The organism is Streptomyces sp. NPDC002055 (assembly GCF_040296705.1).
Classification (GTDB): domain Bacteria; phylum Actinomycetota; class Actinomycetes; order Streptomycetales; family Streptomycetaceae; genus Streptomyces.
Genome location: NZ_JBEOXS010000038.1, coordinates 1 through 57,170 on the forward strand (window position 1 = coordinate 1; position 57,170 = coordinate 57,170).

The window sequence follows — 57,170 nt, forward strand, 5'->3', positions numbered from 1 at the left end:
GTCCGGGCGGCTGCTGAACGGCGACGCGGCGATCGGCGAACTGGTCAACCGCGGCCGCAGCCCCTTCGAGGGCTACTGGCGGAACCCGGCGGCCGGCGTCCCGTGCCCGGCGTCCCGGCGCCCGTCCGAGCCCGGCGAGACCCGGCTGCGCCCGGCACCCGGCCGCCCCCGGTGCCGTCCGTCCGGTACGGCTGAGCCCGTGTGCCCCGGACGTCACCCACGCCACAGGGGCGCGCCGTGGGCCCCGCGGGTCGGGCGGACGGCACCGGGGCGGGTGCGCCCGGACCGCGTGCCGCGTCCGGCGGAGCGTCCTCGGCCCCGTACGACCGCAGGTATATCCCGCGCCCGCGATCAGTGCGCGGAGCCGCGCCCGGACGGTGCCCGGGAGAGGGCCCGCGGCGGCGTCCGGCTGACCGCGCAGCCGTGCCGGGACGCCGCCGCGGCGAAGGTCACCGCGTCCCGGACGGCGGCACCGTCCGTGTCGTTGTTGAAGTAGACGAAGACATCGGCGTCCGCGGGCCAGGTGTCGGAGATCCGCCGCCCCCAGGCCGCCAGCGCCTGCCGTCCGTAGCGCGGCCACGGCTCGGCACGGCCCCCGTGCAGGCGCAGATAGCCCCACCCCGTGGTGCGCCAGAGCGGTGTCACCGGCCGGGACTCGCGGTCCGCCCAGCACAGCGCGGCGCCGTGCCGCTCCAGGATCCGGCGGACCTCCGCCGTCCACCACGACGGGTGCCGCGGCTCGACCGCCACCCGGGTGCCGCCCGGGAAGCAGCCCAGACAGGCGTCCAGCGCCCCGGCGTCCGCCCGCAGCGTGGGCGGCAGTTGGAGCAGCACCGGGCCCAGCCGCGGACCGAGCCCCGCGGCGTGCTCCATCAGCCGCCGCACCGGCTCCTCGGGGTCGCGCAGCCGCTTGACGTGGGTCAGATAGCGGCTCGCCTTGACGGCCATGACGAACCCCTGCGGGGTCCGGTCCCGCCAGGCGGCGAAGGTGTCCTCGGCCGGCAGCCGGTAGAAGGCGCTGTTGCTCTCGACCGTCGCGAACCGCCGGGCGTACTCCTCCAGCCACAGCCGCTGCGGCAGACCGGGCGGGTACAGGACGTCGCGCCAGTCCCGGTACTGCCAGCCGGACGTGCCGACGAGAACGGTCATGCCCGATGCCTGCCCGGCGCGGCGCCCGCCCTATCAGGAGCCGGGGCCGTGCGGGATCAGGAGCCGGGAGCCGCGCCGGTCAGCGGCTGTTCACCGCGGCCACGACCGCGCGCAGATAGCTCCTGGCGGCGGCGTGCTGCACCAGCCGGGTCAGCGGGCCTCCCCAGCGGGTGTACCAGGTGCCCGGCCGGGAGAACGCCGCCACCTCGAACCACACGGCGTCCTCCGCGTCGAGCACGACGGTGAACGACTCCTCCCCGCACTCCGGATGACCGGACAGCGTCCCGTAGGCGAAACCGGCGCGGCGCTCCTCGTGGAGCGTCCACACGACACGGCACGGGATCACCAGACGCGGGAAGCGCAGCCCGGGGACGCGGATCGTGATCAGCACCGTCTCCCCGGACTCGGCCGGATCACCGGGATACACATCGAAGCCGGAGCCGCGCTGCGCGGCCCAGCCCAGGACGTGCGCCCCGGCCCGTTCGAAGAGCTCCCGGCCCTCCCCGAGGCGGACGCGGTGGTGCAGCCGGGAGTACCCCGAGGGGAACGGCCCGTCCAGGGTGGCCCCGTGCTCGGGGTACGTCAGCCGCTGCTCGCACGCGCTGCTGTGCTGTCGACGCAGGTCCGCAGGCATGGCCCCCATCTCAGGCATGGCCCCAATCTACGGAGCGCCGGGGCACCCCGGTCGCCGGGGTCCCGGCACGGGTTCCCGCCCGGTCCGGGCCGGGCCGCGTGCGGGCGGGTTCGATCCGGGCCGGTCACCTGTTCAGGCCGGGCAGCGGTTGAGGCCGGCCGGCGGTTGAGGCCGGACACCTGCCCGGGCCGGCCTCCGGACCCCGAGATCTCCGTCCGGCCCTGGGAAAGCCACGGTGCCCGTTCCTCGTCCGGCACAGGGACATCCAGCCCGGACATCATCCGGAGTCCTGATCCATGACCCGGTCACTGTTCGCTCTCCCAGGTGAAGCCGTGCCAGGCCGCCTGTCGCGAGGCAGGCAGCCGTCCAGCTCCGGGCCTCTCCGGGCCGCCCCGGGCCGGAGCTGGACGGCTGCCCCGGCCCGGGGCGTCCGGATCGGCGTCCGGCCGCGGCCCTCAGCGGGCCGCCGCCCCCACCGCCGCCCCCACCGCCTCCACCGGCGTCACCTCCGCCGACTCCGGGACCAGGTCGAACAGCAACTGCAGGGCGAGCGCGCACAGCTGGGTCTGGGCGAGATGACGGTTCGGAGCTTCCTCCCCGTCCACGCCGTACGTCTCCATGGCCAGCGTCCGCACCGAGCGGTAGCAGGCCCACGCCTCCTCCAGCTGCTCCTCCGACGGGCCCTGCCCCGACCGGCCGCACTCGGCGGCCAGGCCGGCGAGCAGGTCGAGGAGATCGCCGAACTCCTCCCGGAAGCCGGTGCTCAGCAGCGACGGGTCGGAACCGGCACCGCCGCGCCGCGCCTCCCGCGTCAGCACCCGCGCCTGTTCACCCGCCGCGTACAGCGAGTCGAGCACCGTGTGGGCGGGCAGCGGCGGATGCTGCCGGGCCAGCCGTGACCGGGCGTTGAACCGGTGGCTCTCGGCGGCCGTCAGCTGGGCGTCGGCGACGTGCAGGGTGGTGCGGTGCACGGCGAGCAGCCGCTCCGTGCGGTGCGCCGAGCCGTACAGCGCGCCCTCCCGGATCTCGGCCGCCGTGTCGCGCAGCAGCTCGGCGGTGCGCAGCCCCAGGCGGTAGGCGGCCTCCCCGGCCTCGGCCCGGCGGAGCGGCGGCGGCAGCACGACGTTGACGACGATGCCCATGGTCACGCCGATGACCACATCGGCGAGCCGGGGCAGGGCGTACGACGCGGGCGCGGTACCGCCGACCAGCAGGACGAACAACGCGGTGAACGGCACTTGAAGGCCCTGGCCCGCCAGCTTGCGCCAGGTCCCCAGCAGCAGCGCCGCCGGGACGACGACGAGGATCCCCCACAGACCCTGGCCGAAGAGCAGCGACACCGGGACCGCGAGCAGCACGCCCAGCAGGAAGCCGACGGCGAACCGCCCGGCCTCGCGCATCGAGCTGAGCACGGTCGGATAGACGCCCACCAGCGCGGCGAGCGGTGCGAAGTAGGGCTGGTCGTGCCCGGGCAGAAGCAGAGCCAGCCACCACGCGCCACCCGCGGCGACGGTTGCCTTGGCGAGCAGCTGGATGTCGGGCGCGGACTGCCTCGGCTCTGCGAGGGCCCGGATCAAGCGGTCGAGCATGTGGTGTCGGCTTACCCCTCGTGGTTCTGCGGATAACGTTCCGGCCGGTGCTCCGTGCGGACACCGCGGGCGGGCGGATGCGTGCCGCCGCTCGGTGCCGGCCTTCGGATGTCCCCCTGGGGATTCCCCCTGCCGGGAGGCCGCGACGATGTCGGCGGCGAACTCGGTTCACGGACGGTTCAGTTGACTGATCGGCCCGGGCGTCTGCGGCCCGGACGGGACGAGTGCCCTCAGGCGCCGCCCCGTACGACAACGAACCGCGCCTCATCATTCCGCTGAAACCGTAACAAAAAAGGGCGAACGGAATCGGAGCCGGAAGTGAACGGGAGGCGACCCCGGTCTCCCGGCCGCCACGGCCGGCGGGGAGCCCCGACGGACGAGGTGGAGCGCGTTTCAAGGGGGCAAGGTGGAACGTGTTTCAGTGGGCGAGGTGGAACAGGCCGCCCTCGGGATCCCGCAGCTCCGCGATCCGGCCGAAGTGCGCGTCGGAGGGTGGCGAGACGACCGTCCCTCCCGCGGCGAGCGCCCGGTCCGCCGCGGCGTCGACGTCCTCCACACAGAAGTAGACGTGCCACTGCGGCCGGATGTTCGGGTCGGGGGCGTCCTCGACGCCGCCGCCCCGGAGGTCGGCCACGGTGCGGCCGCCGATCCGCAGCACCACCCGGTCGTCCTCGTACCGGACGTCGATGCGGGAGTCCTCCGGCCGGTCCCAGTCGAACACCTCGCCGTAGAAGAGGGCCGACGCGAACGGATCCCGGGTGCGCAGCTCCAGCCAGGCCGGGGCGCCGGCCCGCCGGTTCACCCGCCAGTCCGGGTCGACCTCGCCCTCCCAGACGCCGAACACCGCGTCGGCCGGATCGGCGGCCCACGCCACCCGGCCCTTCCCGAATTCGATCGGCCCCACCGCGACCGTGGCGCTCCGCTCCCGGATCCGCTCCGCCACCAGGTCCGCGCTGTCCACCGCGAAGTACGCCGTCCAGCACACCGGGAACCCCAGGGTGCGGGCCATCGCCCCCAGCCCGGCCACCGGCGTCCCGTGGGCGAGCGCCACGGAGTAGCTGCCCGCGCCCTGGAAGCCGGGCTTGTACTGCCAGCCCAGCACGGAGGAGTAGAACTCCTGGGCGCCGTCCAGGTCGTGGGCCATCAGGCTGACCCAGCAGGGCGCACCCTGCACCGCCGGCGGTGTCGCAGGCACGGCGGTTCACCTCGCTCCCGCGGGAATCCTCTGTCTCCACCCTCCGCCCTCAACGCCGGGAACGCCACCCCCGTCCGCCCGCGTCCCGGTCCCGCCCGCCGCTCAGCGCTCCTCCCGCGCTCCGAGAGCACCCGGCCCCGCCGCTCACTCCCCGAGCTCCCCGGGCTCCCCGGGCTCCCCGAGCTCCCGGGGTTCCAGGGGCCGGACCGCCGGGCCCTCCAGCACCGAGCCGTCGACCGCGAAGCGCGAGCCGTGGCAGGGGCACTCCCAAGCCCGCTCCGCCCCGTTGAACTGCACGAGACAGCCCAGGTGGGTGCAGCGCGCGGACACCGCCGTCGCGGCGCCGGAGGGGTCGCGGTACACGGCGCAGCGCCGCCCGCCCAGCCGCACCACGGCGCCGCTGCCCGGCGGGATGTCCTCGGCCGAGTCGACGGACGAGGTGTGCCGCCGGTCGCCGACGAAGTGCCGGCCCACGGACGCCTGCCGCTGGAGCAGCGTCGCGGCGTCCCGCAGATGCGGCAGCCGCCGCGGGTCGTACAGCTCCGTCCAGCCCGGCCGGGGGCCGCCCGCGATGTGCGCGGCCAGCAGCCGGCCGGACATCACCCCGCCGCTCAGCCCCCAGCCGCCGAAGCCGGTCGCCACATAGAGGTGCTGGGTGCCGGGGTGGAAGTGGCCGACGTACGGCAGCCCGTCGGCGCTGTCGTGGTCCTGCGCCGCCCAGCGATGGGTGATCGCGGCGCCCGGGTAGTGCCGGCGCGTCCAGTCGGCCAACGTTGCGAACCGCTGCTCCGCGTCCCCCGTGCCGGGCTCGAACGACTCACCGGTGACGATCAGCAGCCGGTGCTCGTCGTCCAGCGGGGCGGTGCGCACCGACCGGGTGCGGCGCTCGGGCGTGATGTACATGCCGATGGGGGCGCTCCCGGCGGGCACCGGCGCGGCGACCACCAGCTCGCGGCGAGGCGTCAGCCGGGTGAAGAGCAGGGCGTGGTCGAACACCGGACCGTGCGTGGCCACGACGGCGTCCCGGGCCACGACCGTGGCGCCGTGCTCGGTACCGACCCGGCAGCGCGCCCCGTCGTGCAGCTCCGTCGCCCGGGTCCGCTCGAAGATCAGTCCGCCCCGGTCGACCAGGTCCCGGGCCATCGCGAGAAGGAACTTCCGGGGGTGGAACTGCATCTGGTCCTCCACCCGCACCGCTCCCGCCACGGGGAACGGCAGCTCCGTCGTCGTGACGAACGACGCCGCCAGCCCCGCCTCCCGTGCCGCCTCGGCCTCGGCCCGCAGCTCACCGACCCGCTCCTCCGACTCCAGATACGTGTAGGCGGGGACCCGTTCCAGCTCCGCGTCGGCCCCCAGCTCGGCGCAGATCCGGCCGACGTGCTCGACCCCGTCCTGCTGCGACTCCGCGTACAGCCGGGCGGCCTCCGCCCCCTGCCGCTTGCGCAGCCGCGCGTAGACCAGGGTGTGGAGCGCGGTCAGCTTCGCCGAGGTGTAGCCGGTGACGCCGGAGCCGATCCGGTCGGCCTCCAGGAGGGCCACCCGCTGTCCGGCCCGCTCCAGCTCCCACGCCGTGCACAGCCCGGCGATGCCGCCGCCGATGACGACGGTGTCCACCTCCAGGTCGGCACCCAGCGGCGGGTACCCGGTGTGCTCCGCCGAGACCATCCAGTACGACTCCTGGGCCGGCCGCCGATCCGCCATGGGGTCCGGGTGCCCCGCGCCGGGGCCGGATAACGCGGCGCGGCCGGGTGCCCGGGCCGGAGCGCACGGAGTCCCTGATCAGCGGCGTGCACGCAGCGTGGTCGGCCGCGCCGGAATTGTCGCGCGCGGCGAGCCGATCGTCGCTATTCTGGAAGCTGACGGACAGCCTCTTCAGGGAAGCACCGACACCCTCGGCCCGTCCCGGGATGCGCCATCCACCATGGCCGCACGCCCGGTCGCGTAGTCCGGCGCCACCGCGTCCGAACAGCCCTTTCCTCAGCCCCATCGGGCGTCCGGCGCCCGGTCGAGGTTCCGTCGGCACGTCCGGTTCACCCGACGCGAAGGAGTGTGCGCGGTGACACCTCAGAAGACGAAGCGACATCAGCTCCCCCCGGAGCCTGAGGAGCCTCACAAGCGGATGAAGGAGGTGCGCAACCTCGATGTCTGGGCCAGATCAGCGCCGATCCGGCTGGCAGGCTACGAGGAGGACCCAGCCGAGTCGCACATTCTGCGCGGCATCGACTGATCCCGTCCGCTGACCCGTCCGCTGCACTCGGGGCCCGACCGGAACGACGGCCGGGCCCCGAGCCGCGTACCGGGCCGTAGCGATTCCCGACGAGACGCACCCGCCCTCGGCGGGTCCGCCGGTCCGCACCGGGCCGGCTCCTCGCGGGCCACGGTCACCGCGTGCCCCGTCCGGGCCCGGACGGGGCACGCGGTGCCGGTGCGAGACGCCCTCCGGGCCTTCCGCGGCTGATGGAGCGCAGCCGGGCGGGCGCCCGCCCGACCTTTCGCGCCGGGTGTCACTCGCTCACTGAGCCCGGCCGGCAGTGTCCGCGGGCCGGGCCTGTTGGCCTCAGGGCGGGGCCTTCCGGGGCCTTCAGTGGGAGTTGCGGCGACGACGCGGTCCGGCCCCGCCCCTCACAGACGCGGTCCGGCCCCGCCCCTCACAGCGCGTCGAAGTCGCCGTGCCGCCCCGCGCCCCGGGCGAAGCGCGCCGCACCCTCCAGCCCCTCCGCCAACACGGCCCGGCCGCCGCGCAGTTCGCCGTCCATCGCGGCCTCCTCGCCGAGACCCTCCTGTGCCAGCAGCGAGGCCCGGTCGGCCCGCAGGCACGCCTGCGGGAAGCGGGCGATCTCCGCGGCCAGGGCCTCGGCCTCGGTCCGCGCCAGCCCGGGCGGCACCAGCCGGGTGGCCAGCCCGATGTCGTACGCCTCCCGGGCCGGGACCGGGCGCCCGGTGAGGACGAGGTCCATCGCCCGGGCGGCACCGATGAGCCGCGGCAGCCGGACCGTGCCGCCGTCGATCAGCGGCACGCCCCAGCGGCGGCAGAAGACGCCGAACACCGCGTCCTCCTCCACCACCCGCAGATCGCATCAGAGCGCGAGCTCCAGCCCGCCCGCCACGGCGTGCCCGCTCACCGCGGCGATCACCGGCTTCGTCAGCCGGAGCCGGGTCGGGCCCATCGGCCCGTCCCCGTCCGGCTCCACCCGGTTCCCCGCTTCCGTACCGGCCGCCTTCAGGTCCGCGCCGGAGCAGAACGTCCCGCCCTCGCCCCACAGCACCGCCACCCGCGCCACCGGATCGGCGTCGAACGCCCGGAAGGCGTCCGCCAGTTCGCGGGCCGTCGCGCCGTCCACGGCGTTGCGGGTCGCGGGCCGGGACAGCACCACGGTGGTGACCGGGCCCTGCCGTTCGACGCGGACGCTCACCCGGCGTCCTTCGGCCGGGCGCGCTCCAGGATCGGCGCCAGATCCGTGCCCGCCGGGAGCGTGCCGAACGCGTGGCCCCAGTCCCCGCCGAGCCGGGAGGCGCAGAACGCGTCCGCGACCGCCGGGTCGCTGTACCGGACGAGCAGACTGCCCTGGAGCACCAGCGCCATCCGCTCCGCCAGCCGCCGGGCGTCCAGCTGGGCGCGCGCCGGATCGGCGAGCCCGGGCAGGGCCGCCCGGACCTGGGCCACCGCCGCGTCCAGCCGGCGGTCCGCACCGGCCGCCGCGTCCACCTCCGCCAGCAGGGCGTCCAGCCCGGCCGGCTCCTTGCCGAGCGCCCGCAGCACATCGAGCGCCGCGACATTGCCCGAGCCCTCCCAGATCGACAGCAGCGGCGCCTCGCGGTAGAGCCGCGGCATCCCGGACTCCTCCACGTAGCCGTTGCCGCCCAGGCACTCCAGCGCCTCCGCGGCGTGCGCGCTGCCCCGCTTGCACACCCAGTACTTGCCGACCGCCAGGCCCAGCCGGCGCAGCGCCGCCTCGGACGCGTCCCCGGCCTGGGAACGGTCCAGGGCCGCCGCCAGCCGCATGGCCAGCAGGGTCGCCGCCTCCGACTCCACCGCGAGGTCGGCCAGGACATTGCGCATCAGCGGCTGGTCGGCCAGCTCGGCGCCGAACGCCCGCCGGTGCGCGGTGTGGTGCAGGGCCTGGCGCAGCCCCGCCCGCATGCCCGCCGCCGTGCCGATCACACAGTCCAGCCGGGTCACGTTGACCATCTCGACGATGGTGCGCACCCCGCGGCCCGGCTCCCCGACCGGCCAGGCCACCGCGCCGTCGTACTCGATCTCGGACGAGGCGTTGGAGCGGTTGCCCAGCTTGTCCTTCAGCCGCTGGAGGTGCATGGCGTTCCGGGTGCCGTCGGGCAGCACCCGGGGCAGCAGGAAGCAGGTCAGCCCCTCGGCCGTCTGCGCCAGCACCAGGAACACATCGCTCATCGGGGCGGAGGTGAACCACTTGTGCCCGGTGAGCCGGTAGGTGCCGTCGCCGGCCGGGACCGCCTGCGTGGTGTTGGCCCGTACGTCCGAGCCGCCCTGCTTCTCCGTCATCGACATGCCGGCGATCAGCCCGGACTTCTCCAGCGGCGGCCGCAGCCCGTAGTCGTACCTGCGGGCCGCCAGCAGCGGCTCGTACACCGCGGCCAACTCCGGCTGGGCGCGCAGCGCGGGTACCGCCGCGTACGTCATGGAGACGGGACAGCCGTGGCCCGCCTCGGCCTGCGACCAGACGTAGAACTGGGCGGCGCGGAAGAGATGCGCGCCCGCCCGCGACTCGGTCCAGGGCGCGGCGTGCAGCCCGTTCTCCACGGCGACGGTCATCAGCCGGTGCCAGGCGGGGTGGAACTCGACCTCGTCGATCCGGTGGCCGAACCGGTCGTGGGTGCGCAGCCGCGGCGGGTGTTCCTCGGCGGCCCGCGCCCACTCCTGCACCTCGTCCGAGCCGGCCAGCGCGCCCAGCTCCCGGATCCGCTCCTCGCCCCAGCCCGCTCCGTCGCGCCGCAGCGCCTCCAGTAGGGCGGGGTCGTCGGCCGCGCTGAACGGGGTCAGCGGCGGGGCCTGGTTGAGGACTTCATGGGTGGTGCTCACGGCAACCTCCGGGGAGTGGCGTGGTCGGCTCCTGTCCTGGACGTTACAGTTTCACTGCGCGCGTCGGAAGGATGTAAGACGTCGGAAGCAGGCAAGAGAGAGCGGGGGTGCGCTACGGATGGACGCCACGGGACGCACCGGGCTGCGGCCGCTGACCGCCCGCTCCGTCGTGCTCAGCACCCTGCTCGGCCACCACCCGCCGCTGCTGCCGGCCCGCGCGCTGGTCCGGGTCGGCCGGCTCTTCGGGATCGCGGAGGGCACCGTCCGGGTGGCGCTCTCCCGCATGGTCGCGGCCGGCGACCTCGAACAGCGCGACGGCGGCTACGCGCTGACCGCCCGGCTGCTGCACCGCCAGGCCCGCCAGGACGACGCCCGCAGCCCCCGCACCCGCCCCTGGGACGGTGCCTGGGAGATCGCGGTGGTCACCCCCGAGCCCCGGCCCGCCGCCGAACGCTCGGCGCTGCGTCAGGAGATGTCCGCGCTGCGCCTGGCCGAACTGCGGGAGGGCACCTGGCTGCGCCCCGCCAACCTCCGCCGGTCGCTCCCGCCCTCGGTCACCGGGCCGTGCACCCTGCTCACCGGCCGCCCCGACGACGATCCGGCCGCCCTCGCCGCGTCCCTGTGGGACCTGACGGACTGGGCCGGCCGCGCCCGCGCCCTGCACACCGCGCTGGAACAGGCCCCGGACCCGGCCGGGGAGTTCACCGCGGCCGCCGCGATCCTGCGCCACCTGATGGCGGACCCGCTGCTGCCCGCCGGACTGCTGCCCGCCGACTGGCCGGGCGACGCCCTCCGGGCGCGCTACGAGGTCTTCCACGCGGAGATGCGGGCCCTGCTCCAGGAACACACGGCGACGACCTGACCGCTGCCGCGCCGTGTGGGGATCTCCGGCCGCGGGGCCGGCGGCACGCCGGGCGGACCGCCGGACGGGCGGTCAGCCCGCGGCGACGCCGTCCAGCGACTCCACCCGGCGCTCCAGGGCCTGCACCGCACCGGGCCGGGGGCCGGGCACCGCGCGCCGCATCTCCAGCAGGTGGTGCGCCAGCCCGCGGGCCGCGGCCGGGTCCGCCACCTGCTCCCAGCAGTGGTGCGCGCGGTCCACGGCGGCCACCACGTCCGCCGCCTCCGGGGGCTCGCCCCGCTGCATACGGGCCGAGGCCGCGGCCGTCCAGAGCTCGCAGGACCGGACGAAGTCACCGGCGAGACGGGCGAGATCGGCCCGCACCTCCAGCCAGTGCACGGCCTCCGCGGACGCCGCGCCGTACAGCCGGAGCGCCTGCTGCTCCCAGGCGGCGGCCATCGCCGCCGCCTCACCGTGCCGCCCCTCACGCGCCGCGGCGAGGATCGCCGGGTGCGGGTCGGGATCCGCGGCCGGCCGCGGAGGGTGCTGCACGGGCGCCGGGGCCTGGACCGGGACGCCGGTGCCGGGGCTCGCCGCGCCGCTGCCGGCGCGCGGATACGCGGGTGCGGCCGGTGCCGGGGCGGCGGTGGTGTGAGCCGCGCTCGCCGCCGACGGATGGGCCCCGGTGTGCTGAGGCTGCCGCGGAGCCGACGTGCCGCCGTACGGGGCGGGTTGGGTCGGCGCGGGCTGTGCCGGGACGGGTTGCGTGGGTACGGGCTGGGCGGGCAGGGGCTGGGCCGGTACGGGCTGTGCGGGTACGGGTTGGGCCGGCGCGGACGAGGCATACGCCGCCCCGTGTCCGTCGGTGCCCCGGCCCTGCGCGCCGCCCCGGCCGTCCGGGGCCTGGCCGCTCGCACCCTGGCTGCTCAGGCTCTCCCCGCTCACGCCCTGCCCGCTCACGCTCTGCCCGTTCGGACTCCGGCCGTTCACCCCGGGGTTGCTCCCGGCCGCACCGTCCGTGCCGCCGCCCTGGAGGTATGCCCCGGTGCCCGCGCCCCCGGTGGCCTCCGTGCCGTTGGTGCTTCCCGGGGCCGCGGCGTACCCGGAAGCCGGCCCCGGGCCGTGAGCCACGGAGAACGCCGTGCCGGGGGCCGACGGGGGCGCCGTGGCGGCAGTCGGCGCCGGGAAGGAGCCCGCGGCCCCGTACGCCCCGGCGCCACCGTCCTCACCCAGCATCAGATGCGTGCCGTCGAGGAGCCCGGCCATAGCCGCCGCCCGGCGGTGCAGATCCTCCAGCGGCGGCCGGGACGCGGCGGGCCGCAGGATCTCGGAGACCGCCCGGCTGTACTCGGGGGCGGCGACCGACCGGCGCTCCGGCGGGGGAGCCACGGTGCCGAACAGCCGGACCCCGTCGGCCCGCAGGGCGTCGGGGAACGCCCGGAGGCGGGACCACGCGGCGGTGTCGGCCACCAGATCGGCCAGCAGCGTCGTGCTGCCGGCGGGCCGGTGCTGGAGTTCGGCGGCCAGCCAGTGCCAGGGGAAGCCGGTGTAGCGCACGGTGGTGGCGGTGGTCCGTGCCAGGGCCAGGTGCGGCAGTTGCTGCTTGCGGTCCAGCGTCAGCTGCCCGATGAGGTGGATCAGCAGCGGTCCGGGGAAGGCGGCGGCGGTGCGCAGCCGGGTCAGCACGACCTGGGGGTCGGCCGGGTCCACCAGCTCGACGACGCTGGCTCCGGGCGTGCCGGTGAGCACCCGCGGAGGCACCGCAGCCAGGGCCGGAAGCACGGTGGCAGGGTCCATCAGACGACCCTTGCCGACCGGGGCCGCCGCAATGAGCAGCGCCGCCCCCGGAACCGTTACCGCCGTCTCGTCACCGTTGATCGCCACGCACTCACCGTATCGCCCCCCGGCTCCGTGGCAGCCGGGTCATCCGGGAACGTACGCGGCCGGGTGGTTCGTCGAGGGCTTTGACGACGCTTCGGCCCTCTACGGTCGTTTGTTCCTTGTTCTGGCCGGAATCGGACTGGCGATCGGCGTTTGACGGGCTCATCGCCGTGATTGCGGCGCGCCGCCTTGCGAGTGCGCCCCTTCGGACATCCGGGCGCCTGGATGGCGCGGCTGAAACGCACAGCATCCGGAGCGGACCCGTTCGCCGGTCCGCCCGCACCGGCCGGGACGCCCGGCCCACGGCCCTCGATCGGGTGCCGCGCTCATGGCAATTGCCTGGTGGGCAGGCCAATGGCGTGGTCGCGGCGGCCGGATCGCAACGGTCCTCCCGCGCCCACCCAGAGCCTGATGCTGAATCAAAAGTCTTGCCGCATCGCACAGTTGAGTCACGAAGGCAACACGGAGGGTTTCGGCCAAAGGATATAAATGATCTTGGCTGTCACCGTCGGGTTGTAGACGATGTTGCGGTCGGCGAACCTTGTGCGGGTCGCTGCCGACGAACGACCCCGCGCCCAGAGGGCGCTTGGGGAAGCGCGGAGGAGGCTCGTCGTGGAACGCTTGTTGGCTCATGGCCATCACCAGGATCTGCGCGATCGCGTGCACGCATTCGCGGAACGCGAAGTACGGCCCCGAATAGCCGCGATGGAGGCTTCTCACAGCGTTCCCCATGAGCTCTCGCGGCTCATCGCCCGGCAGGGCTGGATCGGCGTGACCGTCGACGAGGAGTACGGCGGCATGGGCGCCGGGCACCTGGCGAAGACGATCATCATCGAGGAGCTCGCCCGGGTCAGCGGAGCCATGGGCGCCATGGTCCAGGCCTCCCAGCTCGGCACAGCCAAGATCATCCACTATGGCAACGATGTCCAGCGCAAGACCTGGCTGCCCCGCATCGCCGCCGGTGAGTGCCTGCCGACCATCGCCGTGACCGAGCCCCAGTCCGGCGGGCACGTCCTCGGCATGGAGGGCACCGCCGTCCGCGACGGGGACGACTACGTCCTCAACGGCCGCAAGGTGTACGTGGGCAACAGCCACGTCGGGGATCTGCACGGCGTCGTCGTCCGTACCGGCCCCGGCTCACGGGGGCTGTCCGCCTTCCTCGTCGAGACCGGCACCCCGGGGTTCTCGCTGGCGGAGCAGCAGCCCACGCTGGGCCTGCACGGCTTCAGCTTCGGCGAGCTGATCTTCGACAACTGCCGGATCCCCGCCGCGAACCTGCTCGGCGAGGAGGGCGACGGCCTGAACGTCGCCTACTCCTCGAGCATGCTCTACGGCCGGGCGAACCTCGCCGCGGTGTCCCTCGGCATCCACCAGGCGATCCTGGACGAGACCACGGCGTTCTGCCTCCAGCGGGAACGGTACGGCAAGCCGCTGGCCGGCCTCGGCTCCATCAAGCTCAAGCTCGGGCAGATACAGTCCCGTCTGATGACCGCCCGGCTGGCCGCGTACCACGCGGTGGACCTGCTGGACCACGGCGTGCCGTGCGACGCGGAGCTGATGAACGCCAAGCTGGTCAACGTCGAGTACGCGCTGGACTCGGCCCGCAACGCCATGGAGATCCACGCGGCCTGCGGCCTGTACACCGACCGTCCCGTCGAGCGCTATCTGCGGGACGCCTTCCACATCTTCGCCCCGGCCGGGACCTCCGACGTCCAGCTGCTCCGCCTCGGCGAGGTGGCGATGGGCGAGACGAAGGGCGAGTGGTCGGAGTGCCTGTCCGACGTGGTGCGGCTGGACCGGCTGCGGACGACCGCCTGACGCGTGAGGGGGGCTCGGACCCGGCGGGTGTCCAGGTCCTCCTCACGGAAGGCCGAGCGGGACGGCCGTGCACCCTCGGGGCCGGTCCGAACCGGCCAAGGCCGTACCGGACCAAGGTCACGCCGGACCAAGGCCATCCGGGGCAAGGCCGTGCCGGACCAAGGCCATCCGGGGCGACCTCGCCCCGCGATGCCCATGGCTCAGCGGGCGGAAGCGGGGCGGAAGGGATGCAGCGGAAGCCGGAGCCCGTCGAAGTCCTGCTGCCGCGCGGGCCGGCGGGAGCGCGGTCAGTCGGAGCGGCGGCATCGGTCCAGCAGCCCGCGTTCGAGGGCCACGACCACAGCGTGCGTGCGGTCCCGCACGTCGAGCTTGGCGAACACCCGCAGCAGATGTGTCTTCACCGTGGCCTCCGAGATGACGAGCCGTTGGCCGATCTCCGGATTGGACAGCCCGTCGGCGACCGCGCTCAGCACATCCGCCTCCCGCGGGGTCAGCGCCACGGGCGTCGGCTGACGCATCCGGGCGACTAGCCGCTCCGCGACCCGCGGGGCCAGGACCGTCTCGCCCCGGGACGCGGACCGGATGGCGTCGACGAGCTGGTCACGCGTGGTGTCCTTGAGCAAGTAGCCGATCGCCCCGGCCTCGACCGCGCGCTCGATCTCCGCGTCGGTGTCGTACGTGGTCAGGATCAGCACCCGGGTCCGCGCCCGGCCGGCGACGATCCGGGCGGTGGCACTCGTCCCGTCGAGGACGGGCATGCGCAGATCGATCAGCGCCACATCGGGGTCCAGGCGCTCGACGAGTTCGACGCCCGCGAGGCCGTCGCCGGCCTCGCCGACCACGTCGATGGCGGGCTCGGAGGCCAGCAGGGCGATGACCCCGGCGCGCATCACCGTGTGGTCGTCCACCACGATGATGCGGAGCGTGTCTTCCGGCATGTCACACCTGACCGTTCGCGGGAATCAGGGCGAGGACGCGCGTGCCGTCCCCGACCGAGCTGGTGACCGTGAGCTCGCCGCCGAGCTCGGCGAGACGTGTGGACATCCCGTTGAGCCCGAAGCCGCGGGAGTCTTCGACCACGAAGCCGCGGCCGTCGTCGGTGATGTCCAGCTCGACCCCGTACGCGTGCGCGGTGAGGACGACATCCACCGTGGAGGCGGCGGCGTGCTGACGGACGTTGGCCAGGGACTCCTGGGTGCAGCGCAGCAGAGCGATGCGGGTCGGCTGGTCGCACTCGATGTCCGGCAGCTCCGCGGTGACGGTGAGTCCGGTGTCCTCGGCGAACCGGTCCAGGGTCCGGCGCAGGGTCCCGGCGACCGAACCGGGAACGACACCGCTCCGCGGGGCGGAGCCGACGAGCACACGCGCCTCGGCGAAGTTCTCGCGCGCGGTGTTCTCGATCGAGAGCAACTGCTGCGCGCTCCTGCCGGGATCCGTGTCGAGACCGGAACGGGCCGCTTCCGCCAGCACGATGATGGACGCGAAACCCTGGGCGAGGGTGTCGTGGATCTCCCGCGCGAGCCGTTCGCGCTCTTCGGTGGCGCCCTGCAGCCGGTGGGCTTCGGCCAGGCGCCGTTGGGCGCTCTCCAGTTCGGCGCTCAGGCGGCGGGCGCGCTCGTCGCTCTGCTCGACGATCCGGACCACTCCCAGTCCGAGCAGCACACCCGCCGCCCAGCCGATGAGGGTGAAGACGATATTGCCGCTGAGGAAATCCGCGTTTCCGCCGTCGTGGAGGACGACGCCTGCGACGGTGCCCGCGGCGGCGACGCCACTGAAGGCGATCGCGTGCCGCGGTTTCCTGGCGAAGAGCCAGAAGTGCGGGAGCGACACGATGAACAGTGCCGCGCCGTCCCCACGCACCCAGGACATACCGATCATGCCCAGAGTGAGCACGGCCAGAAAGGTGTAGGGGCGCAGCACCGGATTGCCCGGGCGGGCCAGCACGATCGCGTAGCAGAGGACGATCACGGCCGGCAGCGCCATCGACCAGTACTTCGTCGTTCCGGTGTCCCCCAGCACGGAGATGACCGGGGGGCACACCCCCAGGAGCACCCAGGAGACGGTGTACCACCGGCGAAGGGTCCGTGTCCGGAACCGGTCGATGGGCTGCGGCCGCTGCGTCATTTGCGTCAGCCTACGGTTTCCCGCGGTCCGGCAGCCGGAACGGCGGTCCGTCCCCGTCGCGCCGGGCGGGACGGCCACCAGGCCCGCTCGCCGAGGAGCAGCAGCAGCGACGGCAGGACCAGGAGCCGGATCACCACGGCGTCCAGCAGTACGGCCACCGCCAGGCAGAAGCCCATCTGCTTCATCTCGGTGAGGTGCAGGGCGACGAAGGCGCCGAACACCGTCACCATCACGATCGCCGCGCTGGTCACCACCTTGGCCGACCGGCCGATGCCGTCCAGAACCGCTGCGCGGGCCGACATCCCGTTCCGCATGGCCTCCTGGATCCGGCTGACCACGAACACCTGGTAGTCCATGGACAGGCCGAAGAGGATCACGAAGAGGAACAGGGGTACCCGGGACGCGATCGCGCCGAGCGAGTCGAAGGCCAGCAGGCCCTCCGCCCACGTCCCCTGGAAGAAGACCACCAGCAGACCGAGCGAGGCCCCGGCGGACAGCAGATTGAGGACGACGCCGGCCAGGCCGATGACCACCGAGCGGAACGCCCACAAGGTCATCAGGAAGGTGACCAGCAGCAGGAACCCGATGACCAGCGGCAGCTTACTCCTCTCGTGGTCCACGTAGTCGCGGCCCCGGGCCACATCTCCGCTCACCGCCGACTCCACGCCGGACACTCTGCCGACCGAGGCGGGCAGATGGACCTGACGGATGCGGTCGAGTGACGCGACCGCCTCGTCGGAGGGCGCGGGGAACGGAACCGCCAGCTTCAGCACGCTGATCCGGCCGTCGGCCGACGTACGTACCGTCGGCTCGGCGTCCCGGGCGAACAGCGGATCGGCCTGCGCCCGCCGGCCGAGGTCCGCCAGGGCCTGCCGCACCTCCGCGGCTCGGTCCGGCGTGGATCGGGCCACGACCTCGTGTTCGACCAGGAGCTCCGGGAAGGCCGCGGTCAGCCGGTCGTAGACCTGCATGGCCGGGATGTCGCGGGAGAAGGTGTCCCGGCCCGGGTCGACGAGCCGCAGACCGAGCGCGGGCGCCGCCAGGGCGAGCATGACCAGGACCGAGACGCACAGGGTGAGGGCGGGGTGCCGCTGCGCGGGCCGCAGCAGGGCGCCGGACACCCGGCCCGGTCCGGCTTCCGCCCGCTGTGCACGGACCGGCTCGCCGCGGCTCGCCCGGCGGGCGGCCTTGCGGGCCGCGCGGCGCTCGGCCCGGTGGCCGATCTTCACCAGGAGCGCGGGAAGCACGGTCAGCGAGCTGACCACGGCGACCGCCACGACGAGGATCGTGCCCGTCGCCAGCGAGGAGAAGATGACGTCCGTGGCCAGATACAGGGTGGCGGTGGAGACGATCACGGCGAGGCCGGAGACCACGATGGCCCGGCCCGCGGTCGCCGCGGCCAGCTCCACCAGGGCCTCCGAGCTGAGCCGGCCGCCGGCGCGGGCGCGTTCCTCGCGTTCCCGCTTGAGATAGAACAGCGCGTAGTCGACGCCCACCGCCAGGCCGACCAGCAGGATCATGTTGGTGCCGACTCCGGGATCGGGCAGCACATGAGACGCGACCATGGACAGTCCCAGGGCGGCGGCGATCGAGGAGAGCGCCAGCAGCAACGGCACACCGGCCATCACCACCGAACCGAAGACGATCAGCAGGGTGAGGAGGGTGACCGGCAGCGTGAGGCGCTCGGAGAGCGTGAGGTCCTTCGCCCGCTGGTCGTTGACCCCCTTGCTGATGGAGGGGGAGCCGGTCTCCTCCACGACCAGGCCCGGGTGACGGTCGCCCACCTTCGCCGTCTGTTCGAGGAGCGGGGCGACGTTCTTCTTGCCCTGCTGTTCAGCGCCCTTCAGGACCACCGGGACCCTGAGGACCTCACCGTCCTCGGAGCGGACCGGGGCTCCCACCCGGTCCACCTCCGGCAGCTTCCGCATCCGCTCGGTGAGTTCCCGGGCCACGGCGTCGGCTTCGGCCGTGTCCGGGGTCCCGGACCTGGCGTAGATCATGATCTGCTCGGTGGGTCTGCGCTGCAGGCCCCCTTCGGCCGCCATCGCCTCGGCGCGCCCCGCCTCACCGACCCGGAAGTCCTCGCTGGTGGCTTCGTGGGAGCCGACCGCGAGGCCGGCGCCGAGGCACAGAACGACGAACGCGAACCAGCCGGTGATCGCGCGCCCCGCGTGCCGGGCGCTCCATCGGGCTATCCGCACAGGGAGTTGACTCATACCCGAGATCCTGGTCGGCCGGGTGCGGAGCCCGGCACGTCCGGCCGGTTGAACTTCGGGTCCACCGGTCGGTGGACGGCAGGGGTGGGGCCACCGCCACCTCTGCCGCGCACCGTGCATGCCACCGTGCACGACCGACGGCGCCTCGGGACGGCTCCAACGGCCCCGTCGGCGCACCCGGTCCCCGCCCGGGGCGCCCCCGGGCCCCGGGCATCGTGGAGCCTCTCCGTGGGATCCCTGGAGAGCCGTACAAAGAGGCCGGGCCGCCCGGAGGCGTCAGGGCCCGGACGGATACGGACCCTTCAGATCCCGGGCTCCTGCCGGTGGATCCGCCCGACCAGTTCGGCCGCCATCGACTTGATGGTCTCCAGCCCCTGCCGCCCCCAGGGACGGGGCTCCTGGTCGACCACGCAGACCGTGCCCAGCGCCATCCCCGTGCGGTCGATCAGCGGCGCGCCGAGATACGAGCGGATGCCGATCTCGTCCACCACGGGGTTGCCCGCGAACCGCGGGTAGTCGCAGACGTCCTCCAGCACCAGGGCCTTGCGGCGCACTATGACGTGCGGGCAGTAGCCGTGGTCCCGCGCCATCACCCGTCCGGGCTGCTGCTGTTGCGGCACCGGCCCCAGCTCGACCCCCGACTGGCCGTCCCCCGCGGTGTAGAGGCCCGCGAAGTACTGACGGTGCTCGTCGATGAAGTTGACCATCGCGTACGGAGCCCCGGTGATCCGGGCGAGCTCCCGCGCGAAGTCGTCGAACTCCGGGACGGGGGTGTCCCCGAGCCCGAGCTCGCGCAGCCGGGCCACCCGGGCCGTCGCTCCGGCGTCCTCCGGGGTCAGCAGCAGATGGCCGGTCGGGTCGTAGGGCGTGAAGGGGGTGGGGGTGGACATGGAGGCTCCGTTCGGACTGCGGATTCGGCTGCGCCGTCGGGTCAGCGCAGCGGGTCGGGCTCGGCCACCGGGGAACGCGCGGCAGAGCTGATCAGGTGCTGGACGAGTGCCATCAGGACCCGGGTGCCGGAGTTGCACTGCCGGGCGTCGCAGAGCACGACGGGCACCTCCGGTCTGAGGTCCATGGCCACGCGGACCTCCTCCGGGTCGTAGTGGAAGCCTCCGTCGAACTCGTTGACCGCCACGACGAATCCGATGCCACGGCGTTCGAAGAAGTCCACCGCGGCGAAGCACTGGTCGAGCCGGCGGGTGTCCGCCAGGACCACGGCACCGAGCGCGCCGTTCGACAGCTCGTCCCACATGAACCAGAACCGCTCCTGGCCGGGCGTGCCGAACAGGTAGAGCACATGGTCCGCGTCGAGCGTGATCCGGCCGAAGTCCATGGCGACCGTGGTGGTCGTCTTGTCCTCGATCCCTTCGAGGCTGTCGGTCCGGGCACTGACCTGGGTCAGCAACTCCTCGGTGCTCAGCGGCTCGATCTCGCTCACCGCTCCCACGAGGGTGGTCTTGCCCACCCCGAAGCCCCCCGCTATGAGAATTTTCAGCGCGGTGGGGAAGGGGTCCGCAGGGGGCGCGAGGTCAGAGCCGTTTGCGAAGGCCATGGAGGACCGCCTCCAGAAGATCTCGGTCGGTCGGGGAAGCCGCCTCGACGGTGCGGGGCGCCCGGGTGGTGAGCGCCCCGCAGTCCACGAGGTCGGACAGGAGGACTTTGGTGACGACGGCGGGGAGCCGTATGTGGGCGGCGACCTCGGCCACCGACATCGGGCCGCCGCAGAGCCCGAGCACCTGGTCGTGGTCGGGGCCGAGATGGTTCCGGGGCCGGGCGCCGGTGGCCATCACCAGGGTGAGCAGGTCGAAGTGCGCGGTGGGACGGGTGCGCCCGTTGCTGACGGTGTAAGGCCGGACCAGTCGTCCCGCCGCGTCGTCCAGCCACATCCCGTCCCGCGCGTCCGCCATCCTCAGAGCCCCGCGTCGTGCGGGGATCCGCCGGCCGGGGGCGCGCCGACCGGCTGCCGCGCGGGCGTGGCCAGATACGGGCGGACGCTCTTCACCAGCATGGCCATCTCGTAGCCCAGCACGGCCGCGTCGGCCTCGCGTTCGGCCATGACGGCCAGACAGGCGCCGGAACCGGCGGTGGACACGAACAGCAGCGTGGTGTCGAGCTCGACCACCACCTGCCGCACCTCTCCGCCGTCGCCGAACCGCAGGCCTGCGCTGCGGGCGAGGGAGTAGAGGCCGGACGCCAGGGCGGCCATGTGGTCGGCGCTGTCGGTGTCGAGGCCGTGGACGGCCTTCACCAGTCCGTCGGAGGACAGCAGCAGCGCATTGCGAGTGTGGGGTACACGCTGGACGAGGCCGGTCAGCAGCCAGGACAGGTCCGTGGACTGGCCGGTGCGCATGTCGCTCACCATGAGGGTGGTCTTCTCCTTGGGGAATGAGTTGGAGCCTGCGGTTCAGCGAGAGCGGTCGGCGTGGCCCTCGTCGGGTGCGTCGGGAGCCTCGGCAAGACTGACGCCCCGGCGGAAAGCGGCCATCAGATTCGGGTCGTGCTCCGCCTCCTGCTCACTCCCCGTGCTGCGAGCGGTCGGCGCGTCCCGGAGCTCCGGGACGAGGTGCTCCTGGCGGCGCCGGCGCGGCAGTTGCGGCCGCTCCCCCCGGGCGTCGGCAGGGTGGACGGGACCGCGGTCGTGGTGCGACGGCGGCTCCGGGGCCTGTGCCGGGCTCGGCACCGGGCCCGAGTGCCGCGGCGCCGGCCGGGGCGGCTCGGCGGCGCGGGCGTGCTGCTGCGGGATGGGCGTGGGCATCGCCGGCGGCTGCTGCTGTCCGGCCACCGGCTGAGGCGCCGCCGGCCGGGGCATCTCCGGCCGGGGCATCTCAGCGTGGGGCATCTCCGCGTGGGACACCGCCGTTCGGGGCGCCGTCGGCCGGGCCGGGGCCGGTGCGACAGGAGCCTCCCGGACGGGCGCCTCCCGAACGCGCTTCTCCCGGACGGGCAGTTGCGGGACGTGCCCCGGCGGGACCGGCGGCTGCGCGGCCGCGGGTGCCGCCCGGTGCGGGACCGGGGACGGAGGCGCCGCCGGGCTCCCCGGGGGCCCGGCCGGGACCCCGGGCTGCACCGGGCCCCCGGGCCGCACCGGGGGAGCGGACGGTGCCGGGGCGGCGGGCGGCAGCGGGGACGCGGCGTCGTGCGGTGCCGTCGCCGCCGGTGCGGCGGCCGGGGTGGTCTCCCCGGGCTGGTCGCCCAGCAGGCTCTGCGGAAGCACCAGAACCGCCTGGATGCCGCCGTAGATGTTGCTCTGCAGCTGGACCGCGATGCCGTGCCGGCGGGCGAGTGCGGAGACCACGAACAGGCCGATGCGGCCGTCCCGCAGCAGTTCGCCGACGTCGATCCGGTCGGGGTCGGTGAGCAGCGCGTTCATCCGCAGCTGCTCCTCGCGCGGCATGCCCAGACCGCGGTCCTCGACCTCGACCGCCAGCCCCGCGGACACCCGCTGGGCGCGGAGCAGGACCTGGGTCTGCGGAGCGGAGAACACCGTGGCGTTCTCGACGAGTTCGGCGAGCAGGTGGATCACGTCGGCGACGGCGTGGCCGCGCAGGGTGCCGTCGATCGGCGGTACCAGCTTGACCCGGGAGTACTGCTCGACCTCGGCGATCGAGGAGCGCAGCACCTCGGTCATGGTGACCGGACGGCTCCACTGGCGGCGGGAGATGGCGCCGCCGAGCACGGCGAGGTTCTCGGCGTGCCGCCGGATGCGGGTCGCCAGGTGGTCGACGTGGAACAGACCCTTGAGCAGGTCGGGGTCCTCGACCTCGTTCTCCAGGTCGTCCAGGAGCTCGATCTCCCGGTGGACCAGGGACTGCAGGCGGCGGGCGAGGTTGACGAAGACCTCGACCTTCTCCTCGCTGCCCTCGGACTTGCCGCGGACGAGCTGGGCCGCCTGCACGACGGCCGTCTCGGCCTGGCGCTGGGCCAGGGCGAATTCATGGGCCAGCAGATCGAGGGAGTCCCCCGAGGGCTCGGGGAGGGGGGCCTGGGGGCGGGGCTGGAGGCGCTCACCCTGGCCCAGACGCCGTAAGAGGTCGTGGAGGTCGGCCTGGCCGCGGGCGCCGGCCCGGCGTAACGCCGTGTACCGGCGGGAGGTGCCGCGGGCCTCGGCGTTCGCGGCGGCCGCGCCGCCCGCCAGGGCGCCGCAGCCGAGGAGGGCGGCTCCGGCCAGCACGCCCCAGGTCGTCCCGTCCGCGAAGCCCTCCTGCGAACGGAGGACGAAGGCCGTCGTGGCGGTGGACACGGCTCCGACGCCTAACGCGGGGAGCAGGGCCAGGCGCTGCATCCGGGATCTGATGGCGGAGTCGGCCGCCCCGTCCTGGGCCGGTGATCTGCCGTGCCTCTTCCCCGTCGGCGCCGTGGGCCGGCGCGGCTCCGGGCGCGCGGCATGGGTGGGGGGCTCAGGCATCGCAGTCCTCTCGATCAGCCGGCATGGAATGCCGGGGCGCAGCACCGCAGGCTAACCGTCAACACGCGTACACAAACGGGCAGTTGGTTGCTTCGCTACCCTACGCCACCCTCATTAGGGCTAGGTAATCGCACAGAGGTCGGAAACCGTACCGAATATCGGTTCCAGGGCGTGCCGTGGGGATTGATCCGCATTTTCCGGTGTGGAGGCCTGCCGGTGGGGTACTCGCGGCAGTCCCGAGCGCGGAGGAGCGCCATGGACCTCGAACAGCTGCGGGAGCTCGGCCGGCAGCTCCGCGTCGACGCGATACGCGCCGCCGACGCCGCGGGCTCCGGCCACCCCACCTCGTCGATGTCGGCCGCCGACCTCATGGCCGTACTGCTCGCACGCCACCTGCAGTACTCCTTCGACCGGCCGGAGCACCCCGGGAACGACCACGTGATCTTCTCCAAGGGGCACGCCTCGCCCCTGCTCTACGCCGTGTACAAGGCGGCGGGCGCGATCCCCGACGACGAGCTGCTGACGTTCCGCAAGGCCGGCAGCCGGCTGGAGGGCCATCCGACCCCGGTGCTGCCCTGGGTCGACGTGGCCACCGGCTCGCTCGGCCAGGGGCTGCCCGTCGGCGCGGGCGTCGCCTGGGCGGGCAAACGGCTCGACCGGCTGCCGTACCGGGTCTGGGTGCTGTGCGGGGACAGCGAGCTGGCCGAGGGCTCGATGTGGGAGGCGTTCGAGCACGCCGGCCACGAGCGGCTCGACAACCTCACCGCCGTCATCGACGTCAACCGGCTCGGGCAGCGGGGTCCCACCCGCCACGCGTGGGACCTCGACGCCTACGCCCGGCGCATCCGGTCCTTCGGCTGGCACACCGTCGAGATCGACGGTCATGACGTCACCGCGATCGACGAGGCGTACGCCGAGGCGCGGAGCACGGCCCTGCGGCCCACCGCGATCATCGCGCGGACCCGGAAGGGGAGCGGTGTGCGGGCCGTCGAGGACCGGGAGGGCTTCCACGGCAAGCCGCTGCCGGACGCCGCGGAGGCCGTCGCCGAACTGGGCGGCATCCGGAATCTGACGGTCGAGGTGCAGCCGCCGCCCGAGGTCCGCGCCCCGCAGCGGCCCGCCACCTCCCTGGAGCTCCCGCGCTACGACCTCGGCTCGAAGGCCGCGACCCGTACGGCGTACGGGGAGGCGCTGGCGGCGCTCGGCTCGGCGCGCGAGGACGTCGTGGCCGTCGACGGCGAGGTCGGCGACTCCACCCGCACCGAGTTCTTCGGCAAGGAGCACCCCGACCGGTACTTCGAGTGCTACATCGCCGAGCAGCAGCTCGTCGCCACCGGGCTGGGCATGCAGGCCCGCGGCTGGGTGCCGTTCGTCGCGACCTTCGCGGCGTTCCTCACCCGGGCCCACGACTTCCTCCGGATGGCCTCGGTGAGCCGTGCCCGGCTCGCGGTCGTCGGATCGCACGCGGGTGTCGCCATCGGCGAGGACGGCCCGTCGCAGATGGGCCTGGAGGATCTCGCGATGTTCCGGGCGATCCACGGCAGCACGGTGCTCTACCCGTGCGACGCCAACCAGACGGCCCGTCTGGTGGCCGCGCTGGCGGACCGCCCCGGGGTCGGCTACCTGCGCACCACCCGCGGCGAGACCCCGGTCGTCTACGGTCCGGACGAGGAGTTCCCTGTCGGCGGCAGCAAGGTCCTGCGCTCCTCGGACGGCGACCTGGTCACCCTGGTGGCGGCCGGGGTCACCGTCCACGAGGCGCTGGCCGCGGCGGGCGCGCTCGCCGAGGAGGGCATCCCGGCGCGGGTGATCGACCTGTACTCGCTGAAGCCGGCCGACACCGCCACCCTGCGGGCCGCCGCGGAGGTCACCGGCTGCCTGATCACCGTCGAGGACCACCACCCCGAGGGCGGCCTGGGCGACGCGGTGGCCGAGGCCTTCGCCGACGGGCGCCCGGTGCCCCGGCTGACGCGGCTCGCCGTCCGCTCGATGCCCGGGTCGGCCGCGCCGGACGAGCAGCTGGGAGCGGCCGGCATCGACGCCTCGGCCGTGGTGGCGGCAGCGCGGCGCCTGGTCGACATGGCGGAGTGAGGCGGGACGGGCGAACGGCCGGCCCGCCGCGGCCTCTCCCGGCACCGGGTGGCCTGCCCGGGCCGGGCGGCGGAGTCCTGGTGTCCATGAGCCCCGGGTAGGCGTCGGCCGTTCCAAACCTCCGTCCCGGCCCGCCGACCTCATCGGCGTACGGATCCCCCGCCGTGTCTCACCCGCTCGGACCCCACCGCTGGCCGTCCCGCCCGGCACCTCCGAGGGTCGAGGGGTGGGGAGACCGCGGAGAGGGGACCATGAGTCGCACGCCCGTACCGGCGCCGGTCGGCAGCACGGCGCTGTCCCGCCGGCCGATGCGCCGCCGAGCCGTGCGGTGGGCGGCCTGCGCCGTCCTGGTGCTCTCCACCGTCGTCCTGGTCGCGGCCGGCACGGTGCGCAGCACCGCCCTCAACCGCGGCTACTACCAAGACGTCCTCGACGAACAGCGGGCGTACGACCGGCTCTACGACGAGGTGCTGGTCGACCCGGAGTCCTCCGATGTCGCCCAGCAGCTCCTGGCGCGGCTCCCCGTACCGCAGGGCGTGGTCACCTCCAACCTCAAGACGGTGCTGCCGCCCACGGCCGTCCGGGCCCTGACCGACCAGCAGATCGACAACGCCGTCGGCTATCTGCGGGGCGACCGGCCCGCGCTGCGGATGACGGCCGATCTGAGACCGGTGCTGGCCAACCTGGACGACCTGATCCGGATCTACTTCGGGGACCTGCTCGACGCGGTGGAGGAACAGCCCGTACCCGACCTCGACGGGCTCGCGGCGGAATTCGGCCGGGGCTCCGGTCCGGAGCGCGGCCCGGCCGGACCGCACGCATCCGCCGGGCCGCACGCACCCGCCGAACCGCACCTATCCGCTGAACCACACGTGGCGGCCGGACCGCGGGCGTCGGACGGCTCCGGGGCGGCCGGGGGCCGGGGCGTCACCGACGGCCGGCAGGCGCACCACGGCCCCGGGGCGGCGCGGGCTGTCGCCGACCTCGACCGTCCCGGCGCCGAGGGGCTCGCCCTGGTGCGCAAGGCGCGGGCCCTCACCCTGCTCGGACTGGGGCCGGGCCAGACCCTGGCGGTGTTCCTCGGCGTCCTGGCGCTGCTGGTGTTCTGGGCCGCCTCACCGGGCACTATCGCCCGCCGGCTGACCGCGCTCGGCGCCGCCCTCGCCACCGGCGGGGCGCTCGCCGCCGCGGCCGTGGGCACCGGCCGGCTCTTCGCCCCGCACGCCATGGTCGCCCCCTCCCCGCACTGGCCGCGGTCCCTGGCACGACTCGTCGAGGATGTGCAGACCACGGCCGCCGACCGGCTGATGACCGCCGGGCTGCAGGCCGCCGTCGTGCCCCTGGCCGCCGGGCTGCTGCTGGTCGCCACGGGCCAGGTGTGGGGCGCCACCGGGCGGCGCCGGGCCGGGGCGGTGACGCCCCGTTCGCCCCGGGTCTGGGCGGTGACGGCGGGAGTCGCCGTGCTGGGCAGCCTGGGCGCGGCGCTCGCGCCCGCGGCGATGGGCGGCTCCGCGCCCCGCCGCTGCCAGGGCTCGTCCGCGCTGTGCGACCGGCGCTACGACGAGGTCGCCCAACTCGCCGAGTACAACGCCGTGCCGACCCCCGAGGACCGCTTCATCGGCCCGCTCCAGGACCCCGGCATCACCGGCCGGCTCGACGCGGGCGTCCGCGCGCTGCTCATCGACACCCACACCTGGGAGACACCCGGCGAAGCGGCCGAACGGCGGGAGAGGTCCCGCCCGACCCCGGGCGACCGGAACGGCCTCCCCCCTCGCATCGAGCGGCTCAACCCGCCCCGCGGCGGACTGTGGCTGTGCCCCTCGGTCTGCCGCGGCGGCGCGGTCGCCCTGGTTCCCGCGCTCCGGAGGATCGGGATCTGGCTGGAGGCCCACCCGACCGAGGTCGTGACGCTGATCGTGCAGGACGGCATCCGCGCCCAGGACACCGTCCGGGCGTTCCGCGAGGCGGGTCTGGAACATCTGCTGTACGCGCCGGACGACGACCCGGGGCGGCCCTGGCCGACGCTGGGGGAGATGGTCGACAGCGGCCGCCGGCTGGTGGTGTTCGCCGAGAAGGCGGACGGCCCCGCGCCCTGGTACCGCAACTTCCACCGCTACGGCACGGAGACCCCGTACGCGTTCCGCAGGCCGCAGGACATGTCCTGCACGCCGGACCGCCACGGCCCGGACAAGCGGCTCTTCCTCCTCAACCACTTCGTCACCGTGGGCGGCGGCAGCCGGCTCGACGCGGGCGAAGTCAACAGCAGCCGCCGGGTCCTGGCCCGGGTGCGAGCCTGTGAGCGGCAGCGCGGCCGGCCGGTCACCTTCGTCGCCGTCGACCACACCACGATCGGGGACGCGCGCGGCGCCGTGGACGCGCTCAACGCGGCCCGCTCGACGGCACCTGTGACGGCGGGCGCGACGGCCGGGCGTTGAACCCACCACCGTCGGCCTGCCGCCTGCCGCCTGCCGCCTGCCGCCTGCCGCCTGCCGCCTGCCGACCACCGCCCACCGCCCACCGGCGACAGGCCCACCCATGACCGGGCCCGCCGCAACCGCCCCCGCCCTCAGCGGTCGGCGACCGAGGCGAGCGACGGCGGCGCGTCCTCCGGGCGGGAGCCCCACGCCGAGGGGCGGGAGCCGACCCGGAACGCCAGGCCCCGGCCCGCCCGGATGTCGTCGGTGGTGATCCAGGTGCGCGCCAGGTTCCGGCCGCCGAGGCTCACCGACCGGACGAAGCGCCGCTCCGCGGCTCCGGGCGCCGAGACGCGGAACCGGCCCTGCGGGTACCAGCGGCGGTCCAGCGCCAGGTCCACGCGGTCGAAGGCCGGTGTGGACAGGGCCCAGACGGCGGTTCCCGGGAAGACCGGGTACACCCCCAGCGAGGTCAGCACCAGCCACGACGACATGGTGCCCAGGTCGTCGTTGCCGGTGACGCCGTCCGGGGCGTCCGTGAAGAGCGTCCGCGCCGCGTCGGTCACCTCCGTCGTCCGCCACGGCTTGCCGGTCGCCAGATAGGTGTACGCGGCGAGCAGGTCCGGCTCGTTCCGCGGGTTGTACCGGTCCGCGTTGTAGTAGTCGTACGGGCCGCTGACCCACCGTTCGCGGGCCGTTCCGGCCGGGTCGGTGTGCAGCGCGTCGTAGTCGAAGAAGGTGTCCAGCCGCCGCTCGGCCGCCGCCCGGCCGCCCAGCAGGGAGATCAGCCCCGGCAGGTCCTGCGGGACCAGCCAGGTGTACTGCCAGGACGTGCCCTCGTGGAAGCCCTGGCCCTTCGCCGGGTCGGCCGGGCCGGTGAAGTTCCCCGCGGCGTCCCGCGGCCGGAAGAAGCCGGTGGTCGTGTCGAAGACCTTCCGGTAGTTCTGCGCGCGGGCGGCGAAGCGCTCGGCGTCCCGGTCGTGGCCCAGGGCGCGTGCCATCCCGGCGAGGGCGGCGTCGGCCAGTGCGTACTCCAGCGTGGCGGAGCCGCCGTGCTGGTAGTCGTAGTCGCCCGGCACCTTCTTCTTCCGCTTCGGCTCGTGCGGCACGAAGCCCCGCTCCAGGTACTCCCGGTTGCCCTCCCGGCCGGTGTACGGGGAGGACTCGGGCGGCACCCCGTCGGCGTTCCGCACCAGGGCGCGGTACGTCCGCTCCTCATGCCCCGTCAGCAGTCCCTGCTGGAAGACGTTGGTGAGGAACGGTGTCACCGGGTCGCCGGTCATGATGTTCGTCTCGACCGGTCCGTAGCCCCACTGAGGGAGCCAGCCGCCCTGCCGGTCCACCGCCAGCAGGGACAGCGCCATGTCCCGCAGCTCCTGGGGAGCGAGCAGGGTGAGCAGCTGGCCCTGGGTGCGGTAGGTGTCCCACAGCGACCAGTTCTGGTAGTAGGTGAACCCCTGGGCGCGGTGGACCTTCCCGTCCCAGCCGGTGTAGCGGCCGTCGGTGTCCTGGCCGGTGTTCGGGTGCTGCAGGGCCCGGTACAGCGCGGAGTAGAAGACGCGGCGCCGTTCCTCGGTGCCGCCGCGCACCCGCACCGGTGCGAGACGCCGCTCCCACGCCTCGCGGGCCGCCTCCCGGGCCGCGTCGAAGGAGTCCCGGCCCTCCGCGGCCAGGTTCCGGGACGCCCCGGCCGGGTCCACGTAGCTGATGGCGGTCACGGCCTCCACGTCGCGGTCCCCGCCGGTGGTGTCGAAGCGGACGTACGCACCCCGCCGGCCGGGCCCCTCGGAGGTGTCCGAACCGGCGGTCACCTTCGCCTTGTTCCAGGTGCCGTGGGCCGTGAACGGCCGGTCGAACCGGGTGATGGTGTGCACCGTGTACGGCTCGGTCCGCTGGCAGAAGCCGTTGCCGGTGACCGTGGCGGCCACCGTGCGGTCGTCGAGGATCCGGACCCGGCTGTCGGTGACCTTGTGCAGCGCCTGACCGGTGTTGAGCAGCACATTCGCCGTCCGGGTGGCCGGGAAGGCGAAGCGCTGGCGGCCGGTGTGCTGGGTGGCCGTCAGCTCGGCGGTGATGCCGCCGTACGCCGGCAGCCGGACCCGGTAGTAGCCGGGCGACGCGGTCTCCTCGTCGTGGCGGAACGGGGAGGCGTAGACGTCGTTGTCGGTGCTGGTGATCTCGCCGGTGGTGGGCATGACGGGCAGGTCACCGCCGATGCCGCAGCCCACCCCCGCCAGGTGCACGGCCGAGAAGCCGCGGATCTTCGAGTCGTCCCAGTCGTATCCGGTGGAGTGGCCGGTGTCGGGGGAGAGCTGCACCATCCCGAACGGCACGGTGGCGCCGGGGAAGGTGTTCCCGTCGTCCCGGGTGCCGATGAACGGATCGACGAGGTCGGTCAGCCGGGTGAGCCGGCCGTCCGCGGTGCCGGCCGGCGGGGCCGGCCGGTCGTCCGCGGCGGGTGCGCCCGGGGCCGCCGCGAGGAGGGCGGCCAGGGCGGCGGCTCCGACCGCGCCGAGCACTCCGGCCGGACGGCGTCGCGTCCGGTGCTCCCCGCGCTTCTCGGTCCATGCCATGAAGGGCCTCCGCACCCGAAGGGGGACAACGTTGTCAGAGCCGATTCAGGCTCGCTGCCCGCCGTGGGCAAGTCAAGGACCGGCCCGCCCCCGCGAGTTGGCGCGCACGCCGGGAGACCGGCGGGGCGCAGCGGCCTGCCGGCCCGTCCGGGGGAATCCGGTGACGGCCCCGCCCGGAGGAACGTTCCGAAGCCGCCCGGAGGAACGCGCCGAGCCCGCCGGGAGGGCCGGGCGCCTGCCCCGTACCGCCCGGGCCGCCGGGGAACGGTCCACGCCACGGCCGGTCCGAACGCCGTCGGGCCGGACGCCGCCCCACAACCGGCCGAAAACGCCGTCGACGGCCGCATCCCCTGATTCGGTGCCGGGGCGACGGGAACCCGGCACAGCGGAAGCGCCCGCGCCGATCCGTTCCGGGAAGGACCATGAGCCGACCGCGCATCGTGATCGTCGGAGCCGGTTTCGCCGGTTTCCACACCGCCCGCACCCTGTCCCGCCTCGCCCGCGGCGCCGCGGAGATCGTGCTGGTCAACCCCACCGACTACTTCCTGTACGTGCCGCTGCTGCCCGAGGTGGCGACCGGCATCCTCGAACCCCGCCGGATCTCCGTACCGCTCGTCGCCGCCCTGCCGGACGTCCGCCTCGTCCTCGGCGCCGCCGACCGGGTCGACCTCGACGGGCGCCGCGTCGGGGTGACCGACCCCGAGGGCGGCCACCGGGAGGTCGGTTACGACCGGCTGGTCCTGGCGGCGGGCAGTGTGAACAAGCTGCTCCCCGTCCCCGGCGTCACCGAGCACGCCCACGGGTTCCGCGGCATGCCCGAGGCGCTGTACCTGCGGGACCATCTCACCCGGCAGATCGAACTGGCCGGCGCCGCGGAGGACCCGCGGGAACGCGACGCCCGCACCACCTTCGTCGTCGTGGGCGCCGGCTACACCGGCACCGAGGTGGCCGCCAACGGCAAGCTGTTCACCGACGAGCTGGCCCGGCAGCACCCGCGGCTGCGCGACGGGCCGCCGCCCGCCTGGCTGCTCCTCGACCTGGCGCCCCGGGTGCTCCCCGAACTCGCCGAGCACATGTCGGCGACGGCGACCCGGGTGCTGACCGGGCGCGGCGTGGAGCTGGGCACCGGCACCTCGGTGGCGGAGGCCACCGAGGAGGGGGTCCGGCTCACCGACGGGAGGTTCGTCCCCAGCCGCACCCTCGTCTGGTGCGTCGGCGTCCGCCCCGACCCGCTCGTCGCGGAACTGGGCCTGCCGACGGAGAAGGGCCGGCTCGTCGTCGACGAGTACCTCACGGTGCCCGGCCGCCCGGAGGTGTTCGCCTGCGGCGACGCGGCCGCGGTGCCCGACCTAACCCGGCCCGGCGACATCACCCCGATGACCGCCCAGCACGCGGAGCGGCAGGGCAGGCGGGCGGCGCACAACATCGCGGCCTCCTTCGGGCACGGCGAACGCCGCCCGTACGAACACCGCGACCTGGGCTTCGTCGTCGACCTCGGCGGCTTCCAGGCGGCGGCGAACCCGCTCGGGCTCCGGCTGGCCGGTCCCCTCGCCAAGACGGTGACCCGCGGCTACCACCTGCTGGCCATGCCGGGGAACCGGCTGCGGGTCGGCGCGGACTGGCTGCTCGACGCGGCCCTGCCGCGGCAGGCCGTGCAGCTGGGCCTGGTCCGCTCGGACGCGGTCCCGCTGGAGAACACCGCCCCGGAGACCGCGCTGCTCCGGCGCGGCTGAGCGGGCGCGGACCGCCCCGGAGACCGTGCTCCTCCGGCGCGGCTGAGTGGGCGCGGACCGCCCCGAGGCGGCACCCGGCCCACCGGGGCGGCGGTGCGGGGACGCCGGATACGTCCCGCTTCGCCCGTGCTGGGGCAGACTGGGGGCATGCCGGAACTGCCGGAGGTCGCAGCGCTCACCGGATTCCTGGCCGACTCGCTCGTCGGCCGGCGGATCGCCCGCGTCCAGCCGGTGGCCGTCAGCGTGCTGAAAACCTACGATCCGCCGCTGACCGCGCTGGAGGGGCGGACCGTCACCGCCGCCGCGCGGCACGGCAAGTTCCTCGACCTCTCGGCCGACGATCTGCATCTGGTGATCCATCTGGCCCGGGCCGGCTGGCTGCAGTGGCGGGAGAACCTGCCCGCCGCCCCGCCCCGCCCCGGCAAGGGGCCGCTCGCACTGCGGCTGCACCTCGCCGAGCCCGAGGGCACCGGCTTCGACCTGACCGAGGCCGGGACGCAGAAGCGTCTCGCCGTCCACGTCGTCCGCGACCCGGCCGACGTGCCGGGCATCGCCCGGCTGGGCCCCGACCCGCTCGACGCCGCCTTCACCCGGGAGCGGTTCGCCGGGCTGCTGGGCGAGGAGCGCCGGCAGATCAAGGGCGTGCTGCGGGACCAGAGCGTGATCGCGGGGATCGGGAACGCCTACTCGGACGAGATCCTGCACGTGGCGCGGATGTCGCCGTTCAAGCTCGCCGCGAGCCTCACCGAGGACGAGACCACCCGGCTGTACGAGGCCCTGGAGAGCACGCTGCGGGAGGCGGTGGAGCGCTCCCGGGGGCTCGCCACGGGGAAGCTGAAGGCCGAGAAGAAGAGCGGGCTGCGGGTGCACGGGCGGACCGGTGAACCGTGCCCCGTCTGCGGTGACACCATCCGCGAGGTGTCGTTCCACGACTCGTCCCTGCAGTACTGCCCCACCTGCCAGACGGGCGGGAAGCCGCTGGCGGACCGCCGGATGTCCCGGCTGCTCAAGTAGCCCGCCACGCCCTCGCCGCCCTCCACGCCCTCGCCGCCCTCCACGCCCTCCGCCACCTGCGCGCCCGCCCCGCCCGCTGCCCCGTCGGCCGCCCGGAGGGGCCGTTGCCCCGGTTCGTCCGCCCGACGGGCCGTTGCCGGGCCCGGCCGTTCCCGGGCCCGGCGGTCAGCCCGTCTGCCCGGGGCCCGTCTCCCCGGCCCGTTCCGCCTTCGCCAGCTCGGAGTGGTGCCGGGAGTAGGCGAAGTAGATGACCAGGCCGATGGCGAACCAGATGGCGAAGCGGACCCAGGTCTGCCACTGGAGGTAGGTGATCAGCCAGATGGAGGCGGCCACGCCGACCGCGGGCACGAACGGCATCCACGGGCAGCGGAATTCACGCGGCAGCTCCGGCCGCCGGTAGCGCAGCACGATCACCGAGACGCAGACCACCGCGAACGCCAGCAGAATGCCGATGTTGGTGAGCTCCGCGGCCTCGCCGATCTTCACGAAGCCCGCGATCGCGGCCGACGCGAAGCCCACGATCCAGGTCACCCGGGTCGGCACGTGCCGGGTCGGGTGGGTCTTGGCGAACCAGCGCGGCAGCAGCCCGTCCCGGCTCATCGAGAACCACACCCGGGTCACACCGAGCATGAAGGTGAACATCACCGTGAGGATGCCGATGATCGCGCCGACCGCGATCACATCGGCGATACCGCTCAGCCCCACCGACTTGAAGGCCGTGGAGAACCCGCTCTCCGGGTCGATCTCCGTGTACGTCTGCATGCCGGTCAGCACCAGACAGGCCAGTACGTACAGCACCATCGAGACGGCGAGCGAGTAGAGGATGGCCTTCGGCATGTGCCGCTGTGCGTCCTTGGACTCCTCGGCCGCGGTGCTCATCGCGTCGTAGCCGAACACCGCGAAGAAGACGGTGGCCGCGCCGGTGAACGCGCCGCCCACCCCGAACGGGAAGAACGGGGTGTAGTTGCTGCTCTTGACGTGAAAGAAGCCGACGACGATGACGAGCAGCACCACCAGGATCTTCAGCACCACCACGACCGTCTCGAACCGCGCCGCGCTCTTGATGCCCAGGTTCAGCAGATAGGCGATGAACAGGCAGAGCACCGCGGCGATCAGGTCCACCCGGTGGCCCGGGCCGGTGCCCGAGGCGCCCAGCATCCAGTCGGGCAGGTTCGCGCCCATCTCGTTGAGCAGGAAGTTGAAGTACCCGGAGATGCCGATGGCGACGACCGCGACGATCGCCGTGTACTCCAGCAGCAGGTCCCAGCCGATGAACCAGCCGGCCAGCTCGCCCAGCACCGCGTAGCCGTAGGTGTACGCGGACCCGGCCTTCGGGATGAGGCCCGCGAACTCGGCGTAGGAGAAGGCCGCGGCGGCGCTGGCCACGCCCGCGATCAGGAAGGAGATGAGGACGGCGGGGCCGGCCGTGCCGTTGGCGACGGTTCCGGCCAGGGTGAAGATGCCCGCCCCGATGATGCCGCCGATGCCGATCGCGGTGAGCTGCCACAGTCCCAGCGCCCGGTCGAGCCGTTCGGTCGCACCGCCCTCGGCCTCCGTGATGTGCTCGAGCGGCTTGCGGCGGAGTACGCCTTGTCCCATCCGGAGCCCGGCCACGAAACGTCCTCTCTCCGACGGCAGCTGACGGCGGCTCATCATGGCGGACCGTGCCCGACGGCAAAAGACGCCGCTCCGCGACCGGAGGTTGTCCGACAAAAGGCGCAGCCCTCCGGGCGGGCCGGGCCGGACCGGGACGAGGCCGGGTGATCAACCCCGGTGTGCCGCTCCAGGGGCAAGATCCCAAGCGGTGTCTGAGCGAAGTCTTATGGGTTCTTGAAGATCTCGCTCGAATGATGATCGGACCGAAGCGGACCCCTAGGCTCAGTCGAGTCGGCCGGCGACAAACCGGCGCGTGCCCACAGCCCATCGGAGGAACGACCATCATGAGCACCCGAGACGGCAGACGTCCGACGTCCCATCGGCGCCCCGCCGGCCCCCTGGCCGGTCTCCCACTGCGGCGGATCGCCGTCGCGGCCGGGGCGTTGACGGTCGTCGCCGGCGTCGGCACCGGGGTGGCCATGGTGGTCCCGGGCGGTGACAGCGCACCGGTGGCCGATGCACGACCTGCGTCGGACGGCCCCGCGTCCTCGGCGTCCCCCATGGCCGAGGAAGCGGAGTCGACCACCGCCTCCCCGACGGCGTCGAAGACGCCGTCGGAGAAGCGGACCAAGGCTTCGGCGAAGCCGAGCCCCCGGCGCACCGTGCAGGAGAAGAAGACCCGAGCGGCTCAGCCCCGCGCCACGCATTCGGCGACCGAGACCCCCAGCCGGGCGCCGGTCGTGAAGAAGGCTCCGGCCGCGGCGACCGGCGAGGCCGCCCGGGTTCTCCAACTCGTCAACCAGGAGCGGGCGTCGGCGGGCTGCAGCCCGCTCACCAGCAACCCGAAGCTGACCGACGCCGCCGAGAAGTACAGCGACGTCATGGCCCGGTCCGGCGTGATGTCGCACACCGGCCCCGACGGCTCCTCGATGACCGACCGTGTCGAGGCCGAGGGGTACGCCTGGTCGGCGATCGGCGAGAACATAGCCCAGGGCCAGCAGGACGCGGACGCGGTCATGGACGCCTGGATGAACAGCTCCGGCCACCGCGCGAACATACTCAACTGCGACTTCAAGGAAATCGGCATCGGAGTCCACGAGGGTGACGGCGGCCCCTGGTGGACCCAGGACTTCGGCGCAAGCCGCTGATCCTGGTCGGCCGGACGGTCCGGTGCAGGCGGTTCCATCCCCCCGGAACCCGCCCGCACCCACCCGTCCACCGGAACCGGCCGGACCCGTGCAAGCTTCAGGGAGCTTGCCGGATCCGGCCGGTTCCGCGTTTTCTGTCTGATTTCGGGGTGGTTGGCCCGCTTCGCTGGTTGCCGTCCGGGCCGGTCGCCGACCGGCCCGACAGGCGCCGCTCCGTCAGCCGTGACCGTGCTGCCGGCCCGAACCGGAACCCGGGCGCGAAGCGGAGCCGGGGCGCGTACCGGAACCAGCACCAGAACCAGAGCCAGAACCCGAACCGGAACCCGAACCCGAACCGGTGAGGCGTGCCGCGAGCCGGCCGAGGCCCAGGGCCGGCCGCCCGGCCCGCCGGAGCCGCCGTGACGAGCGGCCCAGGCCGCCCTTCGCCTCCGCGGCCAGGCCCAGCGTCACCTCGACCAGCGCACCGCCCAGCGGGCCGCGCAGGATCCGTACCTCCCCGCGGGTGGCCCGGGTGGCGCGGTGGGCGATGTCCAGCCCCAGCCCCGTCGAGCCGCCGACGCTCATGCCCCGCGCGAGCGCCAGATCCGGGTCGGCGATGCCCGGCCCGGCGTCGTGCACCGAGAGCACGACCGCCTGCGCGGTGCGCTCCACCCGCACCGCGAACGCCGTTCCCTCGGCCGTGTGCTGGAACACATTGCCGATGAGCGCGTCCACGACCGCCGCGAGATCGTCGGACGGCAGCCGGACCGAGGTCGGCTCCGCCGTGGCGGACAGCCGGCAGGACCGCCCCTGCTGCTCGGCCAGCACCGACCAGAACTCCACCCGGCCGCGGACCACGTCCGAGACCTCGCACAGCTCGTCCGGCCCGGCCGGCGCGGGCGCGCTCCGCCGCTCCTGGCCCGAGGTGACCGCGCCCAGCGGTCCCACCGCGAGGGGGGAGCGGGCGGCCGAGATGATCGAGTCGAGCTCGGTCTCCAGGTGGGTGATCGCGGAGGTCAGCCGTTCCGCTCCCGGCGCCGCACTCATCCGCTCGGCCTCCAGGCGCAGCGCCGTCAGCGGCGTCCGGAGCCGGTGCGACAGATCGGCCACCAGCTCGCGCTCCATCGCCAGCAGCTGGACGACCCGGTCCGCCATCGAGTTGAACGCCCGGCCCGCCTCCTTGAGCTCCGGCGGTCCGGCCGGTTCGACCCGTACCTCCAGATCCCCCGAGCCCAGGGAGTTCGAGGCCCGGGACAGGCTGCGCGAGGACCGCACGACGCGCGCCCCGAGCCGGTCCGCGACGGCCACCGAACCGGCCACCAGCCCCACCGCCAGCAGCGACATGACCACCCACGACAGGGTGACCCCCCGGTCGAGGTCGGAGCGCGGCACGAACGACTCGACCACCGCGACCCGGTTCTTCGCCAGGATCACCGGCTGCAGATAGACCCAGCCGTCCCGGGTGCCGAGGGCGAGGGTCTCCTTGTCCCGCTCGGCCCGGCCCAGGGCGTCCGCCGGGGCGTGCTCCGCGCCGATGACACTGCCGCCCGGCAGGTGCACCCCCAGCCGGTGCCCGGCGTCCAGACCGGAGACGGCCTGCTGCACATCGGAGGGGCGGGTGGTCAGCGCGAGCACCGGGGCCAGGGCGGCGGCCCGCTGTTCCGCCTCCGTCGTCGCCCGGCCGCGGGCCTCGGACTGGACCAGCAGGGCGAGCGGGATCAGGAACGACAGCGCCACCATCGAGGTCACCGCGAGCGCGACCCCCGCGAGAGCGCGTCTCATCGCGGGGCCACCAGCTTGATGCCGATCCCCCGGACGGTGTGCAGGTAGCGCGGCTGGGAGGCCCGCTCGCCGAGCTTGCGCCGCAGGGCGGAGAGGTGGACGTCGATGGTCTGGTCCTCCACGTACGGCTGGCGCCAGACGTCGGCGAGGATGCGCCGCCGGGAGACCACCTGGTCGGCGTGGGCGGCCAGATACGCCAGCAGGTCGAACTCCCGCCGGGTCAGCCGCAGTTCCCGCCCCGCCAGGTAGGCCGTGCGGGCCGGCGGGTCCACCTGGAGGTCGCCGACCTGGAGGACGCGGGGCGCCGCGGGGGCGCCGGCCGTCTGCTCCGGGCCGCCCGCCGGGTACGCGGCCCCCGCCGGCGGGGCGGTGCGGCGCAGCACGGCGCCCAGCCGGGCGGCGAGCTGTCCCCCGGAGAACGGCTTCACCACGTAGTCGTCGGCGCCCGCGTTGAGGAGCTTGATCACTTCCGCGTCGTCGTCCCGCGCGGTGGCCACCACCACGGGAACCTGTGATATTCCTCGCAGCATCCGCAGGACGTCCGTGCCGTCCAGATCCGGCAGCCCGAGGTCCAGCACGACCACGTCCGGTGCCCGCTGGGTCACCTCGCGGAGCGCTTCGAACCCTTGCGAGGCACTGTGCACGACATGTCCGTGCGCGGAGAGCACTTCGATGAGTGCGCTGCGTATCACGGGGTCGTCCTCGACGAGAAGCACGGATGCCATGACCCAGCACGGTAGCCGGTCCGCCAGTATGGTGTCGTGTCCCGGTACCTGCGCTACCTGCTCATATGGCTTTCCTGCACCGCCGTCAGCGTGACGGCGGTGATCCTCACGGTCCATTTCGTGGTGGGATCGACCAAGCCGACCCCGCCGGTGGCCCGCTCGGCGCCGACGGTCTTCTCCTCGGCCTCCGGAAAGCCGTCCCCGTCGAGCAGCTCACCGAAGCCGAGCCCGTCGCCGAGCATCGGGAAGCCGACCTCGAAGCCCTCCCCGCGTCCGTCCGCGACCCGGACGACACCGCGCCCCTCGCCCTCTCCGTCGAAGACGACGAACCCCGCCACCGGTGGCGGGGGCGCGAGTGGGGCGAGCGACTGCGGTGAGGGCGGTTCGGGGGTGCACACCATCCAGTCGGCCGGCGGGCAGGCGTCCGTGCGGTTCGGCAGCGACGGGGTGTGCCTGGTCTCCGCGATCCCGACCCGGAGCTTCACGGTCCGCACCTCGCAGACCGATGCGAGCACGCTGAGTGTGACGTTCACCGGGGACCGCCAGGAGTCCGTCATCACCGCGACCACGACGCCGGAGGACCGGGCGACGGTGCGGGAGACGTCCTGGTGACGGGGCGTGGCCAGCTGGGTGTGACCCCCGTGTGCAGCGCGCCGGGGCGCCGCTCGCGGGTGCGGTGCGCGGTGGGGTTGTGTCACGAAGGGACGCCGGACGACGGCCCGGCCGCGCCACCGGGGCCTCCCCGGATGAAGGGCGCCGGGGGAGTGCCTACGGGACCACGGTGACGGGCCAGCGCCCCGCCTTCACCAGCCGTACCGCGACCGAGCCGATGATGCGGTGGCCCGCCTGTTCGGAGGCGCCGACCACCACGGCGTCCGCCCGCAGTTCGTCCGCCGCCCGGACCAGCCCGTTGTAGGCGTCGCCGCGCAGCGTGTGGAACTCCCAGCGCACGTCGTAGATGCCGCGCACTCGCTCGGCCGCCGTCCGGATCTCGGCCATCAGCTCCTCGGCGACCTCCTCGGTCGTCCCGGCGACCGGCGCGCCCAGCGCGGTACCCGCGGCGCGGACCGGCTGCACGTACACGATCGCCAGCAGCGCGTTCTGCCGCCGTGCCAGGCCGGTGGCGTACGCGGCGGCGCGCCAGGAGGAGTCGGAGCCGTCGACTCCGGCCACGATCACCCTGGGGCCGTCCGTTCCGCGCTCGAACGGCGCGGGTTCCCTCTCGTCCACCCGGCGAGGCTATCCGGCACGGTTTCCCGCGGATCCGCCGGGCGCCACCAGGTGCGCGTAGACGACCACGTTGGCCTGGTAGCCGGACTCCCGGGTGAAGGTTCCGCCGCAGGTGATCAGGCGGAGTTCGGGGCGGGTGGTCGGCCCGTAGACCCGGCGGTCCGGGAAGTGCTCCTTGGCGTGGAGCTCGACGGCGTCGACCGCGAAGACGGCCCGGCTGCCGTCGGAGCGGTCCACCTCCACGGTGTGGTTGCGGCGCAGCGAGCCGAGGGCGAAGAACACCGCGCGGCCGTCGGCGGTGTCGACGTGCCCGGCCAGGACGGCGTTCCCGCGCTGCCCGGGTGACGGTCCGTCCGCCCACCACCCGGCGAGGTTGCGCAGCCCCGCCGGCGGGGTCGCCAGCCGGCCCGAGGGCTCCAGGGCCAGCCGCGTGACCGGTGCGTCCACCCCGATGACGGGGATCCGCACCCGGACCGGGGCCGCGGGGCGCATCGGCCGGCCCGGGGCGCGGTCCGGCCCCGCGGCCAGCTGCCCGGTGGTCGCTGTGACGGGCTCGGGGCGGGGCGGGGCGTCCTCGGCGTCGCCGAGCAGCCAGGCCCCGGCGAGCAGGCCGGTGATCACGGCGGCCGTGCCCCAGCGCCCGGCGCCGTCCGCCTCCGTACTGCTCCTGCCTGTGCCGCCCTTGTCCGTACCGCCCTTGTCCGTACCACCCCCGCTCGTACCGCCCCTGCCCGGTCCGCCCCTGTCCGTACCGCCCATGCGGCCGGTCAGCCCTGCCCGCGCCGGGTGCGGCGGCGGTGCAGCAGGACGGCGCCGGACAGCGCCGCCGCCACGAGGGTCGCTCCCGCACCGGCCTTCCAGGCGTTCCCGGCGGTGCCGCCCGCACCCGCCTGCGTGGCCCCGCGCGGACGGTCGATGTCCCGGTGTCCGCCGCCCCGGTCATCGCCGCCCCGGCTCCCGTTGTCCCGGCTTCCGTCGTCCCGACTTGCGTTGTCCGGGTCCGGGCCCTCCCCCTCCCCGACGACGCGGAGGGTGCCGGTGAACGGCCCCGTCACCCGCCCGTCGTCGTGGTGGCACATCAGGGAGGCGGTGTACGTGCCGGGCCGGGTGTGGAGCGGCACGGTGGTCGCGCCGCCCACCCGGTCGCGCAGCGGCGTGAGCCGGAGGCTCGGGATCCGCGCCGGGGTGTCGCCGCGCCGGAAGGTGACGAGCCCGCCGGAACCGCGGCAGTTGCCCCCGTCGGACACGGCGACCAGGCTGCCCGCGACGGCCGGGGCCGGTTCGACGACGACCGGGCCGCCGGCCGCGGGATGTGCTGCCCCGGCGCTGCCCAGCGCGGTGGCCGCGGCGAGGACTCCGCCGAGGAGGAGGCGGCGTGGGCGCATGACGGTCTCCCGTGAGGCGCGGTCACGGAAGCGGTTCCGCGAAGTCGGCGGGGCCGCGCCTCACCACGAGCGAACAGGCAGCGGAGCGGGGCTGCCCGTCGACGGGGCCGCGCGGGTGACCGGATTGCCCCGTTCCGACGTACCGTCACCTCGCCGGAACGGCGCGCGGGGTGGTGCCGTGACCCGTCGCGTCAACCGCCCGTTCCGGCAGCGCGCGGGAAGAGGTCGAGGAACGGCGCGGCCGAATCCGCGGCCCCCCGGCCGAGCGGTGTGTCGAAGTACCAGATCAGGAAGAGCAGGAATGCAATGAGCGCGCTGAACAGCCCGGCCAGCAGCAGTTCGCGCCCGGTCCGCCGGATCTGCAGCACGAAGATCATCCCGACGGTCACCACCGCACCGGTGATGAGGCCGAACCACACCACGCCCGGCATCGTGGCACCGGCGTTCCGGGCCCGGGCGCCGCGGGCGTCGTCGGCCGCGGCGATGTGATCCACCATCGGCTGGTAGGCCTGGTTCTCCAGCTCCGAGCGGGGAACATGTCCGGCCACGTCGTTGCGCACCCGGGCCATCAGCGCGGTTCCGCGCGCGGTGAGTCCGTCGTCGTCGGCCATGCGGGGCCACTCCTCGGTGACCACATGGCGCACGTAGGCGTCGATGTCCCGGCGGATGCGCTCGCGTGCGGCCGGCGCGTAGACCTCGGCGCGGGCGCTCACCTCGTGCAGCGCCTGGGCCTCGGTCCGCACGCCGTCCTCGGCCGCGCCCCGGGCCTCCCACACACCGGCGATGGCCAGGCCCAGCACGATGGCGTAGACCACGCCGATCATCATCGTCATGTAGTCGAGCACATCGGGCGTCTCCGAGGGGTCGTCGTCCTCGGCGACGCGGCGCTGGTGGAGCAGCACGATGGTGAGTACGACGGTGCAGGCGGCGGCCATGGCGATGGTCAATACCAGCCATCCGGGCATGGAAGTCCTTCCGTGGGCGGGTTCGTCGGGTCGGGCGGCACGGGCCGCGGGCCGGAGCGGGGCACGGCCGGAAGCGCCGGGCGGGAGTCGGGGCGTGACGGTGGTGACACGTCCTGGGTCCTGTCGTCGAACTCCCGTCGTCCGCCCGGAGGGCGGGCTCCGCGGCGTCAGGTGCGTGCTCTCGGCGTGCCGGGCCCTGAGCCTCGTACCGGACGTACTCGGGTCAGGGCCCGGTGCGGCGAGTGGGGCCACCTCCCGCGCCCTTCGGGCAGCGGGGGAGGGTGCAGGGCGTCGGGGAGCAGACGGGAGTTCGACGACCGGGCCTAGCGTCGTGAGCGGGGCCGCAGCGCTGCCGCGGCGAGCACCGCGGGCGCCGTGATGAGCAGGGTGAAGACGACCACCGAGCCCCCGCCCGGCGGTTTCTTCCGCACCGTCTTGCGGTAGCCGGGACGGGCCAGGGCGGCCGGCGACGGCGCCACCGACGGACGGGCCGACGGACGGGCCGACGGGCGGTGCGACCCCTCCGGCCGGGCGGGCGGTGACGGGACGGCGGACGGCGGGGAGGGCCGCGGAGCCGGCGGCGCCACCGACGGCGACGACGACGGTGGCCGGGACGGGCGGGGCGCGGAGGTCGGGTGGTGCGGTGCGGGCGGCCGTACGGCGGGCGGCGCCGGTGCCTGTGCCGGCGGAGGCGGGGCCGGCCGACGGCAGGTGACCCGGGCCACGGCGCCGCCCGCACCGGCGGAGGCGGTCGGCCACGGCGCCGATCCCGGGCACACCTCGGCCTCGGCCACGGCGCCCCCGGCCGAGGCCGTCACCCATACCTCGGGCCCTCCGGTCCGTCGGGGAGCGGTGACCCGGGGCGGCGGAATCCGGGGCGGCGGAATCCGGGGCCGCGCCACGGTGACGTGCCGGCCGGGTACCGTGATCCGCACCTCCGGAACCTGCCGCCAAGCCGTCCCCCGGCGGCCGGGCACCGGGAGCGGCCGTGCAGGGGTGGTGACCCGGACGTCGGGACCGTCCCAAGCGGCGGCGGGCCGCTCGGCCACGCCCAACAGCCCTGCCCCCACCGCCGTCCCGAGCAGCGCGCTCGCGAGGACGACCACCGCGCGGCGCACCTGCCGGCCGCCGCGAACCCCCACCCGGTGCCATGCGTTCACGCGGCGATCCTGCGTCGTGGCCGCGCCTTTCGGCCATGGTGTGGCCGAGGTTCCCCCCGAAGGGATGGATCACGGGCGGCCCGGGTTTGATCCGCCGCCGCGGGGCACTCGGCCCACCCGGAGGCTCCCGCCGGACCGCCGTACCGAGGCCGTTCGCGGAGTCCGTGAAGCAGCTGTCACAGAAGCGAAATTGCTCACACGGTCGATGAACCCGACTGATGCGAAGGCCGGTTGATCGTCAGCTCGATGAACTCGATTGAGGATCACCGGAGTTGACGTTCAACCGAGTTCTGCCGGGCCTCGCACGGCCGATGCCCGGACCCGGGGGCGGCGTCCCGGGCTGCGCGCCCCGTGCGCCCGGCGCAACACCACGTGCGCGCCCGGCGCACTTGCCTGCGGTCTGTGACGAGAACGGACCGAAGATTTCCGTTTGAGGTTCCGCTGTTGACGGGCGGTTCAGTAGCCTCAGGTGGACAGCGGCATGAACATGGCCGGACCAACCATGGCTGACAGCTGGAGACTTAGATGGAGCGCCCCTCCTGGGCCCCTCAGGGCATCGACCTTTCCGTGCCGAGCGTTTCCCGTATCTACGACTACTACTTGGGGGGCTCGCACAACTTCGAGGTCGACCGGGAAGCCGCCCGCAGGGCGATCGAGATCATGCCGGGGCTGCCCAAGATCATGCAAGCGAACCGGGCGTTCATGCGCCGCGCGGTGCGCTACGCGGTGGACCGCGGCGTCACCCAGTTCCTCGACATCGGCTCCGGCATACCCACGTTCGGCAACGTCCACGAGGTCGCGCAGGACGCCGGCCCCGGGGCCCGGGTCGTCTACGTCGACAACGACCCGGTCGCCGTCGCGCACAGCCGCGCCGTCCTGGAGGGCAACGCGCACGCCTCCGTCGTCGCGGCCGATCTGCGCAAGCCGCGGAGCATCCTGGACAGCGTCGCGTCGGGCGGGCTGTTGGATCTCGACCGTCCGGTCGCGCTGCTGCTGGTGGCCGTACTGCACTTCCTCGTCGACGAGGACGAGCCGTGGGCGGCGGTCGCCGAACTCCGGGACGCCCTCGCCCCGGGCAGCGTCCTGGTGCTGACCCACGCCTCGACCGAGGGCGGGCCCACATCCTCCGAGCAGGGCGAAAGGGTGGAACAGGTGTACCGGAAAGCGAGCTCTCAGCTGATCATGCGGTCGCGGGCGCAGGTCGAGCGGTTCTTCGACGGCTTCACCTTCGCCGACCCCGGTCTGGTCGCGATGCCGGACTGGCGTCCGGACACTCCGCCCGAGCACGAGGACCCGGTGGTCTTCACCGGCTTTGCCGGCGTGGGGTACAAGGCGTGACCAGACCCCCCGGGGAAACCGGGCATCCCGAACGCGACGATCCGGACGCCGACGGACCGGAGAGCCGCCTGCGGCGCTTCGCGCGGATATGGAGCCGGGCCATCTACCCGGCCACGGCCACCTCGATGACGCGCGCCGAGTTCGAGGAGTTCCTCGTACCGCTGGCGCGACAGCTCCGGGACGCGCTCGCCGCGCGGCCGTTCGACCCGAACCCGGGCGTGGGGGTGGGGGAGGCGCTGGTCGCCGCCCACTGCACCGACCCCGGGTCGCTGCCCCGGTCGCTCGGGGTGGTCGACGCGTACCTGGTGCTGTACTGCCTGCCCTGCGAGACCCTGCCGGCGGAGGAGAGCCGGGCCCGGAGTGTGCGGCTGCAGCACTCCATCGCCGCCGGCTTCGCGCAGGCCCTGCGCGAGCGCACGCTCGGTGAGCAGGAGGCCATGTCCCGGGCCGCGCTGCGCGCGCAGGCCGAGGCGGAGAAGGCGCTGCACACCAGTGAGGCGCGGTTCCGGGCGGTCTTCGAGGGCGCCACCGTGGGCATCGGGATCTCGGACATGGACGGGAACATCCTCGACGTCAACGATGCGCTGCTGCGGATGTTCGGCGGTCTGGAGAACCATCTCCGCGGCCGCCGGGTCACCGAGTGGGCGCACCCGGACGACACACCGGGCGTCTGGAACCTGCAGCGCGAGGTGGCCCAGGGCGAGCGCGACCACTACCGGATCGACAAGCCGTACTACCGCACCGACGGGACCGTGCTCTGGACCGACCTCACGGTCTCGCTGCTGCGGGACGCCGCGGGCGACCCGCAGTACATGCTCGCGCTGATGGAGGACATCACCGAACGGCGGCTGCTGCACGAGCAGTTGCGGTACGAGGCGACGCATGACGCGCTGACCGGGCTGCCCAACCGGACGCTGTTCTTCGAGCGCCTGGAGGCGGCGCTCGGCACCCGGAGCGGCGCCGCCCGCTTCGGGCTGTGCTACCTCGACCTCGACGGGTTCAAGGCGGTCAACGACAGCCTCGGACACGCCGTGGGCGATCAGCTGCTGGTGGCCGTGGCCGACCGGCTGCAGACCTGCCTGACCTCCGAGGAGCAACTGATCGCCCGGATCGGCGGCGACGAGTTCGTGGCGCTCATCCAGGACCCGGCGACGCAGGAGGACGTGACCGCCCTCGCCCGCCGGATCCTGGGCGCGCTCGCCGAACCGGTCACGCTGGACGGCCGCGAACTCCCGGTCCGGGGCAGCATCGGCATCGTCGACGGGCCCGCGGGGGAACTGGGCCCGGCGGAGGTGCTGCGCAGCGCGGACATCACCATGTACCGGGCCAAGGCCGCCGGCGGCAACCGCTACGAGCACGCCGATCCCGAGGCCGACGTCGTGGCCATCACCCGGCATGCGCTGACCACCAGCCTTCCGATGGCCCTGGAGCGCGGCGAGTTCTTCATCGAGTACCAGCCGCTCGTCCGGCTCAGCGACGGCATCGTGCACGGCGCGGAGGCCCTGGTGCGCTGGTGCCATCCGCGGTGCGGGGTCCTCGGCCCCGACCAGTTCATCCCGCTGGCCGAGGACACCGGGCTGATCGTGCCGCTGGGCCGCTGGGTGCTGGAGGAGGCCGTACGGCAGGCCCGCGACTGGCAGTTCGGGGCGAGCCGGGAGCCGCTGCGGGTCAACGTCAACCTCTCGCCGTTCCAGCTCCGGCACCCGGGCCTGGTCCGGGACACGGTGGACGTGCTCAAGGACGCCGGGCTCGACCCCAGCGGTCTGTGCCTGGAGGTGACCGAGTCCGCGCTGATCGGCGCCGACGAGTCGCTGCTGAAGCCGCTGCGGCAACTCGCCGACCTGGGCGTGGACATCGCTCTGGACGACTTCGGCACGGGCTACTCCAATCTCTCCAATCTGCGCCGTATGCCGGTGAGTACGCTCAAACTGGACCGTTCGTTCACCCGGGGCATGCAGCAGGACCCGGCCGACCCGATCGACATCAAGATCGTGGAGGGGGTGGTCTCGCTCGCCCACACCCTCGACCTCGCGGTTACGGTGGAAGGCGTGGAGACCGGAACCCAGGCCGAGCATCTGCGGATCCTCGGCTGCGACACCGCCCAGGGCTGGTACTACGCCCGCCCCGGACCGCCGGAGCGGCTGCACGCACTGTCCCTGGCGGACGCCTCGTGACCGGCGGAGCCCGGCCGCTCGCCGTCTTCGACCTGGACGGCACGCTGGCCGGCACCGCCCACCGGCAGCACTTCCTGGAGCGCCGCCCGCGCGACTGGGACGGCTTCTTCGCCGCGGCCCCGCAGGACCCGCCGCTCGGCGAGGGCGTCGAACTCGCGCTGAGCAGCGCGGCCGAGTGCGAGGTGGTGTACGTGACCGGGCGCCCCGAGCGGTGCCGCCGGGACACCCTGGACTGGCTGGCCGCGCACGGCCTGCCGGAGGGGCGGCTGCTGATGCGGCCCAACAGTGACCGGCGTCCGGCCCGCCACGTCAAACCGGAGATCCTGCGCCGGCTCGCCCGCGGCCGGGAGATCCGGATGTTCGTGGACGACGACGAGCTGGTCTGCGACGCCTGCGAGCGCGCCGGATTCCGGGTGGTGCGGGCCCGTTGGGCGACACCGTCGGCCGCACTGCGCGACGCGCAGGAGCGGGAGGGCAGGACCTGAGAGACGCCGGGGGCGGGTACGGAACACGTACCCGCCCCCGGCGCCTTGGAGGTCCTGCGCAACGAGCGCCCGATGAGGTCCCACGGCACCCAACCACCCGACCCGGGCGGGGACAGTGCAAGGCCTCTTGGCGCGGCCCGCGCGGGCTCAGCTCGCCAGCGGATCCAGGTGCAGCGGCCTGACCTTGCCCTCCAGCATCGCGCCCAGCCCGCGCACCGCACAGGTGTCGGGCCGCTCCGCGGTGTGGGCGGGCATGCCGGTCGCCCGGCTCAGCATGGTGTCCAGGCCGGGCAGCAGCGCGCTGCCGCCGGCCAGCATGATGCCCCGGTCGGACAGGTCGGCGACCAGGTCCGGCGGGCAGCGCCGCAGGACCGTCCGGATGCCGTCCAGCACACCGGTCAGCGGGGTGGAGATGACCCGCCGCAGGTCCTCGGTGTCCACCACCACCGAGCGGGCGAGCCCCGTGGTGACGTCCCGGCCGTGCACCTCGGTCTGCGTCTCCTCCACCGACCCCAGGACGAGGTGCAGCGGGCGCACCGCCGGGCTCGGCAGCATCAACTCGTGCTCGTTGCGCAGATGCTCGACGACCGCGTGGTCGATGGAGTTGCCGCCCACCGGGATGGTCTCGGCGGAGACGATCGAGCCCAGTGAGAGCACCGCGACCTGCGAGGTCGCGGCGCCGCACACCACGATCATCGTCGCCTCGGGCTGTTCCACGGGGAGCCCGCAGCCCACGGCCGCGCAGACCAGGGTGTCCGCCAGCTCCACCCGGCGGGCGCCGAGCGCGGTGAGCGTCTCCACGGCGGCCCGCTGCGTCAGCGGCTCGCTGTCGTGCGGGGTGCAGGCCGCGATCCGCAGCGTCGGCCTGCGCCGCCAGGCCTTGCGGAGCTTGCCGCCGATGAGCTGACGGAGCATGCGCTGCGCCATGTCGATGTCCACCACGGTGCCACCGGAGATGGGGCGGACCACCCGGATGTGATCGGGGGTCCGGCCGGTCATCCGCTCCGCGAGTTCACCGACGGCGAGGAGCGCCCCGCTGCGGGTGTTCACGGCGGCCACGCTCGGCTCGTCGACGACCAGACCGGTGTCCTTCACGTACACCCTCGTCCGCGCCGCCCCGAGGTCGACGGCGACCGTGCATCGGCGCAACTGATCCAGGCTTACGGGCACGGGAGTCCTCCCCTTGAGGAACGTGGCGAACTGCGATCCGCCGCCACTCTATTCCCAGCTTGCCCGTTTTAATCCTTATATGCCCGTTGGGTTGCGCCGCTCGTGCGACGGTGCCCCCGAACGGACGCGTACGTCCCGGCAGGACCTCAGGAGCCCGGTCCATCGGCGTCGTCCAGCCGGAAACCCACCTTCAGTCCGACCTGGAAGTGCTCGATACCGCCCTCTTCGATGTGTCCGCGAATCTGTGTGACCTCGAACCAGTCCAGATTGCGCAGGGTCCGCGCGGCGCGTCGGATTCCGTTCCGAATTGCGGCATCGACTCCCTCGTGCGAGGATCCGACGATTTCGGTCACCCGGTAGGTGTGATCGGACATGGCGCCCTCCCTGCCGACGGGACGATGCGGTCTTCCTCCCACCGTGCCCCAGCCCGGGACGGCCCGCGAGGCGGGGTGCCCCCAGCATTCAGCCGCCGCACACCCGCGCTCCGTGAAACGTCCACGTCACGGCCAGCCCGCGCCGCCACACAGGAGGCATGACGATTTCGCCTCCGCTCGCCCCCGCCCCGCGGCGGGCCGCCGTCCGCCCCCGCTACACCGTCTCCCTCGCCCGCGACGCACAGGACGTCCGGGCCGCACAGCACCTCCGGCACGAGGTGTTCGCCGGGGAGATGGGCGCGCTGCTCGCCACCACCGAGCCCGGACTGGACATCGACCCCTTCGACGCCTACTGCGACCACCTCCTCGTCCGCGAGGAGAGCACCGGCCTCGTCGTCGGCACCTACCGGCTGCTGCCGCCCGACCGGGCCGCGGTCGCCGGGCGGCTCTACGCCGAGGGCGAGTTCGACCTCGGCCGGCAGGCCGGGCTCCGGCACGACCTGGTCGAGGTCGGCCGCTCCTGCGTCCACCCCGACCACCGCGACGGCGCGGTCATCTCGCTGATGTGGGCCGGGATCGCCCGCTACCTGACGGACCGCGGGCACGAGTGGCTCGCCGGCTGCTGCTCCATACCGCTCGCCGACGGCGGAACCCTCGCCGCCGGCGTCTGGGACACGGTCTCCGCGAAGCACCTCGCGCCGCCGGAGTACCGGGTCGAGCCGCGCCTGCCGTGGCAGCCCACCGGCGTCGCCCCCACCGGCCGCACCCCGCTGCCGCCGCTGCTGCGCGGCTACCTCCGGCTCGGCGCCTGGGTCTGCGGGGAGCCCGCCCACGACCCCGACTTCAACGTCGCGGACCTGTACGTCCTGCTCTCCCTGAAGCGCACCGACCCGCGCTACCTCCGCCACTTCCTCTCCCTCGCCCCGGCGGCATGAGCGTCTGGCTGCCCAGCGCCCCGTGCACGGCCCCGCGCTGTCTGGCCGGCCCCGCGCCCACCGTGGCGGGGCCGCGCCGGGCGGTCCGGTACGCGGCGCTGCTCTCCGTGCTGACGTGCGGAGTCCTTCTCTCGCCCGTGGCCGGCGCGCTCCCCGCGGGGCTCCGCGACCGGCTCACCGCCCGCTGGTCGCGGGCCCTGGTCGCGGCCCTCGGCGTACGGGTCCGGATCACCGGCGGCGACACCGAACGGACGGCCTCCGGGGCCCTCGTCGTCGCCAACCACGTCTCCTGGCTGGACATCCCGCTCATCGCCGCCGCCCGCCCCGGCCGGATGCTGGCCAAGGCGGAGATCGCGCACTACCCGGTCCTCGGCCGGCTCGCCGCCCGCGGCGGCACGCTCTTCGTGGACCGGGCCCGGCTGCGGGCCCTTCCCGGCACGGTCGGCGAGATCGGCTCGGTGCTGCGGACCGGCCGCACGGTGGTGGCCTTCCCCGAGGGCAGCACCTGGTGCGGGCGCCGCCACGGACGCTTCCGGAACGCCGTGTTCCAGGCCGCTCTCGACGCCTCCGCCCCGGTGCAGCCGGTCGCCGTCCGCTACCGGCTGCTGGACCGCTCACCCACGGCCGTCCCGGCGTTCATCGGCGAGGACACCCTGCTCACCTCGGTGCGCCGGGTCGCCCGCTCCCGTGGGCTGGTCGCCGAACTGGTCCTGCTGCCGCGGATACCCGCCGGCGCGTACCCCGACCGCCGCGCCCTGGCCCGGGCCGCCCACGCGGCGGTCCGCGGGGTGACGGAGGGCCCGCGGGGTGACTGGGGCGTGCCGGGGGATCCTCACCCTGACGATCTCCGCCCGGGCGATGTCTCCCCGGGCGGTCTCGACCGGGGCGGTCTCGGCCGGGGTGATCTCCACCCGGGCGAGGTCACGGACGGGCGGGTGGGAATCAGCGGGCCGGACGGGGTGTTGACGTAGGGAGAGCCACGGCACGCCGCCGGATGCGGCGTCCGGCCGCACGCCGGACGAGGGCGTGGGCACCGTGGACAGCAGGTGAACGGCGCCCGGGGGAGGAACCCGGGTGTACGACGCTTGACGGCAGGACGCCGGGTGAGCGTCCGCCCGCGCACCGCGGGCGGCCCGCAGCCTGCACATGACACACCTGCACATGGACACAGCCGGCAGCGAAGGAGCGCATCGTGCCCCACCGCAAGCACACCGTCGAAGCCGTCCCCGGTTCGCAGCACGTCCGGGTCGAGATCGGAGGCCAGGTCGTCGCCGAGACCCGCAGCCCGGTGCTGGTGCACGAGACGGGCCTGCCGGTCCGCTACTACCTGCCCCCGGCGGACGTGGCCACGGACCGCCTGGAGGCCACGGTCTCCAGCACCCACTGCCCGTTCAAGGGCGACGCCGCGTACTGGTCCTACCGGGACGGCACGGGCGAGCTCCGCGAGGACGTGGTGTGGGCCTACCCGGACCCGCTCGCGGAGGTCGCCGCGATCAAGGACCATCTGTGCTTCTACGACACCGTCGCCGACATCGTGGTGGACGGGGTGAAGGTGGCCGGACCGGGCGCCTGAGGTCCCCGTACCGTTCGTCCGCGGCCGGGGCTCCTGCGGAGCAACCGGCCGCGGACGGCTGGTGTGTCAGTCCTCCGGAAAGGCCAGCGACAGTGCGAACCGGCCCGCCGTGTCCGTCCACCAGTGGCGCAGCGCCAGTCCGGCCGCCGCCAGCTCCTCCCGCACGGTCTCCTGGCGGAACTTGGCCGAGATCTCGGTCCGCAGTTCCTCGCCCGCCGCGAAGGTGACCGCCAGGTCCAGCGCCGGGATCTTCGCGGTCAGCGCGGTGCGGGCGCGCAGGCGCATCTCGATCCACTCGTGGCCGGCATCCCAGACGGCGACGTGGTCGAAGGCGTCGGGGTCGAAGTCGGCGCCCAGTTCGCGGTCGAGGACGGACAGCACGTTCTTGTTGAACGCCGCCGTGACCCCGGCCGCGTCGTCGTACGCCGCGACCAGCGTCGCCTCGTCCTTCACCAGGTCGGTGCCGAGCAGTAGGGCGTCGCCGGGGGAGAGGAACTCCCGGACCGAGCCGAGGAACGCGGCGCGTTCGGCGGGCAGCAGATTGCCCAGCGTGCCGCCGAGGAAGGCCACCAGCCGCGGCCCGGGGCTCTCCGGGAGGTCCAGGCCGTGCTGGAAGTCGGCGACCAGGGCGTGCACGGTGAGCCCGGGGCGCTCCTCCAGCAGGGCCCGGCCGGCCAGGGTGAGCGCCGACTCGCTGACGTCCACGGGCACATAGGTGCGCAGACCGGTGAGGGCGTCGAGCAGGTGCCGGGTCTTCTCGGACGAGCCGGAGCCGAGTTCGACGAGGGTGCGGGCCCCGGTCGCGGCGGCGATGTCGGCGGCCCGGTCGATCAGGATCTCCCGTTCGGCGCGGGTCGGGTAGTACTCGGGCAGCCGGGTGATCTCCTCGAACAGCTCGCTGCCGCGGGCGTCGTAGAACCACTTGGGCGGCAGCTGCTTCGGCGTGGCGGTCAGCCCCCGCTGCACATCGGAGCGGAGAGCGGCGGTGGTGGCGTCGGCGGGCAGGGTGCGGGTGACGGCGAACGGACTCAACGGCTCGGCTCCTTGAGCGGGGTCAGGAGGACATCGGTGCGGGTGGCGGTGAGAAGGGTCCGGTCGGGTACCTCGGTCCAGCGGGTGTCGTCGTCGTACGGTTCGGAGGCGACGGCCACGGAGCGCCGGGCGGGGTCGTGCAGGTGCCAGAGGGTGTCGCCCCAGGCGGTGGCGGCGATCGACACCCCGTCGGTGAGCAGGAAGTTGAGCCGGGAGCCGGGGGCGGCCTCGGCGAGCGCGGTGGCGCTGTCGGCGAGGGCCTGGCCCGGCTCGTCCCCGGAGCGCAGCCGGTTGCGGATCAGCGCCCAGACCAGCGCCGAGTCGCAGCGGGCCTCCAGGGTGAGCAGTTCCACGGTGGGCAGTCCGGCGGCGAGCGGGGCCGCCGAGCCGGGCCAGTCCGTGAGGGCGCCGTTGTGGCTGAACAGCCAGGGCCCGTCGGCGAACGGTGCCGCCGCGGCCTCCCCGTCCGCCCCGGCCTCGGTGGCGTCCCGGACGGCCGCGAGCACGGCGCCGGTGCGGACCACCCGGGCCAGGTCGGCGAACGACTGGTCCGCCCAGATGGGTCCGGACCTGCGGTAGCGGGCGGGCACCGGGTCGCCGGGGGCGTACCAGCCGACGCCGAAGCCGTCGGCATTGACGGTGCCGTACCGCTGCCGGCGCGGCGCCCAGGACTGCCGGAACAGCCCGTGCGGCGGGCGCAGGGTGACCTCGCCGACCGGTGTCTCCGGTCCCAGGTAAGCGATATGACGGCACATCAGATCCACCTCCCGGCGGCGCCCCGGACACAGGCCGGGTGCGGCCGAGTGGTCCGGCGGCGGAGTCCGTCGGCGCGCGGCGGGGCTGCTCGGCGGGTGATCACACGGCCTCCGGGGTGGCGTCGCGGGCGGTCCGGAAGCCGGAGAAGATCTGCCGCCGGATCGGGTGGTCCCAGTTGCGGAACGTGCCGCGGCAGGCGACCGGGTCGACGGCGAAGCAGCCGCCGCGGAGCACCTTGTAGCCGTCGCCGAAGAACACCTCGGAGTACTCCCGGTACGGGAAGGCGGCGAACCCCGGGTAGGGCAGGAACTCGCTGGACGTCCACTCCCACACATCGCCCATCAGCTGCCGCACGCCCAGCGGCGAGGCGCCCGCCGGATAGCTGCCCACGGGGGCGGGCCGCAGATGGCGCTGGCCGAGGTTGGCGAGCTCGGGGGAGGGATCGGCGTCGCCCCACGGGTAGCGCCGGGAGCGGCCGGTGGCCGGGTCGTGGCGGGCCGCCTTCTCCCACTCCGCCTCGGTGGGCAGCCGGCGCCCGGCCCAGCGCGCGTAGGCGTCGGCCTCGTACCAGCTGACGTGCAGCACCGGCTCCTCGGCGGGCACCGGCTCGGTGACCCCGAACCGCCGCCGCAGCCAGGCCCGGCCGTCGCGCTGCCAGAACAGCGGCGCGGCCAGGCCGTGTTCCCGGATGTACGCCCAGCCCTCGGGGGCCCACCAGCGGGCGTCGTCGTAGCCGCCGTCCTCGATGAAGCGGGTGTAGGCGCCGTTGCTGACCGGCACCGTGTCGAGGAAGAAGCCCGGCACCTCGCGGGTGTGGCCGGGGCGTTCGTTGTCCAGGGACCACGGCTCGGTGGACGTCCCCATGAGGAACGGGCCGCCGGGCACCAGGACCTCGGCGGGCAGCCCCGCGGCGTCGGCCGGTGCGGGCGGCGGCGGGGGAGCGGTCAGGGCGGCCGGTCCGCGCCGCAACTGGTGGGTGATGAGCATCGTCTCGTCGTGCTGCTGCTCGTGCTGGGCGATCATCCCGAAGGCGAACCCGGCGTCGATGAGCCGGCCGCCGGTCAGCGGGGTGCTCTCCAGCACGTCCAGCACCCGGCTGCGCACGTCGGCGACATAGCTCCGGGCCTCGGCGGGCGGCAGCAGCGGCAGCGAGGGGCGCTCGGCCCGCGGGTGCTCGAACGCGTCGTAGACCTTGTCGATGTCCGGCCGGAGGGCCTCCCGGCCGCCGACGGTCCGCAGCAGCCACTGCTCCTCCTGGTTGCCGATGTGGGTCAGGTCCCACACGAGCGGCGACATCAGGGGCGAGTGCTGGGCGGTGAGGTCGGGGTCCTCGACGCAGGTGGTGAGGAGCGCGGTGCGTTCCCGGGCGGTGCGGAGGGCGTCGACGGCCCGCTGCCGGAGCGCCTCGGCACCGACGACAGGGGCTGTTTCGGTGAGGGGGCCGGTGGCGGGGCCGGTGGCGGTCATGAGCGGATGTCCTTCCCTGAAGCCTTCCCTGGAGCGCGGTCGAGCACGTCGTCGGCGGGACATCGTCCGCGGGCGACATAGCGGTCGGTGAAGGCGGCCACGGCGGCCCGGAGCGCGTCGGACGCCCCGATCCGGGGCAGCGCCTCCTGCGCGGCCGCGAAGCAGACGAGGGCCGCGGCGTGCAGTTCGGGGTCGGCGAGACCGTGCCGGGCGGCGGCGCGCCACAGCGGATTGCGGGGCGCCGGAGCGGAACCGGCGGTCTCGGCGAGCGGTTTGATCGCCCGGTAGACGGTCTCGGACGCCTCCGGGTCGTCGAAGAGGGCGGCCGTCACGGCCAGCGGGACCTGCCACCCGTCGTCCCCGCGCTGGGCGTCGATCATGCGCAGCTCCAGGTGGCCGCGCGGCCGGACCGGCGGGAAGAGGGTCGTCACGTGGTAGTCGAGGTCCGCCTGTTCCGGTGGCCGGGGGAGGCCGCGGCGGATCCACTCCCGGAACGTCAGCCCCTCCGGAACGCTCCAGGGCCCCTCGTCGCAGCGCACGCACATCACCGGCGCGTCGAGCACGTACCGGGTCCACGCCGCCCGCGGGGCCCGGCCGTCGGGCGGGGCGAGCGACCGGCCCGGGTCGAGCTCGGCCCAGACGGCCTGCCGGGTGGACCGCCAGCCGGTGGGCCGGCCCTCGCGCAGCGGGGAGTTCGCGAACGCCGCGACCAGCACGGCGCCCAGCAGATGGGCGAGCCGCCACCGGCGGGCGTACCCCAGCGGGCCCGGCTCCTCGTGACCGGCGTCCAGACACACCTGCACGGACGCCGAGGAACACATCATGGAGCGGCCGGCCGGGCCGCCGCGGTCGAAGTACGCCTCCATGGCGTCGTACCGGGGTGCGGTGAGCAGCCGGCGGGGCGGATGCCGCGGGTCGTGGCCGTGGCCCACCAGGCGCAGCGCGTGCTCGCGCAGCGCGGCCCGGACGAGGGCCAGATCCGCCTCGGCCTGCGCCACACACGCGGTGAGCGAGCCGGCCGGAGGGGGGCTGAGTTCGAGCTGGCCACCGGGCTCGAACGTCAGCGGGGACCGCAGCGGCAGGCGGCGCAGCGCCGCGACGGCGGCGGCGTGCCGGCCGGGGTCCACGGGCCGGGACGGCTGGTGCAGGTCCCGGACCAGCCATTCCAGTTCGATACCGAGCCGCCGGGGCGGTCCGGTCTTGAAACAGATGCCCTCCACGTAGGCCTCGGCGACGGCCTCGGTCAGGGTGCTCGCGGGGGTCGTCCTCGGTTCGTGCAGCACGGCCGGTACCTCTCGTCGAAGGAACCCTCTCGCAGCCCGGCCGGTCGCGGTGCCGAGTTGCTCGTTCCACCTAAGCCACTGGGAGACACACCCTCAAGACTGCCCGGCGCCGCTCCGGTAATGCGGAACGTCGCCGGTGCCCGGGCCGGAGCCCGGGCTGCCCGGGCCGGAGCTCAGGCGGGGGCGGTCAATTCCGTGCCTTCAGGCAGCCTCCCCCGAGCCGCGGCATCCCGCAAATGCTCCAGCAGCACCCGGCGCAGCTCCCGCGCGGCCCGGGGCGGCGCCACATCCGTCCGGTGGGCGAGGGCGATGGTGCGCCGCAGCCCCGGAGCGGCGAACGGGGTGCTCCGCAGCCCCGGACCGGCCCGTCCGGCGACCATGCTCGGCAGCACCGCCAGGCCCAGACCCGCCCGGACGAAGCCGAGCACCGCGTCCAGCTCCCCGCCCTCCACCGCGAAGGTCGGCTCGAAGCCCGCCGCCCGGCAGGCCGCGACGGTGAGTTCCCGCAGGTCGTAGCCGTGCCGGAACATCACCAGTGGCTGGTCGCGCAGATCCTCGGGCCGGACCGGGCCGCCCCCGCCCGGCGCCCCGGCGGCCTGCGACGACACCACCACGAGGTCCTCCCGCAGCAGCTCCGTCGTCGTGAGGGCGGGGGAGGAGGCGGGCAGCGGCAGGATCAGCAGGGCCAGGTCGAGCCCGCCCCGGGCCAGCCCGCGCACCAGGTCGTGCGAACCGCTCTCCTCGAGCAGCAGCTCGATCCCCGGATGCCGATCGTGGAAGGCGCGCAGCACGTCCGGCAGCAGGCCGGTGCACAGGCTCGGCGTGGCCCCGAGGCGCACCCGGCCGCGCCGCAGCTGCACCACCTCCTGCACCGCGTAGCGGGCCGTCTCGGTGTCGGCCAGAATGCGCCGGGCCAGCGGGAGCAGCGCCTCACCGGCGTCGGTCAGCGCGACATGGCCGCGGGCCCGGCTGAAGAGGTCCGCGCCCAGCTCCCGTTCCAGGGCCCTGATCTGCTGGGACAACGACGGCTGGGCGACATGGACCTGCTCGGCGGCCCGGGTGAAGTGCCGGGTCTCGGCCACCGCGACGAAGTACCGGAGCTGCTGGAACTGCACTCCTCCACCATAGGCCCTGCCTATGGAGATGAGCCGAACCATGTCTTGGACCTGTCGAAGGGGCCGGTCCTACCGTCAAGGACCATGGCACTCCCAACGAGGGCGGACCCTCCGTCCACGGCGGCTTCATCCTCCACGGCGGCTACGTCGTCCACGACCTCTTCGTCCACGGCGGCTTCGTCGCCCACGGCTTCTCTGTCCACCCTGCGTCTGGTCTGGCGGTCGACCGTCGGCAAGAAGGCGGTCATGGCCGTCACCGGCGTGGTCATGCTGCTCTTCCTGGTCTCCCACATGGTGGGCAACCTCAAGGTCTTCTTCGGCCCCGACGAGTTCAACCAGTACGGCGCCTGGCTGCGCACCATCGGGGCACCGGTCCTGCACCGCACCTGGTTCCTGTGGATCATGCGCACCGGGCTCACCGCGTGCGTCGTCCTGCACGGCGTCGCCGCGTACCAGCTCAGGCGGCGGGACCGGGCCGCCCGGCCGCAGGGCTACGCCCACCGGCGGCGCCGGGCCGGCTATGCCACCCGCACCATGCGCTGGGGCGGGGTGATCCTCGGACTCTTCATCGTGTGGCACATCCTGGACTTCACCACCCTCACGGTGAACCCGCGGGCCGAGCGGGACCATCCGTACGAGAATCTCGTCGCCTCCTTCTCGACCTGGTACGGCGGCGGCATCTACATCGTGGCGATGCTCGCCCTCTGTCTCCACATCCATCACGGCTTCTGGAGCGCGGCGCAGACCCTCGGCGCCAACAGCGCC

The 57,170-nt window shown here is 74.2% G+C and carries 47 protein-coding genes and 1 pseudogene (1 of these 48 running past the window's edge); 14 read left to right on the top strand and 34 right to left on the bottom strand.

What is annotated here, in order from left to right:
* Nucleotides 1–351 precede the first annotated feature (351 nt).
* From ABT112_RS22860 to ABT112_RS22890, 7 genes and pseudogenes are all read right to left on the bottom strand, one after another.
* Complete coding sequence (locus ABT112_RS22860; RefSeq protein WP_351512371.1) at nucleotides 352–1,149, bottom strand: DUF72 domain-containing protein; 798 nt, start codon at nucleotides 1,147–1,149, stop codon at nucleotides 352–354.
* A 79-nt stretch (nucleotides 1,150–1,228) separates the two neighbouring features.
* Nucleotides 1,229–1,801: a DUF1990 domain-containing protein gene (locus tag ABT112_RS22865; RefSeq protein ID WP_351512373.1), complete on the bottom strand. Its 573-nt coding sequence runs from the start codon at nucleotides 1,799–1,801 to the stop codon at nucleotides 1,229–1,231.
* Nucleotides 1,802–2,238: 437 nt separating this feature from the next.
* The gene (locus tag ABT112_RS22870) at nucleotides 2,239–3,372 is read right to left on the bottom strand and encodes an FUSC family protein (protein ID WP_351512375.1); all 1,134 of its coding nucleotides are present in this window, start codon (nucleotides 3,370–3,372) and stop codon (nucleotides 2,239–2,241) included.
* Nucleotides 3,373–3,790: 418 nt separating this feature from the next.
* Nucleotides 3,791–4,516 (bottom strand): VOC family protein, encoded by a 726-nt coding sequence (locus tag ABT112_RS22875; protein ID WP_351512479.1) that lies wholly within the window; start codon nucleotides 4,514–4,516, stop codon nucleotides 3,791–3,793.
* A 195-nt stretch (nucleotides 4,517–4,711) separates the two neighbouring features.
* Nucleotides 4,712–6,268, bottom strand: a complete 1,557-nt coding sequence (locus tag ABT112_RS22880) for an FAD-dependent oxidoreductase (protein WP_351512377.1) — start codon at nucleotides 6,266–6,268, stop codon at nucleotides 4,712–4,714.
* A 947-nt stretch (nucleotides 6,269–7,215) separates the two neighbouring features.
* Nucleotides 7,216–7,980 (bottom strand): annotated as a pseudogene (locus ABT112_RS22885) (crotonase/enoyl-CoA hydratase family protein).
* Nucleotides 7,977–9,623 carry an acyl-CoA dehydrogenase family protein gene (locus ABT112_RS22890; RefSeq protein WP_351512378.1) on the bottom strand — a complete coding sequence of 549 codons (1,647 nt, stop codon included), beginning with the start codon at nucleotides 9,621–9,623 and terminating at the stop codon, nucleotides 7,977–7,979. Before ABT112_RS22890 ends, ABT112_RS22885 begins: the two are co-directional and overlap by 4 nt.
* 118 nt (nucleotides 9,624–9,741) lie before the next feature.
* Between ABT112_RS22890 and ABT112_RS22895 the strand changes: the two genes are divergently transcribed.
* Complete coding sequence (locus ABT112_RS22895) at nucleotides 9,742–10,485, top strand: PaaX family transcriptional regulator C-terminal domain-containing protein (protein WP_351512380.1); 744 nt, start codon at nucleotides 9,742–9,744, stop codon at nucleotides 10,483–10,485.
* 72 nt (nucleotides 10,486–10,557) lie between these two features.
* On the opposite strand, the gene ABT112_RS22900 is transcribed toward ABT112_RS22895, so the two are convergent.
* Nucleotides 10,558–12,348 carry a hypothetical protein gene (locus tag ABT112_RS22900; protein WP_351512382.1) on the bottom strand — a complete coding sequence of 597 codons (1,791 nt, stop codon included), beginning with the start codon at nucleotides 12,346–12,348 and terminating at the stop codon, nucleotides 10,558–10,560.
* Between the two features lie 609 nt (nucleotides 12,349–12,957).
* Here ABT112_RS22900 and ABT112_RS22905 point away from each other — a divergent pair.
* On the top strand, nucleotides 12,958–14,163 hold the full coding sequence (locus tag ABT112_RS22905; protein WP_351512383.1) for an acyl-CoA dehydrogenase family protein: 1,206 nt from the start codon (nucleotides 12,958–12,960) through the stop codon (nucleotides 14,161–14,163).
* Nucleotides 14,164–14,450: 287 nt separating this feature from the next.
* On the opposite strand, the gene ABT112_RS22910 is transcribed toward ABT112_RS22905, so the two are convergent.
* From ABT112_RS22910 to ABT112_RS22945, 8 genes are all read right to left on the bottom strand, one after another.
* Nucleotides 14,451–15,101: a response regulator gene (locus ABT112_RS22910; RefSeq protein ID WP_351512385.1), complete on the bottom strand. Its 651-nt coding sequence runs from the start codon at nucleotides 15,099–15,101 to the stop codon at nucleotides 14,451–14,453.
* 1 nt (nucleotide 15,102) lies between these two features.
* Nucleotides 15,103–16,287, bottom strand: a complete 1,185-nt coding sequence (locus ABT112_RS22915) for a sensor histidine kinase (protein WP_351512386.1) — start codon at nucleotides 16,285–16,287, stop codon at nucleotides 15,103–15,105.
* A 5-nt stretch (nucleotides 16,288–16,292) separates the two neighbouring features.
* Nucleotides 16,293–18,503 (bottom strand): MMPL family transporter, encoded by a 2,211-nt coding sequence (locus ABT112_RS22920; RefSeq protein ID WP_351512388.1) that lies wholly within the window; start codon nucleotides 18,501–18,503, stop codon nucleotides 16,293–16,295.
* Between the two features lie 302 nt (nucleotides 18,504–18,805).
* Nucleotides 18,806–19,393 carry a GAF domain-containing protein gene (locus ABT112_RS22925; protein WP_351512390.1) on the bottom strand — a complete coding sequence of 196 codons (588 nt, stop codon included), beginning with the start codon at nucleotides 19,391–19,393 and terminating at the stop codon, nucleotides 18,806–18,808.
* A 41-nt stretch (nucleotides 19,394–19,434) separates the two neighbouring features.
* Nucleotides 19,435–20,055, bottom strand: a complete 621-nt coding sequence (locus ABT112_RS22930) for a GTP-binding protein (protein WP_351512392.1) — start codon at nucleotides 20,053–20,055, stop codon at nucleotides 19,435–19,437.
* Nucleotides 20,033–20,410 (bottom strand): DUF742 domain-containing protein, encoded by a 378-nt coding sequence (locus ABT112_RS22935; RefSeq protein WP_351512394.1) that lies wholly within the window; start codon nucleotides 20,408–20,410, stop codon nucleotides 20,033–20,035. The genes ABT112_RS22930 and ABT112_RS22935 overlap by 23 nt, the downstream gene beginning before the upstream one ends.
* A 2-nt stretch (nucleotides 20,411–20,412) precedes the next feature.
* A complete protein-coding gene (locus tag ABT112_RS22940; RefSeq protein ID WP_351512395.1) occupies nucleotides 20,413–20,865 on the bottom strand; it encodes a roadblock/LC7 domain-containing protein in 453 nt (150 codons plus the stop codon).
* A 42-nt stretch (nucleotides 20,866–20,907) separates the two neighbouring features.
* Entirely contained in the window at nucleotides 20,908–22,743 is a 1,836-nt protein-coding gene (locus ABT112_RS22945; RefSeq protein ID WP_351512397.1) for a sensor histidine kinase, read from the bottom strand.
* Nucleotides 22,744–23,124: 381 nt separating this feature from the next.
* Here ABT112_RS22945 and ABT112_RS22950 point away from each other — a divergent pair, with 381 nt between their 5' ends.
* Together ABT112_RS22950 and ABT112_RS22955 are read left to right on the top strand one after the other, a co-directional pair.
* Nucleotides 23,125–24,999 carry a transketolase gene (locus tag ABT112_RS22950; protein ID WP_351512399.1) on the top strand — a complete coding sequence of 625 codons (1,875 nt, stop codon included), beginning with the start codon at nucleotides 23,125–23,127 and terminating at the stop codon, nucleotides 24,997–24,999.
* 251 nt (nucleotides 25,000–25,250) lie between these two features.
* Nucleotides 25,251–27,434: a phosphoinositide-specific phospholipase C-related protein gene (locus ABT112_RS22955; protein WP_351512401.1), complete on the top strand. Its 2,184-nt coding sequence runs from the start codon at nucleotides 25,251–25,253 to the stop codon at nucleotides 27,432–27,434.
* A gap of 131 nt (nucleotides 27,435–27,565) precedes the next feature.
* On the opposite strand, the gene ABT112_RS22960 is transcribed toward ABT112_RS22955, so the two are convergent.
* Nucleotides 27,566–29,986, bottom strand: a complete 2,421-nt coding sequence (locus tag ABT112_RS22960) for a GH92 family glycosyl hydrolase (RefSeq protein ID WP_351512403.1) — start codon at nucleotides 29,984–29,986, stop codon at nucleotides 27,566–27,568.
* Between the two features lie 422 nt (nucleotides 29,987–30,408).
* Between ABT112_RS22960 and ABT112_RS22965 the strand changes: the two genes are divergently transcribed.
* Together ABT112_RS22965 and ABT112_RS22970 are read left to right on the top strand one after the other, a co-directional pair.
* Nucleotides 30,409–31,719 (top strand): NAD(P)/FAD-dependent oxidoreductase, encoded by a 1,311-nt coding sequence (locus ABT112_RS22965; RefSeq protein ID WP_351512405.1) that lies wholly within the window; start codon nucleotides 30,409–30,411, stop codon nucleotides 31,717–31,719.
* 147 nt (nucleotides 31,720–31,866) lie between these two features.
* Nucleotides 31,867–32,733, top strand: a complete 867-nt coding sequence (locus ABT112_RS22970) for an Fpg/Nei family DNA glycosylase (protein ID WP_351512406.1) — start codon at nucleotides 31,867–31,869, stop codon at nucleotides 32,731–32,733.
* A 165-nt stretch (nucleotides 32,734–32,898) separates the two neighbouring features.
* On the opposite strand, the gene ABT112_RS22975 is transcribed toward ABT112_RS22970, so the two are convergent.
* The gene (locus ABT112_RS22975; protein WP_351512408.1) at nucleotides 32,899–34,347 is read right to left on the bottom strand and encodes an amino acid permease; all 1,449 of its coding nucleotides are present in this window, start codon (nucleotides 34,345–34,347) and stop codon (nucleotides 32,899–32,901) included.
* 326 nt (nucleotides 34,348–34,673) lie between these two features.
* On the opposite strand from ABT112_RS22975, the gene ABT112_RS22980 reads away from it, so the two are divergent.
* On the top strand, nucleotides 34,674–35,477 hold the full coding sequence (locus tag ABT112_RS22980; protein WP_351512410.1) for a CAP domain-containing protein: 804 nt from the start codon (nucleotides 34,674–34,676) through the stop codon (nucleotides 35,475–35,477).
* A 216-nt stretch (nucleotides 35,478–35,693) separates the two neighbouring features.
* Here the strand turns inward: ABT112_RS22980 and ABT112_RS22985 are convergent, their stop codons facing one another.
* The 8 genes from ABT112_RS22985 to ABT112_RS23020 all read right to left on the bottom strand — a co-directional run bounded on the left by ABT112_RS22985 (nucleotide 35,694) and on the right by ABT112_RS23020 (nucleotide 42,703).
* The gene (locus ABT112_RS22985) at nucleotides 35,694–37,238 is read right to left on the bottom strand and encodes a sensor histidine kinase (RefSeq protein WP_351512412.1); all 1,545 of its coding nucleotides are present in this window, start codon (nucleotides 37,236–37,238) and stop codon (nucleotides 35,694–35,696) included.
* On the bottom strand, nucleotides 37,235–37,963 hold the full coding sequence (locus ABT112_RS22990; RefSeq protein ID WP_351512414.1) for a response regulator transcription factor: 729 nt from the start codon (nucleotides 37,961–37,963) through the stop codon (nucleotides 37,235–37,237). Before ABT112_RS22990 ends, ABT112_RS22985 begins: the two co-directional genes overlap by 4 nt.
* A 53-nt stretch (nucleotides 37,964–38,016) precedes the next feature.
* Nucleotides 38,017–38,661: a hypothetical protein gene (locus ABT112_RS22995; RefSeq protein ID WP_351512416.1), complete on the bottom strand. Its 645-nt coding sequence runs from the start codon at nucleotides 38,659–38,661 to the stop codon at nucleotides 38,017–38,019.
* A gap of 70 nt (nucleotides 38,662–38,731) precedes the next feature.
* Nucleotides 38,732–39,193: a universal stress protein gene (locus ABT112_RS23000; protein ID WP_351512418.1), complete on the bottom strand. Its 462-nt coding sequence runs from the start codon at nucleotides 39,191–39,193 to the stop codon at nucleotides 38,732–38,734.
* A gap of 9 nt (nucleotides 39,194–39,202) precedes the next feature.
* Complete coding sequence (locus tag ABT112_RS23005; protein WP_351512420.1) at nucleotides 39,203–39,952, bottom strand: class F sortase; 750 nt, start codon at nucleotides 39,950–39,952, stop codon at nucleotides 39,203–39,205.
* Nucleotides 39,953–39,960: 8 nt separating this feature from the next.
* Nucleotides 39,961–40,578: a hypothetical protein gene (locus ABT112_RS23010; protein WP_351512422.1), complete on the bottom strand. Its 618-nt coding sequence runs from the start codon at nucleotides 40,576–40,578 to the stop codon at nucleotides 39,961–39,963.
* Between the two features lie 191 nt (nucleotides 40,579–40,769).
* The gene (locus tag ABT112_RS23015) at nucleotides 40,770–41,543 is read right to left on the bottom strand and encodes a bestrophin-like domain (RefSeq protein WP_351512424.1); all 774 of its coding nucleotides are present in this window, start codon (nucleotides 41,541–41,543) and stop codon (nucleotides 40,770–40,772) included.
* Between the two features lie 323 nt (nucleotides 41,544–41,866).
* Complete coding sequence (locus tag ABT112_RS23020; protein WP_351512426.1) at nucleotides 41,867–42,703, bottom strand: hypothetical protein; 837 nt, start codon at nucleotides 42,701–42,703, stop codon at nucleotides 41,867–41,869.
* A gap of 525 nt (nucleotides 42,704–43,228) precedes the next feature.
* Here ABT112_RS23020 and ABT112_RS23025 point away from each other — a divergent pair.
* Genes ABT112_RS23025 through ABT112_RS23035 form a run of 3 tightly spaced genes read left to right on the top strand, consistent with a single transcriptional unit; the run spans nucleotide 43,229 to nucleotide 46,700 of the window.
* The gene (locus tag ABT112_RS23025; RefSeq protein ID WP_351512428.1) at nucleotides 43,229–44,041 is read left to right on the top strand and encodes an SAM-dependent methyltransferase; all 813 of its coding nucleotides are present in this window, start codon (nucleotides 43,229–43,231) and stop codon (nucleotides 44,039–44,041) included.
* On the top strand, nucleotides 44,038–46,215 hold the full coding sequence (locus ABT112_RS23030; RefSeq protein WP_351512430.1) for a putative bifunctional diguanylate cyclase/phosphodiesterase: 2,178 nt from the start codon (nucleotides 44,038–44,040) through the stop codon (nucleotides 46,213–46,215). The genes ABT112_RS23025 and ABT112_RS23030 overlap by 4 nt, the downstream gene beginning before the upstream one ends.
* On the top strand, nucleotides 46,212–46,700 hold the full coding sequence (locus tag ABT112_RS23035; protein WP_351512432.1) for a phosphatase domain-containing protein: 489 nt from the start codon (nucleotides 46,212–46,214) through the stop codon (nucleotides 46,698–46,700). The genes ABT112_RS23030 and ABT112_RS23035 overlap by 4 nt, the downstream gene beginning before the upstream one ends.
* 147 nt (nucleotides 46,701–46,847) lie before the next feature.
* On the opposite strand, the gene ABT112_RS23040 is transcribed toward ABT112_RS23035, so the two are convergent.
* On the bottom strand, nucleotides 46,848–47,870 hold the full coding sequence (locus ABT112_RS23040; protein WP_351512434.1) for a rod shape-determining protein: 1,023 nt from the start codon (nucleotides 47,868–47,870) through the stop codon (nucleotides 46,848–46,850).
* Nucleotides 47,871–48,016: 146 nt separating this feature from the next.
* Nucleotides 48,017–48,244 carry a dodecin gene (locus ABT112_RS23045; protein WP_351512435.1) on the bottom strand — a complete coding sequence of 76 codons (228 nt, stop codon included), beginning with the start codon at nucleotides 48,242–48,244 and terminating at the stop codon, nucleotides 48,017–48,019.
* 158 nt (nucleotides 48,245–48,402) lie between these two features.
* Between ABT112_RS23045 and ABT112_RS23050 the strand changes: the two genes are divergently transcribed.
* The 3 genes from ABT112_RS23050 to ABT112_RS23060 all read left to right on the top strand — a co-directional run bounded on the left by ABT112_RS23050 (nucleotide 48,403) and on the right by ABT112_RS23060 (nucleotide 50,752).
* On the top strand, nucleotides 48,403–49,179 hold the full coding sequence (locus tag ABT112_RS23050; protein ID WP_351512437.1) for a GNAT family N-acetyltransferase: 777 nt from the start codon (nucleotides 48,403–48,405) through the stop codon (nucleotides 49,177–49,179).
* Nucleotides 49,176–50,150, top strand: a complete 975-nt coding sequence (locus tag ABT112_RS23055) for a lysophospholipid acyltransferase family protein (protein ID WP_351512439.1) — start codon at nucleotides 49,176–49,178, stop codon at nucleotides 50,148–50,150. Before ABT112_RS23050 ends, ABT112_RS23055 begins: the two co-directional genes overlap by 4 nt.
* Before the next feature lie 221 nt (nucleotides 50,151–50,371).
* Nucleotides 50,372–50,752: a DUF427 domain-containing protein gene (locus ABT112_RS23060; protein WP_351512441.1), complete on the top strand. Its 381-nt coding sequence runs from the start codon at nucleotides 50,372–50,374 to the stop codon at nucleotides 50,750–50,752.
* Between the two features lie 66 nt (nucleotides 50,753–50,818).
* Here ABT112_RS23060 and egtD read toward each other — a convergent pair whose 3' ends face one another.
* From egtD to ABT112_RS23090, 6 genes are all read right to left on the bottom strand, one after another.
* Entirely contained in the window at nucleotides 50,819–51,784 is a 966-nt protein-coding gene (gene egtD / locus ABT112_RS23065; protein ID WP_351512443.1) for an L-histidine N(alpha)-methyltransferase, read from the bottom strand.
* Entirely contained in the window at nucleotides 51,781–52,539 is a 759-nt protein-coding gene (egtC, locus tag ABT112_RS23070) for an ergothioneine biosynthesis protein EgtC (protein ID WP_351512445.1), read from the bottom strand. The genes egtD and egtC overlap by 4 nt, the downstream gene beginning before the upstream one ends.
* A 100-nt stretch (nucleotides 52,540–52,639) precedes the next feature.
* Nucleotides 52,640–54,007: an ergothioneine biosynthesis protein EgtB gene (egtB, locus tag ABT112_RS23075; protein WP_351512447.1), complete on the bottom strand. Its 1,368-nt coding sequence runs from the start codon at nucleotides 54,005–54,007 to the stop codon at nucleotides 52,640–52,642.
* The gene (gene egtA, locus ABT112_RS23080) at nucleotides 54,004–55,290 is read right to left on the bottom strand and encodes an ergothioneine biosynthesis glutamate--cysteine ligase EgtA (RefSeq protein ID WP_351512449.1); all 1,287 of its coding nucleotides are present in this window, start codon (nucleotides 55,288–55,290) and stop codon (nucleotides 54,004–54,006) included. The genes egtB and egtA overlap by 4 nt, the downstream gene beginning before the upstream one ends.
* Nucleotides 55,291–55,463: 173 nt before the next feature.
* Nucleotides 55,464–56,405: a LysR substrate-binding domain-containing protein gene (locus tag ABT112_RS23085; protein ID WP_351512451.1), complete on the bottom strand. Its 942-nt coding sequence runs from the start codon at nucleotides 56,403–56,405 to the stop codon at nucleotides 55,464–55,466.
* Nucleotides 56,406–56,425: 20 nt separating this feature from the next.
* The gene (locus tag ABT112_RS23090; RefSeq protein WP_351512453.1) at nucleotides 56,426–56,674 is read right to left on the bottom strand and encodes a hypothetical protein; all 249 of its coding nucleotides are present in this window, start codon (nucleotides 56,672–56,674) and stop codon (nucleotides 56,426–56,428) included.
* Here ABT112_RS23090 and ABT112_RS23095 point away from each other — a divergent pair.
* Nucleotides 56,652–57,170, top strand: partial view of a succinate dehydrogenase cytochrome b subunit gene (locus ABT112_RS23095; protein WP_351512455.1) — the 5' portion only. 105 nt of this gene lie beyond the right edge of the window; the window shows 519 of its 624 coding nt (coding positions 1–519); its start codon is at nucleotides 56,652–56,654; its stop codon lies beyond the right edge, outside the window. The two genes, ABT112_RS23090 and ABT112_RS23095, sit on opposite strands and share 23 nt — an antisense overlap.

Coding starts and splice junctions, on each gene's coding strand:
- ABT112_RS22960 (WP_351512403.1), bottom strand. CDS start 29,986: ATGGCATGGACCGAGAAGCGCGGGGAGCACCGGACGCGACGCCGTCCG.
- ABT112_RS22925 (WP_351512390.1), bottom strand. CDS start 19,393: ATGTCCACCCCCACCCCCTTCACGCCCTACGACCCGACCGGCCATCTG.
- egtC (WP_351512445.1), bottom strand. CDS start 52,539: ATGTGCCGTCATATCGCTTACCTGGGACCGGAGACACCGGTCGGCGAG.
- ABT112_RS22970 (WP_351512406.1), top strand. CDS start 31,867: ATGCCGGAACTGCCGGAGGTCGCAGCGCTCACCGGATTCCTGGCCGAC.
- ABT112_RS22990 (WP_351512414.1), bottom strand. CDS start 37,963: ATGGCATCCGTGCTTCTCGTCGAGGACGACCCCGTGATACGCAGCGCA.
- ABT112_RS22920 (WP_351512388.1), bottom strand. CDS start 18,503: ATGAGTCAACTCCCTGTGCGGATAGCCCGATGGAGCGCCCGGCACGCG.
- ABT112_RS23045 (WP_351512435.1), bottom strand. CDS start 48,244: ATGTCCGATCACACCTACCGGGTGACCGAAATCGTCGGATCCTCGCAC.
- ABT112_RS22980 (WP_351512410.1), top strand. CDS start 34,674: ATGAGCACCCGAGACGGCAGACGTCCGACGTCCCATCGGCGCCCCGCC.
- ABT112_RS23050 (WP_351512437.1), top strand. CDS start 48,403: ATGACGATTTCGCCTCCGCTCGCCCCCGCCCCGCGGCGGGCCGCCGTC.
- ABT112_RS22955 (WP_351512401.1), top strand. CDS start 25,251: ATGAGTCGCACGCCCGTACCGGCGCCGGTCGGCAGCACGGCGCTGTCC.
- ABT112_RS22880 (WP_351512377.1), bottom strand. CDS start 6,268: ATGGCGGATCGGCGGCCGGCCCAGGAGTCGTACTGGATGGTCTCGGCG.
- ABT112_RS22870 (WP_351512375.1), bottom strand. CDS start 3,372: ATGCTCGACCGCTTGATCCGGGCCCTCGCAGAGCCGAGGCAGTCCGCG.
- ABT112_RS22910 (WP_351512385.1), bottom strand. CDS start 15,101: ATGCCGGAAGACACGCTCCGCATCATCGTGGTGGACGACCACACGGTG.
- ABT112_RS23055 (WP_351512439.1), top strand. CDS start 49,176: ATGAGCGTCTGGCTGCCCAGCGCCCCGTGCACGGCCCCGCGCTGTCTG.
- ABT112_RS22935 (WP_351512394.1), bottom strand. CDS start 20,410: ATGGCGGACGCGCGGGACGGGATGTGGCTGGACGACGCGGCGGGACGA.
- ABT112_RS22895 (WP_351512380.1), top strand. CDS start 9,742: ATGGACGCCACGGGACGCACCGGGCTGCGGCCGCTGACCGCCCGCTCC.
- ABT112_RS22940 (WP_351512395.1), bottom strand. CDS start 20,865: ATGGTGAGCGACATGCGCACCGGCCAGTCCACGGACCTGTCCTGGCTG.
- ABT112_RS23010 (WP_351512422.1), bottom strand. CDS start 40,578: ATGCGCCCACGCCGCCTCCTCCTCGGCGGAGTCCTCGCCGCGGCCACC.
- ABT112_RS22930 (WP_351512392.1), bottom strand. CDS start 20,055: ATGGCCTTCGCAAACGGCTCTGACCTCGCGCCCCCTGCGGACCCCTTC.
- ABT112_RS23025 (WP_351512428.1), top strand. CDS start 43,229: ATGGAGCGCCCCTCCTGGGCCCCTCAGGGCATCGACCTTTCCGTGCCG.
- egtB (WP_351512447.1), bottom strand. CDS start 54,007: ATGACCGCCACCGGCCCCGCCACCGGCCCCCTCACCGAAACAGCCCCT.
- ABT112_RS22860 (WP_351512371.1), bottom strand. CDS start 1,149: ATGACCGTTCTCGTCGGCACGTCCGGCTGGCAGTACCGGGACTGGCGC.
- ABT112_RS22915 (WP_351512386.1), bottom strand. CDS start 16,287: ATGACGCAGCGGCCGCAGCCCATCGACCGGTTCCGGACACGGACCCTT.
- ABT112_RS23015 (WP_351512424.1), bottom strand. CDS start 41,543: ATGCCCGGATGGCTGGTATTGACCATCGCCATGGCCGCCGCCTGCACC.
- ABT112_RS22985 (WP_351512412.1), bottom strand. CDS start 37,238: ATGAGACGCGCTCTCGCGGGGGTCGCGCTCGCGGTGACCTCGATGGTG.
- ABT112_RS22865 (WP_351512373.1), bottom strand. CDS start 1,801: ATGCCTGAGATGGGGGCCATGCCTGCGGACCTGCGTCGACAGCACAGC.
- ABT112_RS22965 (WP_351512405.1), top strand. CDS start 30,409: ATGAGCCGACCGCGCATCGTGATCGTCGGAGCCGGTTTCGCCGGTTTC.
- ABT112_RS22875 (WP_351512479.1), bottom strand. CDS start 4,516: ATGGCCCACGACCTGGACGGCGCCCAGGAGTTCTACTCCTCCGTGCTG.
- ABT112_RS23005 (WP_351512420.1), bottom strand. CDS start 39,952: ATGGGCGGTACGGACAGGGGCGGACCGGGCAGGGGCGGTACGAGCGGG.
- ABT112_RS23090 (WP_351512453.1), bottom strand. CDS start 56,674: ATGACCACGCCGGTGACGGCCATGACCGCCTTCTTGCCGACGGTCGAC.